Raw genomic sequence first — 44,394 nt, 5'->3', positions numbered from 1 at the left:
GACTTCGCCACTGATTTTACGGTATCAGGAGAATCTAAAGATTGCTGTACAGCTTGTTTCTTGAAACCTTCTGAATGTTTTCGGACAGTTTTTACTTTCATCGCACTCAAATTCCAATATTGAGTGTCTACTTTATTGGGGTCATATCACTCTTTCCTCTCGCATTTCGTATCTCAATTCTCTTGGATCAAAAAAGCCCTGAGGAATACCCCCAGGGCTAGGCAGGAATCTGACAATAATAAAAGTCAGGAAGTCCCTTATGCAGTGGTTGGTTTGATCTTAAACAGAATTGCAAACATGACTGGTACAACAATCAGAGTCAAAACTGTCGCAAAACCAAGGCCTGCCATAATCGTAATCGCCATTGATCCGAAGAACGCATCAAACACCAATGGAATCATACCTAGGATGGTGGTCAGGGCCGCCATACTTACTGGTCGAACACGGCTAATCGCACTGTCGACAATCGCTAAGTAAGGATCCTTACCTGATGCTAGCTCTAGGTTAATCTGGTCAAGAAGTACGATACCGTTCTTCAAGATCATACCGCTCAAGCTCAATAGACCAAGGAACGCGGTAAAGCTAAATGGCATGTTTGTCGTCAGAAGACCAAATGCCACACCGATGATAGACAGCGGCACAGTGAACCAAATAACCAACGGCTTCTTCAGTGAGTTAAACAGCAGCATCGTAATGATGAACATCAATAAGTAACCCATTGGCAATGAACCAAACAGACCTTCTTGTGCATCTTTCGATGATTCGTACTCACCACCCCACGTGATTTCGTAACCTTCTGGGATATGCAGCGCCATCACTTTTGGTTGAACACGAGCAAACAGGCTTGCTGCAGTGTCATCACTCAATACATCGTGGTCAGCCAGTACCGTTAGAGTACGTTTACGGTCACGACGCTGAATCAATGGCTCATCCCAATCCAGTTTCACACCATCAATCACTTGATCAACTGGAATGTAGCTTTGTAGCGATGGACTCCAGATGTTCACGTTTTGCAGTGATTCAAAATCCACACGCTCTGCTTCTGGTAAACGCGTCATGATAGGCAGAATGTTCGTACCATCGCGAAGGAAGCCAAGTGTGCTACCACCAAACGCCATTTGCAGTGTGCTTGAAAGATCTTCTTTCGAGATACCCAAGCGACGTGCTTTAGATTCGTTGAATACAGGTACTAGCTCTTTAGTACGCTCACGCCAGTCGTGACGGATGTTACGAGCACCTGGGTCAGTATGAAGAATATCTTCTACTTGTACCGCAAGCTCACGTAGTACTTGTGGATCTGGGCCAGTAATACGCGCTTCAATCTTAGACGCTGGCGACGGGCCGAATTCCATCAACTTGAACTGGAACGTTGGCTTGTCGAACGTCTTAGCTAGGCTGTCGTCGAGCTTGTGAAGAAGCTCAAACATGTTCTCACGGTCCGTAGTACGAACTTGGAACTGTGCGTAGGCTTCGTAGCTCTTCTCTGGTTGGTAAGTCAGAGCGAAACGCTGCAAACCTTGACCAATCGACGCTGATACAAAATCAATGTTGTCTTGAGTACGGATGTAGCTTTCAACTTCTTCCGCTTTCTTGATGGTCTCGCGAATGTCGGTGCCTTCTGGCATCCACATATCAACGTAGAACATCGGCGTGTTTGACGGCGGGAAGAACTGTTGCTTCACACTACCAAACGCAACCACAGCACCAACCAACAGCGCTACCATGCCTGCTACCGTTAACCAACGGAAACGAAGCGCAAGTTTAAGAGACGCACCAAACGCGACGAACAACCAACCTTTGTATGGGTCTTCGTCTTCTGCATCTGTGTTCTTGTCTTCTTCTTTCAATAGAAGATCGGCTAGGAATGGCGTTAGCGTAATCGCCGAAATCCAGCTCAAGAATAGCGAGAAACACAGAACCCAGAACAGAGAGCCCATGAACTCACCGGTCGCATCTTGTGACAGGCCGATAGGCGCAAACGCGGTAATAGCAATGACTGTCGCACCAAGCAGCGGCCACTGTGTTTGTCTAACAATGTCTGTAGCGGCTTGAACTTTGGTTCGTCCTTTCTTAAGACCCACCAATATTCCCTCGACCACCACGATGGCGTTGTCCACCAGCATACCAAGTGCAATGATCAGCGCGCCAAGTGAGATACGGTGAAGCTCAATGTTGTTGTAGTTCATCAAGATGAAGGTACCGAATACCGTCAACAACAGCACCAAACCGATGATCACGCCACTGCGTAAACCCATGGTGAACAGCAGTACGATGATTACGATAGCAACCGCTTCTGCCAAGCTAATAACAAACGCTTTTACAGAATCGTCTACTTCTTGAGATTGGTTGTAGAAGTAGTTCATATCGATACCAGCTGGCTTGATGGTCTCAAGGCTTGCTAGCTCTGCTTCAATACGTTGACCGACTTCTACAACGTTTACGCCAGACGCAAACGAAATACCGATGTTGATGGCTTTCTTACCGTTGTATAGCAGCACATTGCCCGGCTTTTCTTGAATGCCACGGCTGATGGTTGCGACATCTTTCAAGCGAATCAGGTTACCCGTATCGCGACCATGAATAATCAGGTTTTCTAGTGCTTCAACCGTGTTTAACGTACCGCTTGGGCGAATCACAAGGCTCTCGCCGTTTAACATTACCTCACCCGCAGAAACCACATTGTTCTGTTGGTTCAGCAAGCCAGAAATCACGTTCATGTCGAGGTTCAAAGCCGCCAAGCGATCCAAAGAAATCTCAACAAACAGCATCTCTTGTTGGTCGCCAGCGATATCAACTTTACCCACACCATCGATCAGTTCGAGTTCACGTGTGAGCTGGTCTGCATAACGTTTCAGTTCTACGTAATCGTAGTCGTCACCCGTTAGCATCAGCATCACACCGTATACGTCACCAAAGTCATCAATGATTTGCAGAGATTGAACGCCTTGCGGCAAAGTTGGTTGCAGATCGTTGATTTTACGGCGCATTTCATCCCAGATTTGCGGCAATTCATCCGGACCATAGTCCATCTTCATGCTCACCATAATCTGAGACATACCACTAGAGGACGTCGACGTGATCTTATCAATATAAGGCAGCTTACGGATCTCTTTCTCAAGCGGATACGTCAACTCTTCTTCTACTTCCTTAGAAGTCGCACCGGGATAAGTCGCAATCACCATCGCATCTTTGATGGTAAAGGCCGGGTCTTCCAATCGACCAAGCTCTAGGAACGACGTCACACCACCGATCGCTAGAATAACGATGAACAGCCAGCTGATGACTTTGTTCTTAATTGAGTATTCAGCAATGCTCATTATTGTTGTTTCTCCACCACATCCACATGCTTACCTTCGCGCAGTTTGCGTAAGCTGGAATTCACTAATACATCGCCTTGAGCAACACCTGATGACACAATTGCGCCTTCGCCATTCACTTGGTCGATAGACACTTCAACTTTAGTGACAGCGTCACCGCTTAATTTCCAAACGAAAAACTCACCAGCATGACTGCCCGCTTGAAGCGCCGTCATTGGGATGTTGTAGCCATCAATCGAAGTAATGCCCGCTGCTACCATGTCTACTGCAACGCTTACGCTAGTACCCGGCAGAATCTCTTCATCAGGTTGTGGCATGGTTAAATACATTTGGTAAGTTTGCGTTTGAGCATTTGGCTCACTGGTGTGCTCCAAATAATCCAACGCATAAGATTTCGCGTCACCCGAGAACGTTGCTTGAGGCTGGTAGCTCATGCTTTGTGTATTTGGGTTTACCATCGCAAGCACGTTGTCTGACAGTTCGATACGAACGTAAACTTTGTCGCTTTGGTACAAGTTTAAAACCGGCTCACCAATCGCAACACGCTCAAATCGCTCTTTGAATACATCCGAAACCTTGCCCGCAAACGGTGCGAACAAACGTGTGTAGTTCAATTGGTTGGTTGCGTTGTAGAAGTTTGCTTCCGCCAGTTCTTTGTTCGCCGTTAGCTCATCCAACTCCGCTTTCGAAATCATTTGGCGGTTATGCAGTTCTTCACCGCGTTTAAGCTGACGAATCGCTAACGTATATTGCGCTTCTGCATCGTTTACCGCTTGCTTCTCTTTGCTGTCGTCCAACTTAGCGATCATCTGGCCTTGTTTCACCGTGTCGCCTGCTTTAACTAACACGTGCTGCACTTCACCCGCACGGCGGAATGCAATTGGCGTTTGCTCGGCAGGAACGACCTGACCTTTAAATGTGCGAAATTGGCTTTTCACAGGTACATCAACAGACACCGTCGAGACATACAGTGGCTGCTCTGCCACGACTTCATCCGTACTGTTACAACCCGTCAGTACTGCAAGCGCAATAGCCGATACTGTGAATAGTGAACGTTTCATTAGATACCTTCCTCACGAACCCAAGCTTTCACTACTTGGCCTTCTACTAGGCGCTCAACACCTGCGATGACAACGTAGTCGTTTTTATCAAGACCAGACTCCACACCACCATTGGCATTTAGTGACAAGGTCACTTTATTCACCTGTTGTGTTTCATTGTCCATCACCCATACCTCGCCTTGATTCGCATCTTTCGACACCCAGGCTGCATTTGGCAGCGTCATGGCGTTAGAAACGTTTTGCTTAGCGATGTGTACTTGACCCGTCATACCCGTCAGCAAGTTACGATCAGAAGGACGAGTAATCGTCACAATCGCTTCATAGCTGTTGGTATCGGCATTTGGTTGAGTTGAGATTTCTTTGAACTTACCTTGGATGCGATTGTTAGGCTCGCTGTCCATGGTGACCCACATTTCTGCGTCTTTCAGAGAGTTCAATGACACAGCTTCAGCGTAAGTCACTGGCAAAGTGAACGACACGTCCAAGGTGGTATTGTCGATCAAGTTCAGGATTTCTTGTTTCGCCGCAACCACTTGGTATGGCTTCACATACGTATAAGACACCACACCATCGAACGGCGCATGAATCTCTGTGTAGCTCAGGTCGGTTTTTGCTTGCTCTAAGTTTGCCAGTGCCGCTTTGTATTGGGTTTCTTGCTGGTCGTAGCTATCCGTGCTGATCAGCTTCTTGTTGTACAAGCTTTTTGAGCGTTCCCATTGCGTTTTTGCTAATGCGTACTGCGCTTGTGATGCATCAAGCGCCAGCTGCAAATCTTTTGGGTCTAGCGTTGCAAGTACATCGCCCTGCTTCACCTCTTCACCCATTCGCACGATCAACTTCTCAATTTCGCCACCAACCTGAAATGACAGTTGCGCTCTGTAGGTTGCATCTATTCGTGCAAGGAATGCATCGGAATCGGCAACCGTTAGATCATTAACAGCCAGCAATTTTACCGGTTTGATTAAAGGCTCGGACGGCTCTGATACGGCTTTGTTACACCCTGTCAGCATCGTGGCGAGGCTCAATGCCACCGCTGCTCCGACAAATGTGCGCTTTAAGTATTGTTTTCGCACTGGCTTTCTCCATCGACTTTATATTTATTACACAGTCGTGCAGTATATTGATCGCAAAAAAATGATCAACATATTTTCCATGTGGATAATAAAATAATTAGTCAAAGTGTCCGGTTTCTGGTAAAAATAGGCGCGTTGACTAATATTCGGGAAAATTCGAACTATGACAGAAAGAAAGCAAGGCCGTAGAAGTGCCGAAGCCGCTGAGCAAACTAAGTGCCTGATTCTTAGAGTCGCGGCAGATATGTTCTGTGAGTTAGGGTACGAACGAGTTTCGCTTCGCAACATCAGTGAAAAGGCTGGTGTCTCCCATAGTTTGATTCGCCACCACTTCGGCAGTAAAGAGAAAATCTGGCAAGCAGTGAGCGACGGCATGGATGACTTCATGCAAAGCTACATGGCGCAACTGGTCAACGAAATGCCAGAAAACACCCCGTCTAATCAAAAAATCTACTTGTTCATGGTAAGAATGCTGGCATTTGCACTCATGAACCCGCACCCAATCCAAATGATTGCGGATGCGATTCGCCAAGACGACGACGCCCTACTGCAATACTTCTTACGTTCGGAAGATGAATTCGCGGCGATCTTCACTCAGCTATTCTCAGAATATAATCGTGAGTTCCCTGAGACACCGACCGATCAATGGGAATCAAAATGGCAAATGCTGCTGTTCGCTCATGGCGCAGTGAGCCTAACGCCGATGATGCAAAAAACATGGCCAGCGATGGCAGAAAACCGAGATAAGCTACTGATCAACCATTGGGAGCTGTTCAACACCATCATGGCGAACCAGTTTGGTATCAGTAAAGAAGACATGATTCACCCAGAACATTTGAGTGAAATCGTGATTAAGATGTGCTGTCCGATTGAAGAACTGACCGCTTAACAGGTGCCTGTTCAACAAACATAAAAAATGCCGAGCACTGAGCTCGGCATTTTTGTTTGTACTTGTCGCTTCAGCGAGGAAACGAAAGGAACCTACTTCATCGTTACTTATTCCTAAACGCAACACTGTAGTTATACAACGTGTGGGAGGTAGATTCCTAGTCTCGCTGAATGACGAGCTTTAATTAGCTCACTCAATCAATAAGCTAATTATCCGCGGTAGTAGCGCTGTGGTACGAACGGCATTTTTTCTACCGTCATTGGTAGCATCTTGCCACGTACTTCTGCGAACAACTCAGTACCGATAGCCGCTAGATCTGCACGTACGTAACCCATTGATACTGGCTTACCTGCGTTAGGGCCCGCTGTACCACTGGTTACTACACCAATCTTGTTGCCGTCTGCATCGTACAGTTCTACACCTTCACGCACAGGTGCTTTTGTTTGACCAACCAAGCCAATACGCTTACGAGCAACGTCTTTTGTTTCGATCTGCTTAAGAATGATGTCTGCACCAGGGAAACCGCCCGCACGCTCACCATCAGCGCGGCGTACTTTTTGGATGCCCCATAGTAGGCTTGCTTCAACAGGAGTCGTCGTTGTATCTAAGTCATGACCGTATAGACACAGACCACATTCAAGACGAAGTGAATCACGAGCACCAAGGCCAATCCACTCTACTTCCTCTTCGCCAGTTAGCTTACGAGCAAGCTCTTCTGCTTTGTCAGCCGGTACCGAGATTTCATAACCGTCTTCGCCAGTGTAACCACTACGAGAAACAATGCACTCAACGCCTAGTAGTTCAACTTTGCGAACATCCATAAACAGCATCTCTGCTACTTCTGGTGCGAAACGCGCCAATACTTCTGCCGCTTTAGGGCCTTGAATCGCAAGCAGTGCGCGGTCATCAATGATCTCTAGCTCAATGCCAGAAGGAAGATGCGCCTGAAGGTGTGCAATGTCTTGCTCTTTACATGCTGCGTTCACGACAACAAACAGGTGATCGCCAAGGTTAGCCACCATCAAGTCGTCCATGATGCCGCCCTGCTCATTAGTAAAGAAAGCATAACGTTGCTTGCCCGCACCTAGGTCAACAATATCAACCGGAACCAGTGTCTCTAAGAACGCTGCTGCGCCATCACCAATCAAACGAAGTTGACCCATGTGAGAAACATCGAACAGACCTGCTGCATCACGAGTGTGTAAGTGTTCTTTCTTTACGCCTAGTGGGTATTGAACTGGCATGTCGTAACCCGCGAACGGGACCATCTTTGCGCCTACTTCAACATGAAGTGCATGCAGTGGTGTTTTCAGAAGTTCTTGAGTCATTTTCGTCTCCATTTAGATAGACCCGAGAATGCTGTCGGCATTCGCATCGAATAATGTTTCCAATAATAAACACGCTTGATTCAATTTTGCACGAACAAGACATCGCTCGACTTTCAAAAGTGTGACTTTTAACATTTTAATCACAACAAAACGCACAAAAAAGGCGCTCTGTTGAGTGAGATATCATCAACAGAGCGCCATCATAACGCATTCAAAACCGATAGCAAACGTTTGCTTTCACTATAGGAAATTTACAACTATTTATCACTATTTGGCAGTCACCCACAAAATGTGCGCGTCTTCCTCACTCACACTGGTCAACATATGACCCATGTTCGCATCGTAATACACACTGTCGCCTTCGCTTAATACAACAGGCTCATAGAACTCAGAATAAAACATCACCTCACCTGATAAGATGAGTAAAAATTCTTCCCCATCATGACGAACCCAGTCTTTGTATTCGTCAAAACTACGGGCACGAATTTGGCTCTTAAAAGGCATCATTTTCTTATTGGAAAGTTGAGTCGCCAATAGCTCGTGTTCGTAGGTTTGGGTTGGGTGTGGTTTACCCTCTTTTTTCTTGGTCACATCCCTGCGCCCTGTCGCAACCTTTTTTCTAGGCGGTTCAAACAGTTGCGGCATATCAATTTGTAAGCCATGCGCTAATTTTTGCATCGCTTGGAACGTTGGAGAAATCTGTTCGTTCTCGATCTTACTTAGCGTAGAACGCGCAAGGCCAGTACGTTGGCTCGCCTCTTCTAACGTAATGCCGAGTTTGGAGCGGATATCTTTGATGCGTTGACCGAGCTTAAGCGGTTCAATATTTTGGTCTTGCTGCTCTTTCGCCAACGTCATTGACGGGTATTCATCGTAAATACTTTCTGCCATAAATCCCTCTTTAAAACTCCCTTATTCCTTTCTATTAGCATTGTGCATGAAGCCTATAGTGGATAAAAGTCCACCGAGTTAATTAAAGCGTGCTCTTGTTAACAAAACCAGAAATCTCGTTTCCTATAGGAAATTTTTGGTTGATTGTTCGTGCCGCAGGCGCTATGTTACCAACTTGTTAGATGTAGAGATGCACATTTCCGTAAGAGATTGGAGAAGGAAAACCACAATCCGACGGAGTTTTGCCCACTTATTCGGGCCGAAAGTCACTCTGTTCTGCTATGCAGTTCAGCTGTTTTGAGGACAAATGAGCCACCATCGCAATCAAACAACTATTTCTACTGCGGGTTCATTTTCAGATTTGGAAGGTCAACTACCATGAACAAGAGTTACCCTAACCACAGCTTGGAAAACTTTTTCTCTACCAACCTCTCTGCGACAGATGACGCTGTCTTTGCTGGAATTCAGGCAGAATTCGCTCGCCAAAACGAACAAATCGAACTTATCGCTTCTGAGAACATCGTGTCTAAAGCGGTAATGCAAGCTCAAGGCACATGCCTAACAAACAAATACGCTGAAGGTTACCCAGGTCGCCGTTACTATGGTGGTTGTGAGCACGTAGATACAGTGGAAGCCATTGCTATCGAACGCGCGAAAAAACTTTTCAATTGTGAATACGCAAACGTTCAACCACACTCAGGCGCACAAGCAAACGGCGCAGTAAAACTGGCACTACTTCAACCTGGCGACACCATTCTTGGTATGTCTCTAGACGCAGGTGGGCACCTAACACACGGTGCGCGCCCCGCACTTTCTGGTAAATGGTTTAACGCAGTTCAATACGGCGTTGACCGCGAAACACTAGAAATCAACTACGAAGACGTTCGCCAACTGGCACTTGAGCACCAACCTAAAATGATCATCGCAGGCGGTAGTGCAATTCCACGTACTATCGACTTTGCAAAATTCCGTGAAATTGCAGACGAAGTAAACGCGATTCTTATGGTCGACATGGCACACATCGCCGGTCTTATCGCAACAGGCGCGCACCCTAGCCCGCTTCCTCACGCACACGTTGTTACAACTACAACGCACAAAACATTACGTGGCCCACGTGGCGGTATGATTCTGACCAACCACGAAGACATCATTAAGAAAATCAACTCAGCGGTATTCCCAGGTCTACAAGGCGGCCCACTGATGCACGTGATTGCTTCTAAAGCAGTGGCGTTCGGTGAGGCACTTGGTCCTGAATTCAAAACTTATATTGATTCAGTGATCAACAACGCAAAAGTTCTGGCGGAAGTATTGCAAACTCGCGGTTGCGACATCGTAACCGGTGGTACAGACACGCACCTGATGCTGGTTGACCTTCGCCCTAAAGGCTTGAAAGGTAACAAAGCAGAAGAAGCACTAGAGCGTGCAGGTATCACGTGTAACAAAAATGGCATCCCATTCGACACAGAGAAGCCTATGATTACATCGGGCATCCGTTTAGGAACGCCTGCGGGTACAAGCCGCGGCTTTGGCGCTGAAGAATTCAAACTCATCGGTAATTGGATTGGTGACGTACTGGACGGTTTGGTGAACAACCCTGAAGGTGACGCAGAAGTAGAAAAACGCGTACGCAAGCAAGTGAAAGAGCTTTGCAGTCGTTACCCTCTTTACCAATAAAAGATTAATTAAATCAGAAACTATCCTGACAAGTTATTTGGAGATTAAGCAATGGACAAAACACTGAAGTTTACAGATAGCCACGAGTGGGTACGTGACAACGGTGACGGCACAGTAACTATCGGTATTTCAGAGCACGCTCAAGAGATGCTAGGTGACGTAGTTTTCGTTGACCTACCAGACGTGGAAGATGAAGTCGAAGCGGGCGAAAGCTTTTCTTTGGTTGAGTCAGTAAAAGCCGCTTCAGACATCTACTCACCAATCACAGGCGAAGTAGTTGAAATCAACGAAGAGCTAGAAGACAGCCCAGAGCTAATCAACGAAGAACCATACGAAGGTGGTTGGATTGTGAAAGTGAAGCTTTCAAACCCATCTGAGTTGGATGACTTAAAAGATGCGGAAGAATACCTAAGCTCTATCGAAGAAGAGTAATTAGGATGAGACGAAAGCTGTCCCCTAGCATAACGATTAGTGGACAGCTTTTTTTCTAGGTTCGGACGTATAATTTAATTTATCAGTAACGCAAATCCGTTACCCGAGCCAAGGAGTAGGTAAAGGACAATGACTGAATTACTTCAAAGCCTCAGCACACAAAACGAGTTCGTTGCTCGCCACAATGGACCAAACAAATCTGACCAACAGAAAATGTTGGAAGCGATCAACGCAGTTAGCCTAGATTCGCTTATCGACGAAACCGTACCAGCACAAATTCGCCTAGAGCAGCCAATGAGTTTGACAGAAGCGAAAAGCGAAGCAGACATGCTGGCAGCAATGCGTGAGTTCGCCGATCAGAACCAAGTTAAACGTACATTCATTGGTCAGGGTTACTACAACACCTTCACGCCAAACGTAATTCTACGTAACGTGATGGAAAACCCGGGCTGGTACACCGCTTACACCCCTTACCAGCCAGAGATCTCACAAGGTCGTCTAGAAGCACTTCTAAACTACCAACAAATGGTGATGGATCTTACTGGTATGGAAATCGCAAACGCGTCATTGCTTGATGAAGCAACGGCAGCCGCAGAAGCGATGACACTTTGTAAGCGTGCGGGTAAGAGCAAGAGTAACGTCTTCTTCGTTGCTGACGATGTTCACCCACAAACCATCGAAGTGGTAAAAACTCGTGCGAAATTCATCGGCTTTGAAGTATTAGTTGGTTCTCTAGAATCACTACCAGAGCAAGACGTATTCGGCGCGCTAGTTCAATACCCAGGCACAACGGGTGAAGTTCGTGACCTAACGGACATCATCGCAAAAGCACAAGCGAACAAAACGCTGGTAACGGTAGCGACTGACCTATTGGCTTCTGCCCTACTAAAACCTGCGGGTGAAATGGGCGCAGACGTAGCAATCGGCTCGGCACAACGTTTCGGCGTACCTATGGGTTACGGCGGTCCACACGCAGCCTTCATGGCAACACGTGACAAGCACAAGCGTACAATGCCAGGTCGTGTTATCGGTGTTTCTATCGATACTAACGGCAACCAAGCACTGCGCATGGCGATGCAAACGCGTGAGCAGCACATCCGTCGTGAAAAAGCGACATCAAACATCTGTACCGCTCAAGCTCTACTAGCGAACATGGCGTCTTTCTACGCGGTTTACCACGGCGCAGAAGGTCTACGTACAATTGCTCGTCGTACGCACCACATGACAGCTATCCTAGCTGCTGGCCTAACTAAAGGCGGCTTCGAGCTTGCTCACAACAGCTTCTTCGACACCATCACCATCAACACTGGTGCACAAACCGAAGATCTATACGCGAAAGCACTAGCGGCAGACATCAACCTACGTAAGTTGGGTACTCAGCTAGGTGTAAGCTTCGACGAAACCACAACCGTGGCAGACGTAGAAGCCCTATTCGCAGTATTCGGTGTGAAAGAAGAAGTGGCAGCACTATCAACGGAAATTGCAGGCAACGAGTTTGCTGCGATTCCAGAAGCACTGCGCCGCACAACAGAATACCTAACGCACCCTGTGTTTAACACGCACCACAGCGAAACACAGATGATGCGCTACCTAAAACAGCTAGAGAACAAAGACTTCTCGCTAACGCACGGCATGATCCCACTGGGCAGCTGTACGATGAAGCTAAACGCAGCAGCAGAGATGATCCCAGTAACGTGGCCTGAGTTTGGTTCGATCCACCCGTTCGCACCAGCAGAACAAGCGGCTGGTTACGCAGCACTAGCAAAAGATCTTAAAGAGAAGCTATGTGAAATCACAGGCTACGACGCATTCTCACTGCAACCAAACTCTGGTGCATCGGGTGAGTACGCAGGTCTTATCGCGATTCAACGCTACCACGAAAGCCGTGGCGAAGGTCACCGCAACGTATGTTTGATCCCAAGCTCTGCGCACGGTACTAACCCTGCGACAGCGTCTATGGTGTCAATGAAAGTGGTTGTGGTTAAGTGTGATGAAGAAGGCAACATCGACATCGACGACCTAGCAGCGAAAATCGAGAAGCACAAAGACAACCTATCAAGCATCATGATCACTTACCCTTCTACGCACGGCGTATACGAAGAGCAAGTGAAAGAAGTGTGTGAAATGGTTCATGCAGCGGGCGGTCAGGTTTACCTAGACGGCGCAAACATGAACGCACAGGTTGGTCTAACAACGCCGGGCTTCATTGGCTCAGACGTTTCTCACCTAAACCTACACAAAACCTTCTGTATCCCACACGGTGGTGGCGGTCCGGGTATGGGTCCTATCGGTGTGAAATCGCACCTAGCGCCTTTCCTACCGGGTCACATTGAAAACGGCGCAGACGGCGAAAACTTCGCAGTATCCGCAGCGGATATGGGTAGCGCGTCTATCCTGCCTATCTCTTGGGCTTACATCGCAATGATGGGCGAAGCTGGCCTAACAGACGCAACAAAAGTAGCGATTCTGAACGCGAACTACGTGATGGAGCAATTGCGCCCTCACTACCCTGTTCTTTACCGTGGCTCAAACGGCCGTGTAGCGCACGAATGTATCATCGACATTCGTCCACTAAAAGAAGAAACAGGCATCAGCGAAGAAGACATCGCGAAGCGTCTAATGGACTACGGTTTCCACGCTCCAACTATGTCGTTCCCTGTAGCAGGCACGCTAATGGTTGAGCCAACAGAATCGGAAGACCTAGAAGAGCTAGACCGCTTCTGTGACGCGATGATCGCAATCCGTGAAGAGATGACGAAGGTTAAGAACGGTGAATGGCCGCTAGATAACAACCCGCTTGTTAACGCGCCACACACTCAAGTTGACCTAGCGAAAGATGAATGGGATCGCCCTTACTCTCGTGAGCTTGGCTGCTTCCCTTCTAAAGCAACCAAATCTTGGAAATACTGGCCAACAGTAAACCGCGTAGATAACGTATACGGCGACCGTAACCTAATCTGCTCGTGCCCAAGCATCGATAACTACGAAGATTAATTTTTGTAGAGTCTAAATAGACAAAGGCGAACCGATTGGTTCGCCTTTTTGTTTTTGGGTAAGATTTTTAAAACTTGTTTGTGGACAGAAGTGAGTTGTCACCCGTGCCCGAGGTCGCCTATATCGGATAACTTTAGTTTGGGGAAAATAAAGTAGACGGTTTTGTTATTCGAGAGCATTGTCTGCTGATGCAACCGTAACGATCCTACTGTGATTGCTAGCACCAACATATGACTTTAGATTTTTCACTAAAGCTTAGAGGGTTCAGAACCTACTTTATCCCTCTAAGCATAAGTAGATTTTGTGTTTATATCTTGAAGAATTTGTTGTCCTGAGAGAGCTCAAGGATGATGAACTCTTTGTATTTGGTGTAATCTTGCTCAACAAGCTTATCTGACAGCATAGAAACAATGTGTTGTCCTGATAGTTGAATTGATTCATCAAACATTTTACGAATATGCTGTATGTCGATTTCATCAATCGAATCATGTAAGACAAAGTTAGGTCTTAATGCTTGTTGGTCACAAACAGTCTTGATGTATGCTAAATCAAATGTAACAACTTCCAGTCTTTTTAATCCACCCTCGTTGTTTGATTCTACGTCGTCGACATGTGGCGAGCATTCACCCTTTTCTTGATCTAAATGAAGACTGAAGTTGTACTCAACTCCGTAAAAATCGCGAGTGTAGTCTTTGAAGTTTTCAATATACTTTTCTTCAAAAGAGGTTACGTTGTTGAGCTCAGTTTCAAGCTCGCCAGCTAATTCAGTTAATCTTTGTTGCTCAAGTATTAGCTTTGAGTCGATATCATCCTTTTTGTCGATAATGGCTGTTAGTTTGGCTAACTCTTTATCAAGCTTACCAATTTCCTTCATCGTGTCAGATATCTCTTCGATTTTCTTTTTCGACTTTAGTTCATCGAATAGGCTTTGCTTCTGAATTTTTAACTGGCCGAATTTGATAGTTGCTTTTTCATGCTGCTGTTGCAGTTTATCTAGTCCATGTGACACAAACTCTCGTTTGGTGCTCAACAGATGGTCATGGAAAGCGAGTGCTTGCTGATAATCTTCAAGAGTAGATTCTATCTTCACAGACGCATACTCGTAGATAGTTCGCAGTTCATCGAGCAAATAATGCTGTTCACTAGTTTTTAGTATTTCATTAGTCTTAATTATGTTCTTGATTTTTAAATCTAAAGACAGAATCTGGTCAGAAAGTGAGTTTTGCTCGTCATCTATCGTGTTGATTTTTGATACGATTTCTAGTTTATCAATGCCTTTTTCAGACGATAATAAAGACTTTTCTAACTTAGCTATTTCTTTCTTTATTTTAGATACTGAGCCGACAATCTTGTCTTGAGAAATGACACTATTAAAGGCCTTCAGATTCTTATCATATCCCTTGATGGTGGTCTTTAGTCTGTGGATTTTACTGAGTATTTCAGTGTCATCAAAGTTGAACAGATACAGAAAAACCGTGTTTATATCGGATTTACTAACGTTCCTACCGTTGTCAAAGTTAACAGTCTTTGTCATACGGTGTTGCGTTGTTCTGAAGAACTTCGGAGCAAGTTTTCTGATCGTTGGTTTAGCAGAGTAGACGTTGAAAATACTGCCCATAATGTGTGCAATGTATTCTTTGCTTGTTACTTCTTGCCCGTTCAAAATGTAGCTTTGCAGTGTACTATCGGTAGATAGCCTGCGCTTAATAACACTAAACTGATTGTTTAGACCAAGGTACTCAAGCGATACGTATACTTCACTGTTTGTGAAAAGCTGTTCAATCTCTTGCTTCGGTGTTTGAAACTCATCATCAATGTAAATTGGGCTAATTGAGCCATCAAACAAGTAGTCGAGAATTCGGCCCAAAGTTGACTTACCAACGCTGTTACCAGGTGCGTCAGATTTCTTTTTACTCGTGATGATGTTTAAGTTGTCTAAAAACGGTATCTCTCGTGTTTCTACACCGTCGATCTCTAAGAGAAATCTAAGTAGCTTCATTGATAAAAACCTCTTTGCTATCGTAGCCAATAGCAGAAATGATATACAGCCAATCCAACGCTAGAATTATGTGGTCTACGGACACAGAAAGCTCTTTAGTGCCGATTTTCATTAGCTGTGTGATAGTCATACGCTTTCTTTTGCGCTCATGAAGCTTTTTTAAGATAAAGCCACCAATGTAGAGCACATTCATCTCAGGGTGAGAGCCTTTAGTTGGGAGCATTGTTAGGATTCTCCAGTACGCAGCATTCAACAAAACCATGTGCGACAACAACGTTTAGCCCAATTTCTACTTGTTCTTTGTATTGAGTTACATTGGCTGAGCTATACACAAACTTTCTGAGCTGCTTTATGACATCGCTTATGATGTCGTCTGCATGCTGCCGTACTTGTTCTATGTCGGGTTCAAATGAGTCAATGCCATACTTATCTAATGAATTGCAGTACATTTCATTAAGCAATTCCATTGCCGTTTGTTTTCCATTGATTATGTTTTGTTCTGCAAGAGTGTAGGCTTTTTCAATATGGGATGAATATGATTTGTACTGCAAGACAATACGACGTTTAGTCTTGAGCATGTTGTGGTTTATCTTCGTAGTAACATTTGCGGGAAAGGACCGATCAGTTCGATCGATTCTCACGTTGGCAGATGCAATATCACCAATGATAACGTTAATAATGGAGTCAACGTTATTTTCTGGAGACTCTACATTGTAGAAGTCACCTTCAATGTTTTGAATATCAAATCTTGTTTCACACATAGACAAGCCTAGAACTCTTATTTGTTGTAAACAAAGTCGCCTTTGATTACACCTTGGTTAAAGTTGGTCTGGCCGTTTTGATGCACTTCTTGATAGTTATCGTGGATATCGTTCTTTTCTATTTCGACGATCTTCTGTTCTAGAGTAGTGTTTTGAACTTGTAATGCATTGTATGAAACTTCCAACGATTCGAACTTTTGTTGTAGCGTACTGTTTTCAACTTTTAGCTCATTGTGAGTAGTGTTTAGATTATCGAATTTCTGCGTAATTTTGATCACGTTGCTTTTTTGAACAAAAGCGTAAACGCAACTAACTACAGTGCAGATCCAAGCGATAGCAACAAAAGGTGGGGTAGCAAAGATTTCCATTTATATCTCAACATCTAGGCATATGAACCGTGTATTGTACAGTTCATATGCATTATGTACCACTAAAATACGTGTAACTTACTAATAAATATCAAATAGTCACTTCCAGTCACCAAACTGCTTAACGCCGAGGTCAAATTATGTCTACACTTTGGAAGTTTACTTTTTTGGTGTGTAGATTATGACTAAAGTGCCGATTTATCAGTGAAATTGCTCGCTTAAAGTATTTCTACACACCTCACGATTGACATTAGCTTTTTCCAACACAAAACAGGGGCAAAAATGCGCTAGAAGCCAACGTCATTACTTCAGGATCACAATAAGCAATCTCCTTATCACTTTTTTGATTCATATTAAATACTAACTCCCCTAGCGCGCCTCCTGAGATCCCTAGTCTCGCCTAGGCTCGCTGGAATCACCCAGAAAAAACACCGAGTGTAGTGGTTCAGCTTTTGAATCTGAATTTGAGTAACCCTCTAAGTACCGAGCTTCAAGATCGAAAAAGGCGAACCGCGTGGTTCACCTTTTTTGTATGGGGTGAGATAACTGATTTGGGAATGAGACGTAGGGTGTTAAACCTAAGCTAATAACGAGAGTTGCTTCCTACCTCCCTTAATCGCCAGTCAGGTTATTGCTCTTAACCACCGCGACGTAGTTCTCAATCACTGGGTGATCAAACTGTTCTGATTCGTACATCACCCAACGTTGGGCTACGGTGAGATCAGTAAACGATCCATCCTTAAAGTAACCACGCCAACGCACATCAAATTCAGCGGCATACTTACCCCCGCCGAGGTAAGAGACTTCGATACGCTCGATATCGTGATCGTCAGACAGCAATAAGTCATGTATCCAATGGTGCCATTCCATAAACTCTTGGCGAGAATGGATTTTGTAATCGGGAAAGTCGACTTGGATATTTTCATCAACGAGATCGGCAAATGCTTCTGCTGGCACTCGCACCTTTCCTACGGTCGCACGCTCATACATTGAGAACACGCGATATACAAAGCTCTTGATGTCATTCTTGGTAAATTTGTGCTCGGCATACTGCTGAATCAATTTGTCGTAATCCGCCTTTTGATATTGCATTGTGGACACCTATTCCCTATTTAAGGCTTTGTAAGTAAGACACGATTTCTGGTTTGTCTTCAGCGAGTGCATTTTCAAGTGGCGTATTACCGTCTTTCCCTTTAATCGTGATATCACCGCCATTGGCAACCAAGATCTTTAATGCCGGAAGGTTGTTAGCCCATACCGCATCATGCAGTGGTGTATAACCATTTCTCGGACCTACAGCGTTGACGTCATAGCCTGCTTCAATCAGCAGTTCGACAATTCTCGTATTACCTTGGAACATCGCGGCATGCAGCGCAGTGCCGCCATAAGAATCTCTTTCATCCGGATCGGGATTGGTTTTCAATAATTCAATCACTTGAGCTTCATTGCCGTTGTAAGCAGCAAGGTGAATGGTATCTGCGCAAAACGCTTGAAATGCTGCAGTGATGGCAACGGCTGCCAACGAAAAAATGACAATTAACTTTTTCATATTACCCCTATTTTGGTTTCTTGTTTTATCAACTTCCATGCGTCAGAGAAGCCGTAACCTTGATTAAAGCTTATACCCATTAACGACTAGAATTCGATTTCTTCACCATCTCGGAAGAAACCACCAGTTGGTCCATTTGCTGGCAAATTTGCAGCCCAAGTTATGCCACTAGCCCCCTGCTCTACAGGTCGACCACCGCTTCCGCCCATGTCTGTCGCGACCCAACCCGGACAGACGGCGTTAACCAGAATGCCACTGCTTTTGAGTTGATTAGCCAACATTAAGGTCAATGAGTTAAGCGCGATCTTCGACATACTGTATGCAGGAGTGCTGCCAGTCTGGTTCTTCATCGCCCCCGCACCACTGCTGACGTTAACGATTCGAGCTTGTTGGCTGTTTTGAAGCAAAGGTAAGAAGGCTTGTGTCATCCGCCATGCGCCATAAACATTGGTATCCATCGCTTCTTGAACGGTATCGAGGTTTGCGTTCACGACGTTTTGCCAAGTGTCATAGTGAATGGCGGCATTGTTGATTAACGCATCGACAGCAGAAAAACGTTGCTGAACAAACTCAACCAATTGGTCAACGCTTTCTTGGTCAGTAATATCAAGCTGCGCCGCTAATGCGTTGTCCAAACCCAGCTCTTCCACTGTTTGCTGTGCGCTGCTCAACTGACGAGCCGTAACAATGACTATCTCGCCTTGCTCTGCCAATTGACGACTGACTTCTTTACCAAGACCACGGTTTGCGCCAGTAACAATCGCGATTCGCTGGGTTGTGTTTTTCATGTCGAGTTCCTAGTGAGTCATGCGCTCTGCGTCTATGAAATAAATAATATAGATAAGATGAGCAAGAACTAGGTGATGAATGGCTAAATCATTATTAGGCAAAAGCTAACAATATTTTCTTCACAACCTTTAATGATGATGTTTGTTTGGTAACTAGAGATGAGATTATGGCTTGGATGACCATGCGAAGGACGCCAAATGTGATGGTTCAAAACCAAGATCAAAAAAGGCGAACCACTTGGCTCGCCTCTTTTGTCAGTAAGGATTCGTTAGCTCGCTTTTGATGCCGCGTGCTGCTCTACCATAAACGCGATGACTTCTTCATTTAAGCAAGATTTGCTGATGTATTGGCGTTGTTTACCAATATGAAGGATAAAGCCCAAATCAGTTTGTTCGAGTTGATCGATTTCATTCCAAGCGAGGCTGCGGTCAACTTTACCGCTTTTGTAGCGTACGCCCTCTGCATTCACATCAAAAACCACTTTGCTGCCACGGCTTGAACTGATGGTTTGACGCCACAGCCACCAAGTTCTTTTGAAGTAAACGCTGCACGCTTCAATCACACTCAATACGATAAAGAACCAACCGACATAACCGTTAGGTAGCAGTTCAAACTCCAATAAAACCACACCAAAGACAAAAAACAGTATCCCTTTTAGGTACGCTTGTGGGAACTTGGTTGGCTGGCTAGTTTGATCATAACACTCAGCAAAGAAAGGTTTGTCGAGTATGTATTCTGTAGTGAATTCGAAATCTTTAGACATGTATGGTTACTTCAAGGCTTCTGTAAATGAGTAATCTTGGTTGCACTCTCGCAACGCGTGCATTGTAGCGCTTCTCGGGATTTATCTTTAGTCCTTTTGATTCTGTTTTGTAAATCAATGATACCGCCACACTAAAAGACCACGGGGCACTTGCCAAGATCAAACAAGGCGAACCATTTGGCTCGCCTTGTTAATTAATGACCTATATGACTTTTTGAGGTTTTCTACTTTAGAGGGTCGTTGTCTGGCAATGCACTGTGTATCCATACTGCCAGTCGGTGTTTGATGCTTGCGCCGTCTAACTTACTTTCCGGTAGTGGCGTTATCTGTTTTGCATCGACCAAGAATAGATAAATCGCTTTTACTCTTAGAGGCTGTGGTGACTGTGGAAGGTCAAAACCTTGTAGCTTCGCCATCTTCCCACCAATCTCTAGTGCCTTCTTAACCAGTTTGTCTTCATTGTGAAGCTTGGAGCTTTTTGACATTGATAAATCCTCTTCTTCGCTTCAATTGAGAATACATGAAGTGTCACGTATGGCGTGTTAGTAAGCTCGCATATTGATAAGTTTATGCGTTATAACTCGGTAAGTGATTAAAAAGCAATCAGAATGTCGCACCTTCTATCTCGCATTGCTTTATAGAAGCCAACCACAAAGTGTTAACAGCATCACCTTTAGAAACTCTTAGTTTGAGATCAACGACGGATAAAATATCTACCGTTCAGTTTCGAGCAATATCATGTTCTACCGATGAAAGAAGAAGACATTTCATTGGATTCGATATGTTCATATATGCTTATGCCTGTGAACTATAATCAATAAGATTTCACGCAATCTATAAATAGCAACAAAGGACTGTGTTATGCCACAAACGTTAGATCAGGCTGTTTAGGTTTTAGACCGAGATTTAGAGGAGTTTTTACTTCGCTTCCCACTATCCATTACCAGCGCGGGCCAATCGAAAGGTGCTATGAGGTTTTACTTATATAGCCATGGCGATACCGCTTTCGGGATAAATCAGGGGGTTAAGATGAAGGAGATGCGTTTCCGCCTTGGTCCAAAATCGTTAGTTAAAAACGCGAAAGCACTTCAATGTATTCATATCCCCGTTTCTCCTTTTGAACAACTTAAACCCGACTCCATTTCTAAAGTCACCCATTATGATGCTGCTGGCTACTTGGTAACCACTCAATTGACCGGTTGTACCTTTGCAATCCGTAAAGGAAAAGGAGGCGGGCTTGAGTTTTTGCATGTTCAGCCAAAGGGGGACTTTAACGGCATGGAAGTACAACGTGCTGTCCAGAAGGAGTTCCAAGTCTCTTTTGGTAGAGGATCTGGCACGGACAATACAACTTATGGTGAAAATACTCGGGTTACGGTAATGGGCGCGCGAACCAATGGCCTATGGGTCGTCTATGCTCAATATCAAGACTCGAGTGGCAGTGTGACAAAAGTAGACTGTATTTATAAAGAACCAAGCTCCGTAGCGTATGTGGATTAACAGCATCGCTGTTTAGGTTCTTTACTCACTACGCCAATAGCAAAGAAAGTGAGTTAGCCAAATAGGTTGACTCACTTCCCTATCCCTTCGTTACGACTGCTCCTTTTAAACTCTCCCCGTGACTTACTGCTGTACTCAAAAAGTGAGCAATATTAAGCACCAAGAGCTTGCTTCATAAACTTGGCTTCAGCCTTTGAGTAACACTGCTCACCAACGTAGATTTCGCTTTCTAGCAAATACATACCTCGCTTACTCTTGATGCAATGCGCTTCCACTCGGATTGAACTATTGAGAGGGATAGGTTTGATAAAGCGCACCTCCAACTTAGCCGTCATTGCGCAGATATCTTGGGCGAAAAGGCAGTGTGTCATGGCAGTATCGTGCAGCGCACTGATGGCACCGCCTTGCATTACGCCCTCATAGCCTTGAACCTTTTCTGTCGCCACTATTTGCCCTTGCAGGCTACCGTTCGGCATTGCAGTAAATTGAATCGTATCGTGCGCGTTGAAAAACGGCTGGCAGCAGACTGCGCAATGTTGGTGGTTTTTAGGGGCGTGAATAGACATAAAGACCTCTGAGTTTGAGACTGTCTGTGGAACAAAACAGAATGAATAAAGAGAACAAAGAAAAGATGCGTTAGACTTGGTGAGCAACTGACATGGTGAATTCCTTTATCTACTTAGGCTCTCACTTTATGCCCTGTAATTGGCATATGCCAATAATAAAAAGTGAGAAATTAGGTTTCATCGGTTGAATGCCTCCGCCAAAGAATTCCTCTCTTATCGAACCTGACTCACCACTGGTTTCGCGTACCAAAGTCGCTTACTATGCCAAGTACCTATAACGCTTTGTGAGCCACTCATGAGCAGTAAAAATAATAAAAACCTCGGCATTCTTCTTAAACTCAACACCTTCGTTTCACCTTATAAATGGCGTGTTGCTGCGGCCTTAGTTGCCCTTATCGCCACAGCCAGCCTAACGCTATCTGTCGGCTATGGCGTGCGCATTCTTATAGACCAAGGCTTTGCTCAGCAGTCACTGCAAGAGCTCACCAATGCGATTCAATTTATCGTTGGAGTGACGCTGTGTATCGCGGTGGGGACGTTTTTCCGTTTCTACCTGGTTTCTTCTGTGGGCGAACGCGTCAGCGCGGACATTCGTCTTGCGGTGTTTAACCATGTGATTACGCTGCATCCTAGTTATTTTGAGACCAATAGTAGCGGCGATATTATGTCTCGCCTCACCACGGACACGACTTTGCTGCAAAGCATTATTGGTTCGTCGTTTTCTATGGCGATGCGCAGCGCGCTTATGTGTATTGGTGCGATCATCATGTTGTTCGCAACCAACTTTAAGCTCACTTTGATTGTACTGGCTTCTGTGCCGTTCGTACTGGTTCCGATTTTGGTTTATGGAAGACGAGTACGTGCCCTATCACGCCAAAGCCAAGACACCATGGCTGACGTTGGCAGCTACGCAGGCGAAGCGATTGAGCACATCAAAACGGTTCAAAGCTTTAGCTCAGAGCAGCATGAACGCGCGGCGTTTGCTGTCGAGGTAGAAAAAGCTTACGAAGTTGGGAGACAGCGAGTAAAACAGCGCGCGATTCTGATTTCTGGTGTTATCGTTATCGTGTTCAGCGCCATTGCTGGCATGCTTTGGGTCGGCGGCAGTGATGTGATTCACGGTAAGATGTCTGCTGGTGATCTCGCGGCATTTGTGTTCTACGCCATCATGGTTGCGTCATCTATGGCAACGATTTCCGAAGTCATGGGGGAACTACAAAGAGCCGCTGGTGCAACAGAAAGACTGATTGAGATCCTTCAAGTGAAAAGCGATATCAGCGCACCAAGCAATCACCTTCCGATCACCGATGACATGCCAGCGGAAGTGACGTTTGATTCCGTGAACTTCAACTACCCTTCTCGCCCCGACCAACCCGCCATCAAAGGGTTAAACCTGACCGCTGAGAAAGGTAAGGTATTGGCTTTAGTTGGCCCTTCTGGTGCTGGTAAAACGACCTTATTCGAATTGCTACAACGCTTCTACGACCCGCAACAAGGCCAAGTATTATTTGGTGAAGAAGACATTCGACAGTTCGATCCGAATGATCTTCGTCGTCAAATGGCATTGGTTCCACAACAACCCGCTTTGTTTAGCCACGATGTATTCCACAACATTCGGTACGGCAATCCAGACGCGACTGACGAGCAAGTCATTGAGGCGGCGAAAAAAGCACACGCGCATGAATTTATTGAGAAGCTACCAGACGGTTACCATAGCTTTTTGGGTGAGCGTGGCGTGAGATTATCTGGCGGTCAAAAACAGCGCATCGCGATTGCTCGTGCGATTCTGAAAGATCCAAAAATCCTTTTGCTTGATGAGGCCACCAGCGCGCTGGACAGTGAAAGTGAACATCATGTTCAACAAGCACTTGAAGCATTGATGAAAGACCGTACCACACTGATCATTGCTCACCGTCTTTCAACCATCCAACACGCCGATAAAATTGCGGTGTTAGACGGCGGCGAGTTGATTGACCTTGGCAGCCACCAGTCGCTGATGCAAAGCTGCGAACTCTATCAGCGCCTTGTCGCGTTGCAGTTTAAGCACCTAGAGTAACCTTCCATAAAGCCCGCTGAATTTAGCGGACTTTGGTTTCAATCTCTTTGCGCCAACACATCAATAACAAGAACCGCAGTCCTAGTTTTCACCAAACGGATAGAGCGTTGATTCTTGCTTGTCATCATAAACTCCGCCAGCATTTGAGCCTTCGTTCAGAGTTCAAATTATTGATCCGAATCAGCATCAACACATGTATAAAATATGAAATGCTAACTTCAGAAAGCGACACAAATAGTACTATGCCTGCCCGCTCCAAAAGCATAGATAGAAATGACAAGACTCAACATTATAATCTTCGGCACTGCGTTAGTATCAGGCTGCTCTACAGCTGAATTATCAGCGAACATATCTAAACCAGCCTCCATTATCGAACAAAATATATTTGTTACTTCCTGGGGGGAGTCTGTCGAGCTAGATTCTATAGATTGCATTAAAGATTGGGTTCCATTCATTTTACAAACTAAGCAACACTCCAACGGACGGAAGGTCTCTATCGTAAAGTGTATTCCTTCAAATGCTTGACGATACAACGTGGTTTTCCCACAAAAAAGGCGAACCAATTGGCTCGCCTTTCATTTTGTACTTTTTGTCCCGAGTTAGACTTAGCCCTCTGGGTTTTCCTTCGCGTTGATTTCCGCGTAAGTGTGTAGAAGCTCTGTTAGCGTCTTCACCCACGCGAATACGTCTGTCGGTGTGTTTTGTAGCAGCTTTTCTACTTGCTCACAGTGCGTTTCAAGTATGATTGCTTCTTCTAGACGGAATGAAATTGCGTAGAAGTGCCAAAGCACAAGACGCGTCATACGTTCGCTGTTTTGCTTCGCGTTGTCGGAATCATCAAACGCTTGCTGAATTTCACTTAGTGCGATTGCGGTCATGCGTAACATCGCATCTAGGCGCGCTGACAACATGCGGTCTTCACTGTCTACTTCTTCTTGGTCGAAGGTAAACAGTTCGTTCATCACATCTTCTGGCACCATTTTACTGATCATGCGAGCGCTAAACTCTTCCAGTTCATGGCGCGGCATAGTCACAAGACAATCGAATGTGTAATCACGAAGCATAAAATCACTCTACATCAGTTATTAACTTTTAGTTTGCGCATTCTAAGGGCTGTGATTTCAATTACCACTTTTTATTTGTTTGGATGTGCAGATAAAGTCTAGTAGCAGCGCGTTACTCTGAGGATTTGCTTTTTTGAAAGTACTGAACCACTTTCCAGATCAGGAAGCCTGCGACACCGACAAGTAACACAGAACGAAGAAGAATGGGCGCATCGTGTTCAAGTTGGCTTGCATGAGGGACAATACTTGCAAACAACCGACTGGTAAAAAGTAGCCCCATCACCAACATAACAATCTTGTTCATACGCGCTACCTTTTTAGTTCAAGCACTGCGCACTAAACGCAGTTGTCGAGTTGTTTGCGAAATAAGAGCCTTGGCCCTGAGTGAACTTAAAAGGATGCGCGTCATAGATGTGATCGTCAATGGATGAGGCAGTAAGCTAATATTGCAAATGTGAAGATGTGCTCGACGATTCCGCCCAAATAGCCTTAAGAACAACGCTTAATTACCAAAGTATCGCTCCTCCCGAGTGTCTAACCACAAGTCATAGTTTTTCATCACTTTGGAGAACTGAGGGCTTTGAATATAACCATTCAGCCACGCTTTTAAGTTTGGGTAAGGGCTTTGTCTAAACCACTGTTTATCGATGCGGGCGTACTTACGGATGAAAGGCAGAATAGCGATATCGACCAAGCTTTCTCGTTCCGAAAACAAAAACGAATGCTGCTTTAAAAGAGACTCAAGCTTGATGAATTGCCTTTCACACTCTTTACGCAGTTCATCTGCATTATCTTCATGGTAACGCTTCGCACAGCCAAACGTGTTCATTGCGGGTACAAAGTGCGCTTCAAACTCTCCAATCACTTCGAGCATCTTGGGCAATGCTTCTGGATGATCGCTTTCCAAAAGGTCATTCGGGTCACACTTAGAAAGCGCCCAAACCATAATGTCTAAGCTTTCTTCAAGTATCTGTTTTTGCTGCGTAGTCTCTATTGGAGGGCGGTTGGGAATCACTAATACTGGCACACTGCCCTTCGGCGATACCTCTAGCATTTCTGATGGCTTGTTATCGAGCTTGATAGAACGAATAAGCACACATTGCTGGGCTTTGAGCAACGCAAATCTTGCACGAATCGCGTAGGGGCAATTGTGCAAAGAATAAAGAATGGGTGCCGTAACGTTCGTCATATTTGGTTCCATCAAGCCGTGGCCTTTGCTTCTAACTATTACTGTCTCTTCTTACTATTTTACTGTCTAGCTCTTTCAATTTCAGAGTAGCAAATTCGGTTTGCTCTATTCCATATAGAAACCATGAATCTTCATTTGAAACAACATCACTTTCAATAAGAGGAAATTAATCTGGAAAAAGTTCACCGCATTTTGTGGTGCGGGCTGTGGTTAAAATTACCGTGAAATCCAGTAATACAAAGCAACACCATTATGAACAAAGACGCGAAACAACTCTTTCATTACCTCAGTAAGCAATACGATGAGTTATCTAAGGACTTCGAATCTCGCCCTTTCCCTGAGTTTTCAGAAACCATTACTCACCGGTTGGGTTACTGCTTTGTCCGTTGTCCTGTGGGGAGTCAGCGCTTTTCCATTGTGTCGATCAACTTTGATCCTTCGGTACGTGGCCAAGGGGTTTTAACGGCGTTTATCAACTACGTAAGAAACAACCCGTATCATTATCAAGGTGTTGAAGTTGCCATCATTGAAAACAAGAACCTAGCGAAAAGCCTGCTGTCTCTTGGCTGGGAATACAAATCCTTGTTTAGCAAACTTTTCTTCTCCAAAAAGCCAACATTGATTAACGACTTTCAGTGCGCTTAATTACGTTGAGTCTCCCTCACTCATTGCCTTTCAGCATATCGATAAATGCTTGTCTTGATTCTTGCGAAGTGTCTCGATGTGTCGTGTAGGCCACATGGGTGTTTTCATCAGAAGATGGTGAAAGCTCAATGCCCCACAAGGCTTTTATCTGATTTGGAACCATTGAGTAACGCACGTCTATAATGCGCTTTTCATCGTCCGGATCACGCGCGACAAAGCCATCAGAGAACCAACGAAATCGCTCAATATCTAAGGCCTGCTGCGATGTTGAGCTCAACCAAGGGAAGTCTTTACCGATGTCCAGTTTGGCAACCGATTCTCCAGTATAGATTTTGGTCGCAGCCCCTACTCTTATGGCGTCTACATAGTATCGACCTTCAGCTTCGTAGATGACTTTCCAAACCAAACTATTCGCGAACGTAGGTTTGGCCTCTAATCGCACTGGAGCATGTTGCCTTGCTTGTGCAAGCTCCCATCCTGCTTCTTCTGCTCTGTCTCTTTGAATCATGCCGAACGTAAGATAAGCAAACGCCCAAACTATCGCGATTCGCGCATACCAAGAGTTACGTTTCAACAAAACAAACACAAGGCCAATTAGAACAGGAAGCGTGAAGGCAGGATCAATAACAGAAACGGTATTCCACGCATACCGCTCGTTGGTAAACGGCGACAAAAGCTGAGTTCCGTAGCTGGTGCACGCATCCAATAAACCGTGTGTGGCGTAACCAAGCGCACAATACCACCAGCTTTGTGTGAACGATAAACAAAGCCTTTTAGCAAAAAGTGGATAGAGAACTAAAGCACAGAGCAAGCTGCCAATAGGAATAAACAGCAACGAGTGGGTGAACTGTCGGTGATATTCCAAAAACAGCAGCGGATCATTGGAAGAGCGAATCAATATGTCCAAATCTGGTGCCATACCAGCAAGCATTCCAAGGACACCTGCCGCCACCAAGTGTTGTTTTTTGCTTACTGATAGAGACAATGACGCCCCAACCAACCCTTGCGTTAACGGGTCCACGGCGAAATCTCCCAATCATGCTTAAAAACCAGAAATGTTTGCCACATAAAATATCCGTATTTCGGTGACTCGAATCCATTGGATGGAATCACATCAAAGCTATTGAAAATCAAAGCGAATAAATCGCGTGTTAGTTTTAGTGTAGATGGATTGGAGAAGTTCGCGAGCCTGCGTAAAACGAGATAGGACGAAATCTCCGACTCTGCCCTCAATTTCGGTATAATCTGACGTCTTATGTTTTGAGTATAAGTTTCCACTCCTTCAGCACCACTTCGAGGCATGTCTTGCAGTTAACCAGTTTTAAATACAAAACGCGTAAAGGCCCTGATTATCGCCATGGCGACCAGGTGTCGTTTGTCGACATCAAAGAGACATTTGGCATCGGCGGAATTCGTATTGGTAAGTGGGTGAACAATGAAGAAAAAGATCTCGCGGCAAACTTAATATTCGATTCTCTCGCAGACTTAGCGTACATCCTTGCGCTACCGCCTTCGGCGATTGGACTTCGTGGTAATTTGAGCCTTGCTTTTGGTACTGGTGGCCGCAAAGGGGTTCAAGCACATTACGCACCAAATCAACGTGAATTAGCCTTGGCAAAGAATGCCGGTGCAGGTGCGCTTGCTCATGAGTTTTGGCATGCGTTCGATCATTACATTGCCGAGAAAGCTTTCGACATTGGGGATCGTTCGGGGCCGCAGCGCCAAATCTTATTTGCGAGTGATTGCTGGCTGAAAAATGCCGATCATTTCCCGCACCCACTTAACGAGCGATTACTGAAGATTTTTGACGCCACATTGCTCACGCCAGACGGCCAAGATAGACACGATTATGTATCTCGAAGTGTAAGAGCAGACCAAGCGATGGGTTCAAGCTACTTTTCACAACCCACCGAGATGATGGCACGAGCATTTGAAGCCGTTGTGGAGTCTTGTTCTGGCATTGAAAACGCATACCTAGTTTCTGGCACAACGAAGCCGGACACCCTGCCTCTTTACCCAGATATCGCACACAGAAACGCGATATATGAAGCGCTTCAAGCGTATTTTCGTCCACTGGGTGACGCGTTGAGTCGTTAACTAAGGAATAGCGACTATTCAGAAAAATCTCGCGATTTCAAAGCACAGACCTTTCCCATCAATCTAAAAAAGGTTTATACATAACGTTATGTTATTCATATTGCTGAATGTTTCATGACGCTGAAAGAAATCCTCAAAATCCGTAACGTTCGCTGCTTCCTCATGTTCCGAAGCAGTTACTTTGCGCGCTTCTATTACCCCGTATTTACCCTGCTCTATTTGGATTACGGATTAACGCTATCTCAATTCGCCATGCTCAATGTTGTTTGGGCAGCGACGATTGTACTTGCGGAAGTCCCTTCCGGCGCTTTTGCCGATACCTTAGGGCGAAAACGACTGGTGGTGCTGTCGTCCATCGTCATGTTCATCGAAATCGCAATGATCGCCTTTGTCCCTACAGGGAATCCCACTTTTGTTTTCGTTGTGTTTTTGATTAACCGAGTGCTGAGCGGTTTAGCGATGGCGTTAGCAAGTGGCGCAGATGAAGCATTGGCTTACGACACATTAAAGGAGCAAGACAAAGAGGAATTGTGGCCGAGAGTGTTGCAGATTCAACTTCGTATTGCCTCTAGCGTGGGTATTGTGGTCACACTTGTAGGCGCTGCCATGTACGACGTGAACTTTATGGCCAACGTGTATCAGTTCCTTGGATTCGACAAACCAGAAACCACACAAGACATCATGCGCATCCCTGTTTACGCGACTTTGTTTGTTGCGTTGATCGCTATCTACGCCGCATTCAGCATGAGAGAAGAGAAAAAGGTAATACCAAGCAGTGAAAGCAAGTTGGCTTCAACCATGGCCAGCATGAAGCTCACACTCAACACCGCCAAGTGGGTATTGTCTACGCCTTATGTGCTGTTCATTCTGCTCTACTACAGTTTGTTCGAGCACACTTCACGAATGTTTTTGACCATGAACAGTCAGTACTACCGTGCGATTGATATTCCAATTATCTACTTTGGTTTAATCGGCGCTGGCATTAGCCTCTTGCAGATTATCTTAGCTGGGCAAAGCCGTCGTTTGGCAGAGAGTATGGCACCGAAGACGTTCATTTTAGTCATGGGCATCGCAACAATGGCGACCTACTATTGGATAAGCTTAGGCTGGTCAATATACGGGGTGATTCCTGCGCTGATTCTGATCTTTATTATCATGACCATGAACATTTTCATCAGCTATCACTTGAACAAGAAAACAGAATCTCACAACCGAGCGACAGTCTTAAGCTTCAAAGGTTTGATGTTCAATTTAGGCTACGGCTTAATCGGTATGCTCTATGCCTATTACTACAAACTACTCTCACAAAGCTCCACCGAAGCACAGATAGAACAACACATTGACTTTATCGCATCGCTGTCTTCGTTCTTCTACTATTTCACGTTCTTGTTCATCGTTATCAGCGTCTATTTCTATATCAAAGATAAAAAACAGGCGATCTTCTAAGCCCTTGCAGCAAAAACAAAATAAGGCGAGCCATTTGGTTCGCCTTATCGATTGTTAGCCCAGAGTTCAATTGTTTCTATCTAAACTCAAACAACTCTCGATGGAATGACTTGGCTGGTAGACCGATATTGGTGAATGCTTTCTCAAGCGCCTTACCCAGTTCGGAAGGCCCACAAAACCACACACTGCTGCTCTCCACATTTGCTATGCGCTCAATGACTTCCGTGTTAGTGAAACGCCCTTCTTCACTTGTATTTCTCATGTATAGCTTTACGCCCGCTTCCTTTGCTCTGCGTTGTAGTTCATCCAGAAGCACCTTGTCTTCTTCTCGATAGCTGTAGAAAAGCGTTACCGACTTTGCTGTCCCTATCGCTTCAATTGCGGTTAAAAATGGCGCGATGCCGATACCTGCTGCAAACCAAATTTGTTGCTCTGTATCATCTTGGAAATTGAAACAACCGTATGGGCCTTCTATCTGAGCCTTTTGTCCGACTTCAAGCGCTTCCATTAATGAACGCGTGTAATCACCATTGGCTTTGATTAGCAATCGCACCTGGCCGTTGTCGCTATGAGCTGACGCCAAACTAAATGGATGCGGCCGTTCTTTATCATCAAATCCAATGAATGCAAACTGACCGGGCTGATACGTAAACTGAGGCTCATGTACTTTAAGCTCCACTTCAATTCCGCCGTTGATTGATTTGATACTACTAACCTTGGCGGGATAACGTTTCTTCTTACCATTCAAACCTAAGATGGTAATCAAGCATCCTACCGTTGCTAACCCGCTGACCAACAGAAGGATAGCGCCGGTAACGGTTAACCATAGGCTTGCATCAAAGAACATCACCATGTGCAGCATTAAAAGCAGGTAAAGATATGGAAAGACTTTATGAGTGAGCTGAAAGACGTTGTGTTTGAGCTTCTTAATCCACGCAATCAAAACAAAAGCCGCGGACAGATAGAAGCCATATTCACCAATCAACTGCGCCTGATCACCTAACGCATCAAGATCTTCGTGTTCAAAATAGATCACGCTGTTGCTTTTTGATTCTGAATCACCGAGATAAAGTGAAAAAGTTGCATCTCCGTCAAGGCACTCAAAGCGCGCATAATTTTCCGTTTCAACAATCAATTTGAACCCTAGCTTTTTATAAAACTCGATAGATGACTTGATGTCTTTAACGGTTAACAGCACTTGATTTAGATTCATAGAAATTCCTTTTCCGATTGGTTTCTTACCGATTTTGGTGGATTGTTGTTTGAGGTTACGAAGATAAAACCTCAAGCTAACTTAAGGTCAAGAAATGATTTCAGCCGTTTTTTGAAGTCTATATAGAGCAAGAGCGAAAAATGAAAAAGGCGGCTCTGTGGCCGCCTGTAGCTGTGTCGATTTATCGTTATTGGGTTAGCGCAATGTACTCTTGTTGCGCAGCATGTAAGTCCTCAGCAAATTGTTTATCTGCCTTTAACTTATCAAACACGATGTGCGCCACTTTTTGCCCTGCTTCTACATCACTCATCCAGTGTGCGTTACAAACGACTCGGCTGTAGCCGTAATCCGCACCTCTCTCTGTCAGTGCTTTTGCACTGTTCGGCGCAATTGCTGCCGCAACGAGTGAAACCCCGTAGCCTGATGCTGTATGACCAGAAGGGTAAGATCCGTCTTTAGATAGGTAGTCTTCGGCATAAGGTGTACAAGAAGGTAAGCCGTTTACCGCAAATGGACGCGCTTTATTGTAGTGCTTTTTAGAGTCTGATGTCGCAAGACCAAAAGAAGCAATGCTGCGCCCTAAAACGGTATACATCGCTGGGGTGTCTTCCTTCGTAATCTTCACGCCCAATACATCACCATAAATCTTGGCAAAGTATTCTGGAGTAATACGTGCGTCTTGTGTCGCTTGAGCCATTCTCGCTGGGTCATCAACTGAAAAGTCGATAGCACCCACACGCTTATCTTCGAGATCTTGTTTGCTGCCTTCTGCTGGTGGCGGTGCAATCAAATCTACCGTGTGTACCGTTTCAATGTATGGTTGATAAAACTGATAGTTTCCGTAGTCGATACGTTCAAGCGAGTTGATGTCTGTTGGCGCAGAGAACACGTGAAATGCAGGTAAAGTTAGCGCTACGCAAATTAGAGCTTTCTTCATTTGCTTTCCCTCCAGAATTAAAGGCTTGTAGGAATACTCTTAACAACTGAAACCAATATTATCCGCAGCCCTTTAGTACTGGAAGTTATAACGATTATTCCTAAAAGTTAATAATAGAATGAAGCAAAGCAACTAAATCATACTGCCACTTGGGCAACCTTGTGACAAAACACTGCCGTAGCTGGTCGTTGGAGTAAATAACATGATTAAATCAGCAGGCAGGAATACAACATCAGTAACCAATGACAAAGGCATATCAACAAAAGAAATAGGATATAAAGCGTAAGACACGGCTGAACCATCCAAGAAGCATGGCTGACGCGCAACGGACAACGCTGTACCGGAAAATGGTTTACCGTAACCCCCTCTCGCATGTGCATCCATAGATGAACATCCCACCGTCAAAGAAGCCATTGCAATAACGGTGAGTACTTGAAGTTTTTTGAAAAGATTGTTTTTCATGTCTGATAGGTTCCAACTGATTGTTATTGATATAAATTATTATTCGACAACAATAATCCTACCTGCATTTATAAAACAACCTATCTAACTAATTCGATTGGGAATAAATCAATTTTCGTGACAAATGTATCACTTCTACCTTGGGTAAATAACAACTTATAAACGCTCGTTCCTTCGCCCCAATACACAAAGGCGAACCAATTGGCTCGCCTTGAATATGTGAGGAAAGGATAAAAACGACGTCCGTTACAGCTTATCTGCATCAACAACTTTAATCGTTGTCCAGTTGGTGTTGGCATCTTGAATAAAGCCTTGCGTATCTTCTAACCAGCGCTTCTGTACCGATTTATCCAAGTTTAAGTACAGTTTGCCACCTTCAATCTTCCAAGCCTCTGGGTCAGTTTCAAACTTCTTGCCCATCGCGACACCGAATGCACAGTAACCACCGTATTGCGGTGCATACGCTTGAGGATCAGCTTTGAACTGGTCTCGGTTTGCAGCATTCACAAAGTGATAAATCGCATTGTTGTACGTCGCTGAATATTCGGCCTTTCCTTGAGTCGGGCCATTATCCGTGAAATAAGCCACCGGGTCGTAACCCTTGATAGCGAGATCATTTGCATCAACGCTCATGCCTACATCCGCAGCCATCAGTGAAAAACTGGTTCCGAGTAAAGCGGTCATTAAAGTGAGTTTTCGACCAGTTGATTTAATGCGTGACATAGTAAGCTCCTTGTCTGTGTTTGTTTGCCTTGTGTGAATAAATTAGCTAACTCTTCCGGTCTATAAAGGGACAAAAGACCAAAAAAGTACGCGAATCGTTCGGAGGTAACATGGATCTGTTGTCACAGCTGATGAAGCATTTCTCAATACGCACAGGTGTTTTCTATTCTGGACACTTGTGTGGCATCTCCTCGTTCCAAGCAGAGCACAGTAACCGAGGCCATTTGCATGTTTTGAATGCTGGCGAATTGATACTAACAAGCGCAAATGAGAAGGCTCAAAAGCTAACAGAGCCTTGCATCATTTATTTGCCAAACAATACGCCGCATAGAATTGAAGGAAACGAAGAAACAGAATTGGTTTGCGCCAATGTGGATTATCGAGGTGGGCAGATCAACCCTCTATTGTCTGTCTTGCCGGATGTCGTCGTTATCCCTTTTAATGCGGTGCCGAGCCTAACTCCGGTCTTGGATATGCTGTCTTCGGAAGCAAGGGGAAATGGCATCGGACAAGAGTTTTTATTGGATAAGCTGAGCGATACCTTAATGGCATTGATCTTTCGTTATCTTATCGAGGAAAAGCAAATTGAACACGGCTTGTTTGCTGCGCTCGCCCACCCACGTCTAGCTCCCGTTATGACCGCCATTCATCAGCTCCCTGCCCGTCATTTTCATCTTAATGAATTGGCATCATTGGCGGCCATGTCTCGTACTCAGTTTATTGAGACGTTCAAACAAGCCGTTGGGGAGACTCCTGGAGATTATGTACAAAAATGGCGTGTATCCGTCGCCCAGTCTTTAATACTGCAAAATAAACCGCTCAACTGGGTGTCTGACGAGGTGGGATACAACAGCTACTCGGGCTTTTCTCGTGCTTTCCAAAATGTATCTGGTATGTCAGCTCGTCAATGGATACAAAGCCAAAAGAAAGACGAGCTTAAAGCAAGTTGATACCAAATTGTTTCGCGATCAAATTCGTTATCGCAAAACAAATTACGGATACAACACAGCTAATAAGCAAGGTAACCCAAAAGGAATACTTGCTCAGTAAATAAGGGAAAAGAAGAAACATTGGCAGTGTTGGTACAACAAACCAAAAGGTATAAAACGCGTGGTTAGACAGCTTCTCTGTGCCTTGCCCTTCGATATACATCCATACCAACGCCAATATGGTCACGGTTGGCAATGCAGCCACGAGCGCACCTAATCTATCACTTCGCTTCGCAACTTCAGAAATGAGAACCACAATCGCGGCGGTGGTTAAGTACTTTGTCACAATCCATAGCATTTTCGCTTCCTTGCTTACTTCGGACACTAATTAATCGATAATCTAGAAACCTACTCCTGTTGATTCTAGATGTTTTCTAAAGACTTACGGTACACCTTTGTCACATAACCAGACAGGTCGTAAGCGTCTTCTATTCTATCCCAACCAAGTTTTTCAAAAAGGTCTGACTATTGATAAAAATAATAAGTGGTTACAAAACGACCATTGTGTTGTTTATAAAATTGGAGAAAGATGACAATACAGCGATTTATAGGAGGTGGTGTTATGACTTTAGTTCTTACCGTTCTTATTTTCCTAAGTTGTATTGCGATGCTTGCAATTGGTGTCATGTTTTCACGTAGGCCTATTAAAGGCGGAGGTTGTTGCAGATGTGGGCGCACGTAAAAGGCAGTCCCGTAAGGATACATAGAATTCCAGCACACGAAAGCCCAGACAGCGGTTTAGTCTCGGCGTAAGCACTCTACGCATGGGTAAAGCACCAAACTGCTTACGTCACCGCCTTTAGGGCACAGGCATAGTCGCCCTGCTTCTCACCCCGTTTCAATACAGGCTTTTCCTTAGACGAAAAGCCTGTTTTCTATGTAACCTCTTAACGTCTATGATTTTTGAAACGCGGCTAACACCATAGGTTGCAGTGCTTTAGCCAATTTCTCATGCTGGTCTTGTTGCCAATGAATTCCTTCGTTCGGACAAGATTCCACCACGGTTCCGGCATCAAGAAATGCACATCCCAGCTCTTCCGCTCGGTTTCGATAATGAAAGCCAAATTCTTTGGACTTTTCCGCCCCGCCGATAAACATACTGCCGAAGAAACCAATCTCATGCACGGGTGGCGGCGCAGGTGGTGTTGGACACATCGCACTGCAGCTTGCTCGTCACATGGGTGCCGAAGTCTTCGCAACTGGTTCTACTGGTGTGAAGAATGACCTGATTACCGAGCTTGGTGCAACCGCGATTGATTACCGTACTGAGTCGGTAGCCGATTACGTTGCGAAACACACCTCTGGTGCTGGCTTTGATGTGGTCTTCGATTCAGTTGGCGGTGCAAACCTAACTAACTCGTTTGATGCAGCAAAACTCAACGGCCAAGTTGCAACAACCGTGTCTTTGCATGAGCAAGATTTAAGTACCGTTCACATGAAAGGCCTGTCATTGCACGTGGTATTTATGCTTATTCCGATGATCCACAATGTTGGTCGACGCAAACACGCCATAATCCTAAAAGAATTAGCAAAGATTGCAGAATCTGGCGCACTAAAAACAGTTCTTGATGAACAAGAGTTTACCCTTGGGCAAGCTGGCGCTGCGCATGAGCGTTTAGCCAGTGGTCAAGCGATTGGTAAAGTCGTCGTGAATATCTAAGTTTTGTCTCAGTGACATTAACAGCGCAATTCAAAAAGACCTCCGTGATGGAGGTCTTTTTTCAGTTATGGAGTTACCGTGTATGCAATTAATTCAATAATGTGTTCTGGTGTCGTTGCCCATGCCAGGGCTGAAGCATCAACTTCTTTAAGTACATGGACAATGTTCTCAGCATGCAAAGTGATGTAAGGCTTATCTAAAGCGGTACAGAAACCTCATCAAATGCCGCACTCCACTGTTTATATTTGTCACCAAATCGAATCACAGCAAGGTCACAAGACTTAAAAGACGGCCATGTGAGCCGTCTTTTATACTGGTAAAGAATGTGAGCTATTGCTTTTGCTCTTCCTCTTTTACTTCCGTCGTTTCTATTGCTTCTACAACATCTTGGGTCTCTGTATCTACCCACTTCATAAACACTTGGTAACCCGCCGCCAGGAATGCTGCACCAATAAACATCCCCAAAATACCGCCAGACATCATGCCGCCAATAGCACCAATCAACACAATCGGCATTGGCACCTCTAGGCCTCTCCCGAGGATCAATGGTTTTAAAAAGTTATCAATCAAACTTGCAGCAATAAGCAAAACAGTAAAAATGACGTTATGAACCGTGCCGCTATCTCCTGCCCACAAAAGACCGACAGCAACTAACGCAATAATGGTCACTGGCAATTGCACAATCGCAAAGATCAGCGCTATGAGTGTAAACAAAGCGGCGGCAGGTACGCCGGATAATGCAACGACAGCACCGAAAGCCATTGCGGTTAAAAAAGCAATACCGATTATTCCTACGGCCACTTGTCTGATGGTGGCGGTGGTGAGTTGATGTAAATCTGGCCCTCTCACCTCATCGGTGAAGCTAATGAAAATCTTACGTATCGACTTTGCAGCAGGTTGAGCCCAAGCGAGCATGATACCGGCGATAATGATCGCGCCTATCAGCATAAACACGCTCTTCGCCGCTCCCGTCGCACTATCAACGAACCAACTGAAGAAGCCTTTTATTTGAGGTTGTCGCTTCTCTATGAACTCCGGAAGATCGTTAGCCGCTTCGAACCAAACGGCATGAACTTTTTCACCGACTAAAGGCCAAGTTTTGACGCTGTCCGCGGGCTTGGTAATGACCAAAGTGCCATCTCGATACGATTCAAATGCACCGAGTGTTTTCGAAGCAAAGGAGTTACCAACCATTGCTGTTGGCGTACCAAGAATTAGGACACCAATAATCGCTATCAGCGTTGCGGAACGAGCCGAGCTAAGCCCGAGCTTGCTTTCGATGACTAACTTTACTGGATAGAGCGCGATAGCCAACACTAACGCCCAGAGTAAGATTGGTAAAAATGGTAAAAACGCCCACCAGCATACAATGACGATAAGCGTTGTGACGGAGAATCGTATCAAAGAAGTTGTGAATGCCTTCGCCAACACTTTTTCTAGGTTTTCGTTTGAATTACTCACTGTTTTTCCCTTTGGTTTCGCGCCATATTCTTATTCATCGGTAATTCGATAATCGATGACGCGTGAATAGACCCAACACAGTATTTATCCGCACTTAATGGAAGACCATTGGCTTAAAGGACAACGGTTTCATAAAACAAGCACTCATATAAAACCTAGTACACTTCCCCGTACATTCAACGGTTTAGTGAACAAGTTTGTGGTCAGTCACAAAGGGAAAATCAGAGCTATTGTTTATTCCGCTGAGTAAGTCACGTTGTTAAGCACTTCTGCTTCCATGATTGTGTTCGCGATCAGAAACTCGAACATCTCCAACTGCCCTGCTGGTATCAATTGATTTTGGATTTCACGTCGCTTATCAGAATCAAAGAGGCACTCCGCTACCCAACCAATGAGGTACATCAATGATAAACAACCACCCGCCGTTGCAATATTACCCTCAACAACCAAAGGAACATCTTGAACGTCACCTCCCATGCTCTTTAACACCGCTTTAGCATCAGGGTTCGTTGTGAGCTTTTTACCGTCGAGCAAGCCCAATTCATGCAAGATAAAAGAGCCCGCCCAGATAGAGCCAACCAACCTAAGCAAGTCGCGAATCATCAGTTAGAAATAGGTTCACACATTCACACCCACTTAATAAGCCATTGATAATTAGCACATTTTTGACATAAAAAGCGTAAATGGCATCAGTTACATTGATATAAAATCATCATTAATGAGCGCATAATCACATCGAAAAAAACATCGAAATCAATCGATTTAATTCCTTATTAACTTTTATAAATCCGAACTACTATCAAGTAGAACCGTTGTTCAACGTATATAAGGTTAATAATAATGAGAAAGACTTTATCCACCCTAAGCATCGCGCTCGCGCTATTTTCAGGTGCATCGTTCGCTGCTGATAACTACACGCTAGATTCAAAATTCTCCTCAGTCAGCTTTGCTACCATCAAAAATCAGTTTGTTGTTGAACCCGCGACCATCGATGCCCTCAAAGGCACGCTTAACAGCGAAGGACAATTTGATGTATCTATCGACCTAAACAGCATTGAAACAGGCATTCCAATCCGTAATACGCGACTCAACGAAATCTTCTTCGAATCCGCAAAACATGCCCCTGTGAAAGTTGTCGGTAAAGTCGATTGGACAGCGCTAGGTGAAGGCTCTCACAAGCTTAAAGTACCTGCTGAAGTGACGCTGTTTGGTAAGACCAAGTCGGTAGAATTCCCTGTTGTGGTACTCAATGCTGGCGATACTTTGATGGTTAGCTCAAGTGCGCCTGTCATTATTGGCGCTTCAGGTTTTGGTATCCCAACTGAAAACTTAACAAACCTAGCAGCAACGGTTGGTGGTATTAAGATTTCAGACCGAGTTCCACTCACTCTAAATCTCACCTTTAAAAAGTAGTTATTTAGCCCAAAAGGGCTTGATAACGCGAAACAAAGGCTTGGAGGCTCACCAAGCCTTTTTTCTTGTGGTTTAAACCGCTTTATTCAATGCGCTTTAAAGCGCCCGTTTCCCTGCTATCAATTTTGCTTGGACGTACTTAGCGCCATGCTTCTTAACACATCATTCTTACTCACGAAGTGGTGTTTCAATGCCGCCGCAACGTGCAACGCCACCAGCGTTGCTAATGTGGCACAACCAACTCGATGAACCATAAAGAAAAACTCATTCACTTCGGCATTAGAAATTGGGTTTGGAATGGTAAACAGCCAAAAGAATGGGTACTCGTGCTTAAGCATCAAAAAGCCACTGACAAAGACAACAAACATCACAAGATAGATGGTGCCATGGGCCAATTTAGCGATGCTTTTCTGCGTACTAGATATCGTGCTTGGTAACTCCGGTGTCTTTCGAAAGAATGACCAACCCCAACGTACGATTAACAACACGGATGCAATGGTCGCGAATGACATATTGAGCGTCGACAACACATGAAACAGTTGTGGCATATCCATCACAAACAACATGCCATAACCAGCAATCGTGGCGTAGATTATGATCACCGCCATTATCCAATGTAACCATTTACTGAGCGCGTCATAATGTTGTGACGTATTGCTTTGGCGTTGAGGTGAGTCATTTTTAGGTTTGAATGCCTTATTTTGGGCGTGCGGAATCGCTTTCTGGTACTGGCCAGAATCTAGTTTTGACATATTGTCACCATTAAGTCCTTAGTCTTATATTAATTATTTAGGTACTGCACAAAGACCTGCAATTAACGGTTCATTTATTTTTTGCAAGTACACTTAATTTACAAATAAAAACAACCAAGGCAAAAATTCCTTCTTACTTCTGGGATAAATATCAAACTTTATCTTTCATAGCGAATAACCACCACATTTCATAAAGCTGATTATTATATCAATCGAGTTTAAATTCATGTTAAAGGATAAACTTAATTAGCTTATTTTAATTTAATTCACAGCAGCTTTGTTACAATCAAAAGAAAGGCGTCACTTTGAGAAAATAGACAGCAACTTCTAGAAATATAACAGCAAGTTAGCAACAAAAGCCTCGTTTCACATTCAACAAAAACAACAAACACTGGGTTAAATAAAACCGTAAAACATTAACTTAACTGTTTTTGTTGTAGTATTTTTCCCACAACAAATAAGCAAAGAATATAACTCATATCATTTAATAACCAATATAAATAAGATAAATATAAAAGCGAAGAAACTCAGATAAATCGATTTTAAAATATTATTTTGAATTAAAGTCACACATTTTTCACGCGCTACAACAAAAATACAAAAGAGAAAAAATAGAGTCTTAATTCTATTCATATTTCAAAAAGGCATTAATAATCCGGTTATCACTTAATGTCGTTAATTTCTGTACAAATAAAAGCCAAGGCAAAACTATTTCTATTTTACAACTGTGTCACATTGATTTATTTTCGAACTATTATTGGGTATATAACTCGCTAAAACGAAAAACAATCCGTCAGCCACCGCAAGGTTATGCTGAATGTACTTGTTTGCGTTGATGTATGAAATCGCGTTTTGGTCGCCATAAAGTAGGTAATGCGATGCGGTTTTTGAGGTGAATGGCTTTTGTACTCTTGGCCATGCAAGCTTTCTAGATCGAAGATTTCCACCTCCGCTTGATTCGATTTTTTATGGTCAAAGGCAAACCGAAGCCTGCCTTTGTTCATTGATCTATGAAAACAGTCTAAGACGTCTTTTTACCCTCGCTCGATTTTGCGTTGCTTGCATTTTGCTCGGTAGCAACCATGTCATCAAATTCAGAAACTCGTGCTAAGAACGTAGGCTTGTCTTTGTTTGGAATCGAACTCGCCAGCGGAAAATCGGCGGTCATCGAGTCCACTGCACGGTTGCGCACGAGTACTTCGAAGTGCAAGTGTGGGTCTGTTAAACGACCTGTCGCACCCGAAAGCGCAATCTGTTGCCCACGTTTAACGTGTTCGCCTTTCTTGACTAAGAAACGGCTCAAGTGCAGATAACGAGTTTTGTACACACTGTTGTGCTCAATCACCAAGTATTTACCTGCGTAAGGGTGGTTACGAACAGCAATCACTTTGCCATCACCCGTTGAGTAAACTGGCGAACCCACAGGCGTCGCGAAATCGGTACCATTATGCGGTTGAATTCGGCCCGTTACAGGGTGTCTTCGGTTCGGGTTAAACGGAGACGTAATACGTCGGAATTGTTTGTCGACTGGATAACGGTTAAAGGCTTGCTCTAAGCTGTTTCCATCACGGTCATAAGCGCCCATCTTCAGCCAAAAACGCTTCTACGTCTTTGCCACGCATCTTGATGGCAATGCCCCGCACTTCGGTATTGCCGGTCAAATGGTCATCAACGTACTGACGACGCACCAACACATGAAAGCTATCACCAGCACGCAGCTCGCGAGCAAAATTCACTTTGTCACGAAGTACACGCGTAATGTTCGCAATCTGGCTGGTGGTTAATCCTTGTCGGTGTGCAGAAGATGAGAAACTGCCGTTGATTTTACCTGAGTACATTTCTTCGCGCCATTCACCCGGCTCTTCAACAAACTCATAAGCGAATGTGCCATCGTCGTTTTGTGTATAAATCGAACGTTCGACAAGGCTTTCGTGGAAGCTCACTTGTTGCAGTGGTTAGTTTCTTTACACCAACCAATATCAAATGGGGCAGCTAAATTCTTGAGTTCTTCGTAGGATTTTCAAGAATAAGCTTGTTAGCGGTATAGGAGCGAAAATAAAGCACAACGTCGATTCGTTCATAAACGTTTGATAGGTAGCCTTCGGCTTCATGTATAACTTTTCGCACGACTGATTCCACATAATCTAGCTCACTTCCTACTTCAAGCGCATAAACTGCATCTTGGAAGCTAAACTCCGTAAGCTCTGCAATTTCCTTTGCCGATTTCCCCTCGTAACGGGCCAATTCAGACTCCATGAGCAGACCAAGCATGGTTACCTTTTGCTTAGTCTTAGAAATTCCCTGAGTGTAGAGCTTAAATTGTTTTACCTCATGAGAAATCAGCATAGCGCCAATCATGGTCATTGAGGTTGTAAACAAAAGCGTGGCAAAGAAAAAAGACAAATAGATGTTTATAAATTCATCCTTTCTCCTGTTAAGTGCTCACAACTTTTGCCAGTTCAACGATGTTTTTTACGTTGAACTTATCCAGAACGCGTCGCTTGTAGGTGCTAACGGTCTTGTCACTGATAGACAGGACATCCGCGATGTCTCGGTTACTCTTTCCTTGCAGTAGTAACTTCATTACGGCGCTTTCACGGCTGGATAACGTCGGTACATTTCGATGTTCTTCTACCGTTTGTTTGAATTTGAAGAACGAGTACCCTTTCGCTACGGCTTCTATCGCATCTTTCAAAATTTCATGGTTTTCGGACTTACATACATAACCATCAGCGCCCGAGCGAAACGCCATTTGGCTATACATGTGGCTGGTCTCAGCAGAGAAGAAGATGACTTTGCCACTGAAACCGTGAGATGTAATACGCTTATAAAAATCGTACCCATCACAATCCGCGAGATTCACATCCAAAATGAGCAAACCGATATCCGATTCTTTCAGTGTTTTTAGTGCGTCTTTTGAGCTTGTTGCCGTCATAACTTCATTTGCAATGCCTAGGCTTTCGACCAAGGATTTAATAGCAATGCAAACCAGTGGGTGATCATCAAAGATCAAGCAGTTCATTTTATTCATCATTCTTTTAATTCAATATCGTTATTGCTTCTAATGGCATAGGTTTATCGATGTAATAGCCTTGGCACACATCAACGGTATATTGGCGCATGGCCTCTAGCGTCACCTCATCTTCCACCCCCTCTGCGACGACGCTAATATTTAAGCTTTTTGCTAGTGCGCATATCGCTAACACTATGTTTTTCTTTTTCGGGTCATGAACTAACCCTTGAACGAATGAACGGTCGATTTTCAGCTCGTTAAAAGGCAATTGAGCAAGCTTTTCTAACGAGGATGATCCGGTACCGAAATCATCAATACTGATCGTCACTCCATTCATTCGAAATTTAAGTAGGTTCTTGTAGAGCGCTGGACTAGTTTGAAATGTGTCTCGCTCTGTTATCTCTATCGTAAATCGGTCTGGACTGATGCCATGCGCCTGACAACGGGCGATAAATTGGTTCGCAAATTCCGCATCTTCTAAATTGTCATGATCGACATTGAGCGAGACATGTTGCTTGAGTCCGCGATTTTTCATGTCGTATAACGCGTTGCTAAACACTGCATCAAATAACTCTGCTGATAAGTGACAGCGTTCCACAATCGAAAGGAAATTATGCGGAGCGAGCACACCGTAAATTGGATGAAACCAACGAGCAAGCGCTTCATAACCGATAATCTCGCCTGAGTTGGCATCTGCTAAAGGCTGGTAGTAGTTTTTGACTTTACCCTCAGCCAATGCGAACAAGAACTCTTGGTCTTGAACACAGATATCTTGTTGGAAATGCGTTGTTTTGGCCGGTTCAAGTCCCGATCTTCTTAGCATTTCGACGACTTGGCTTTCATCGTAAGGCTTAAGTAACTTACCCAGTACTTCAAAACTGAACGTCTCACACATAGCACGCACAGCTGTGACAATTGTCAGTTCCATCGCACTGACCAGCACGACTTTGCCGCGATAACCAATCTGGTTAAGCATTTCCATCATGTCGATGCCATCTTTGTTTGGCATTTGCAGATCACAGAAGATTATGTCGATATTTATCGATTTTGCGTGTGCAATGGCTTTGTCTACGTCATCGAATGACGCAACGTCTACGTCGTGACGCTGCAACATTTGCTTTAACAGAGTAATTTGCAGTGGATGGTCATCAATCACCATCGCTTTAAGTGGTTTATTCATGAGCTTTTATCCAATGTTCTGCGAGGTTGATTTCTTGTTCGATTCGATCGATAAGGCCAGTAACATGTGATTCAAAATCGGCGTCGCTCGCCTGCTCTGCTTCGACACACTGTTCGGCTAAGATGCTAACGCCAATGGCA

General features: G+C 44.6%; 42 protein-coding genes and 3 pseudogenes (1 of these 45 cut by a window edge). 12 read left to right on the top strand and 33 right to left on the bottom strand.

The features are described 5' to 3' along the window. Positions 1-257 precede the first annotated feature (257 nt). From QTO06_RS11260 to QTO06_RS11250, 3 genes are read right to left on the bottom strand one after another with little or no spacing between them, the layout of a single operon-like run. Entirely contained in the window at positions 258-3,317 is a 3,060-nt protein-coding gene (locus QTO06_RS11260; RefSeq protein WP_331408097.1) for an efflux RND transporter permease subunit, read from the bottom strand. Next, a complete protein-coding gene (locus tag QTO06_RS11255; protein WP_331408095.1) occupies positions 3,317-4,378 on the bottom strand; it encodes an efflux RND transporter periplasmic adaptor subunit in 1,062 nt (353 codons plus the stop codon). Before QTO06_RS11255 ends, QTO06_RS11260 begins: the two co-directional genes overlap by 1 nt. Next, positions 4,378-5,451: an efflux RND transporter periplasmic adaptor subunit gene (locus QTO06_RS11250; RefSeq protein WP_331408093.1), complete on the bottom strand. Its 1,074-nt coding sequence runs from the start codon at positions 5,449-5,451 to the stop codon at positions 4,378-4,380. The genes QTO06_RS11255 and QTO06_RS11250 overlap by 1 nt, the downstream gene beginning before the upstream one ends. A 163-nt stretch (positions 5,452-5,614) precedes the next feature. Between QTO06_RS11250 and QTO06_RS11245 the strand changes: the two genes are divergently transcribed. Next, positions 5,615-6,340, top strand: a complete 726-nt coding sequence (locus QTO06_RS11245) for a TetR/AcrR family transcriptional regulator (RefSeq protein WP_005431288.1) — start codon at positions 5,615-5,617, stop codon at positions 6,338-6,340. A gap of 209 nt (positions 6,341-6,549) precedes the next feature. Here QTO06_RS11245 and gcvT read toward each other — a convergent pair whose 3' ends face one another. Both gcvT and QTO06_RS11235 read right to left on the bottom strand, forming a co-directional pair. Continuing rightward, on the bottom strand, positions 6,550-7,668 hold the full coding sequence (gcvT, locus tag QTO06_RS11240; protein WP_331408090.1) for a glycine cleavage system aminomethyltransferase GcvT: 1,119 nt from the start codon (positions 7,666-7,668) through the stop codon (positions 6,550-6,552). Between the two features lie 267 nt (positions 7,669-7,935). Then, the gene (locus QTO06_RS11235) at positions 7,936-8,559 is read right to left on the bottom strand and encodes a helix-turn-helix domain-containing protein (protein ID WP_005431308.1); all 624 of its coding nucleotides are present in this window, start codon (positions 8,557-8,559) and stop codon (positions 7,936-7,938) included. 378 nt (positions 8,560-8,937) lie between these two features. On the opposite strand from QTO06_RS11235, the gene QTO06_RS11230 reads away from it, so the two are divergent. From QTO06_RS11230 to gcvP, 3 genes are all read left to right on the top strand, one after another. After that, positions 8,938-10,233 (top strand): serine hydroxymethyltransferase, encoded by a 1,296-nt coding sequence (locus QTO06_RS11230; protein ID WP_005451650.1) that lies wholly within the window; start codon positions 8,938-8,940, stop codon positions 10,231-10,233. A 51-nt stretch (positions 10,234-10,284) separates the two neighbouring features. Next, entirely contained in the window at positions 10,285-10,665 is a 381-nt protein-coding gene (gcvH, locus tag QTO06_RS11225; protein ID WP_005451648.1) for a glycine cleavage system protein GcvH, read from the top strand. A 129-nt stretch (positions 10,666-10,794) separates the two neighbouring features. Next, positions 10,795-13,659 carry an aminomethyl-transferring glycine dehydrogenase gene (gene gcvP, locus QTO06_RS11220; protein ID WP_331408088.1) on the top strand — a complete coding sequence of 955 codons (2,865 nt, stop codon included), beginning with the start codon at positions 10,795-10,797 and terminating at the stop codon, positions 13,657-13,659. 307 nt (positions 13,660-13,966) lie between these two features. Here the strand turns inward: gcvP and QTO06_RS11215 are convergent, their stop codons facing one another. The 9 genes from QTO06_RS11215 to QTO06_RS11175 form a co-directional block, all read right to left on the bottom strand. Beyond that, positions 13,967-15,658, bottom strand: a complete 1,692-nt coding sequence (locus QTO06_RS11215) for a DUF2326 domain-containing protein (protein WP_265987773.1) — start codon at positions 15,656-15,658, stop codon at positions 13,967-13,969. After that, positions 15,645-15,881, bottom strand: a complete 237-nt coding sequence (locus QTO06_RS11210) for an ABC-three component system middle component 6 (protein WP_331408087.1) — start codon at positions 15,879-15,881, stop codon at positions 15,645-15,647. Before QTO06_RS11210 ends, QTO06_RS11215 begins: the two co-directional genes overlap by 14 nt. After that, positions 15,868-16,419 (bottom strand): hypothetical protein, encoded by a 552-nt coding sequence (locus QTO06_RS11205; RefSeq protein WP_265987775.1) that lies wholly within the window; start codon positions 16,417-16,419, stop codon positions 15,868-15,870. The genes QTO06_RS11210 and QTO06_RS11205 overlap by 14 nt, the downstream gene beginning before the upstream one ends. Positions 16,420-16,436: 17 nt before the next feature. Continuing rightward, the gene (locus QTO06_RS11200; RefSeq protein WP_265987776.1) at positions 16,437-16,787 is read right to left on the bottom strand and encodes a hypothetical protein; all 351 of its coding nucleotides are present in this window, start codon (positions 16,785-16,787) and stop codon (positions 16,437-16,439) included. A gap of 612 nt (positions 16,788-17,399) precedes the next feature. Beyond that, positions 17,400-17,879: a hypothetical protein gene (locus QTO06_RS11195; RefSeq protein ID WP_331408086.1), complete on the bottom strand. Its 480-nt coding sequence runs from the start codon at positions 17,877-17,879 to the stop codon at positions 17,400-17,402. Positions 17,880-17,895: 16 nt separating this feature from the next. Further along, positions 17,896-18,336: an ankyrin repeat domain-containing protein gene (locus QTO06_RS11190; RefSeq protein WP_331408085.1), complete on the bottom strand. Its 441-nt coding sequence runs from the start codon at positions 18,334-18,336 to the stop codon at positions 17,896-17,898. Between the two features lie 86 nt (positions 18,337-18,422). After that, positions 18,423-19,124, bottom strand: coding sequence for an SDR family oxidoreductase (locus QTO06_RS11185; protein WP_331408084.1), 702 nt, complete (start codon positions 19,122-19,124; stop codon positions 18,423-18,425). Between the two features lie 269 nt (positions 19,125-19,393). Further along, entirely contained in the window at positions 19,394-19,888 is a 495-nt protein-coding gene (locus QTO06_RS11180; RefSeq protein ID WP_331408082.1) for a YcxB family protein, read from the bottom strand. Between the two features lie 224 nt (positions 19,889-20,112). Continuing rightward, positions 20,113-20,373, bottom strand: a complete 261-nt coding sequence (locus QTO06_RS11175) for a DUF5062 family protein (protein ID WP_005376453.1) — start codon at positions 20,371-20,373, stop codon at positions 20,113-20,115. Positions 20,374-20,917: 544 nt separating this feature from the next. On the opposite strand from QTO06_RS11175, the gene QTO06_RS11170 reads away from it, so the two are divergent. Continuing rightward, positions 20,918-21,388 carry a hypothetical protein gene (locus QTO06_RS11170; protein ID WP_331408080.1) on the top strand — a complete coding sequence of 157 codons (471 nt, stop codon included), beginning with the start codon at positions 20,918-20,920 and terminating at the stop codon, positions 21,386-21,388. A gap of 152 nt (positions 21,389-21,540) precedes the next feature. Here the strand turns inward: QTO06_RS11170 and QTO06_RS11165 are convergent, their stop codons facing one another. Beyond that, positions 21,541-21,954 carry a PaaI family thioesterase gene (locus QTO06_RS11165; RefSeq protein ID WP_331408078.1) on the bottom strand — a complete coding sequence of 138 codons (414 nt, stop codon included), beginning with the start codon at positions 21,952-21,954 and terminating at the stop codon, positions 21,541-21,543. Positions 21,955-22,249: 295 nt separating this feature from the next. On the opposite strand from QTO06_RS11165, the gene QTO06_RS11160 reads away from it, so the two are divergent. After that, positions 22,250-24,010: an ABC transporter ATP-binding protein/permease gene (locus QTO06_RS11160; RefSeq protein WP_331408076.1), complete on the top strand. Its 1,761-nt coding sequence runs from the start codon at positions 22,250-22,252 to the stop codon at positions 24,008-24,010. Between the two features lie 605 nt (positions 24,011-24,615). Here the strand turns inward: QTO06_RS11160 and QTO06_RS11155 are convergent. From QTO06_RS11155 to QTO06_RS11145, 3 genes are all read right to left on the bottom strand, one after another. Next, a complete protein-coding gene (locus QTO06_RS11155) occupies positions 24,616-25,074 on the bottom strand; it encodes an exoribonuclease R (protein ID WP_331408074.1) in 459 nt (152 codons plus the stop codon). Between the two features lie 112 nt (positions 25,075-25,186). Continuing rightward, positions 25,187-25,378: a hypothetical protein gene (locus tag QTO06_RS11150; protein ID WP_009704524.1), complete on the bottom strand. Its 192-nt coding sequence runs from the start codon at positions 25,376-25,378 to the stop codon at positions 25,187-25,189. Between the two features lie 198 nt (positions 25,379-25,576). Then, a complete protein-coding gene (locus QTO06_RS11145; protein ID WP_331408072.1) occupies positions 25,577-26,263 on the bottom strand; it encodes a glutathione S-transferase in 687 nt (228 codons plus the stop codon). A gap of 252 nt (positions 26,264-26,515) precedes the next feature. Here QTO06_RS11145 and QTO06_RS11140 point away from each other — a divergent pair, with 252 nt between their 5' ends. Beyond that, a complete protein-coding gene (locus tag QTO06_RS11140; RefSeq protein ID WP_331408070.1) occupies positions 26,516-26,908 on the top strand; it encodes a hypothetical protein in 393 nt (130 codons plus the stop codon). Positions 26,909-26,924: 16 nt separating this feature from the next. Here QTO06_RS11140 and QTO06_RS11135 read toward each other — a convergent pair whose 3' ends face one another. Beyond that, a complete protein-coding gene (locus tag QTO06_RS11135; RefSeq protein WP_331408069.1) occupies positions 26,925-27,929 on the bottom strand; it encodes a metal-dependent hydrolase in 1,005 nt (334 codons plus the stop codon). Between the two features lie 284 nt (positions 27,930-28,213). Here QTO06_RS11135 and QTO06_RS11130 point away from each other — a divergent pair, with 284 nt between their 5' ends. Then, a complete protein-coding gene (locus QTO06_RS11130) occupies positions 28,214-29,005 on the top strand; it encodes a CLCA_X family protein (RefSeq protein WP_331408066.1) in 792 nt (263 codons plus the stop codon). 114 nt (positions 29,006-29,119) lie between these two features. Next, complete coding sequence (locus QTO06_RS11125; protein ID WP_331408064.1) at positions 29,120-30,451, top strand: MFS transporter; 1,332 nt, start codon at positions 29,120-29,122, stop codon at positions 30,449-30,451. Between the two features lie 76 nt (positions 30,452-30,527). On the opposite strand, the gene QTO06_RS11120 is transcribed toward QTO06_RS11125, so the two are convergent. The 4 genes from QTO06_RS11120 to QTO06_RS11105 all read right to left on the bottom strand — a co-directional run bounded on the left by QTO06_RS11120 (position 30,528) and on the right by QTO06_RS11105 (position 33,786). Next, on the bottom strand, positions 30,528-31,664 hold the full coding sequence (locus QTO06_RS11120) for an FAD-binding oxidoreductase (RefSeq protein ID WP_331408062.1): 1,137 nt from the start codon (positions 31,662-31,664) through the stop codon (positions 30,528-30,530). 187 nt (positions 31,665-31,851) lie between these two features. Beyond that, positions 31,852-32,601, bottom strand: a complete 750-nt coding sequence (locus tag QTO06_RS11115; protein WP_331408060.1) for an acid phosphatase — start codon at positions 32,599-32,601, stop codon at positions 31,852-31,854. A 132-nt stretch (positions 32,602-32,733) separates the two neighbouring features. Next, positions 32,734-33,063: a YceK/YidQ family lipoprotein gene (locus tag QTO06_RS11110; RefSeq protein WP_095760398.1), complete on the bottom strand. Its 330-nt coding sequence runs from the start codon at positions 33,061-33,063 to the stop codon at positions 32,734-32,736. A gap of 246 nt (positions 33,064-33,309) precedes the next feature. After that, positions 33,310-33,786: a YHS domain-containing (seleno)protein gene (locus QTO06_RS11105; RefSeq protein ID WP_033006299.1), complete on the bottom strand. Its 477-nt coding sequence runs from the start codon at positions 33,784-33,786 to the stop codon at positions 33,310-33,312. Positions 33,787-33,896: 110 nt separating this feature from the next. Between QTO06_RS11105 and QTO06_RS11100 the strand changes: the two genes are divergently transcribed. Further along, positions 33,897-34,736, top strand: coding sequence for an AraC family transcriptional regulator (locus QTO06_RS11100; protein WP_331408056.1), 840 nt, complete (start codon positions 33,897-33,899; stop codon positions 34,734-34,736). Here QTO06_RS11100 and QTO06_RS11095 read toward each other — a convergent pair. After that, positions 34,723-35,073: a DUF3147 family protein gene (locus QTO06_RS11095; protein WP_331408054.1), complete on the bottom strand. Its 351-nt coding sequence runs from the start codon at positions 35,071-35,073 to the stop codon at positions 34,723-34,725. The genes QTO06_RS11100 and QTO06_RS11095 overlap by 14 nt on opposite strands. Before the next feature lie 771 nt (positions 35,074-35,844). Between QTO06_RS11095 and QTO06_RS11090 the strand changes: the two genes are divergently transcribed. After that, complete coding sequence (locus QTO06_RS11090; RefSeq protein ID WP_331408052.1) at positions 35,845-36,435, top strand: zinc-binding dehydrogenase; 591 nt, start codon at positions 35,845-35,847, stop codon at positions 36,433-36,435. 65 nt (positions 36,436-36,500) lie between these two features. Here the strand turns inward: QTO06_RS11090 and QTO06_RS11085 are convergent. From QTO06_RS11085 to QTO06_RS11075, 3 genes and pseudogenes are all read right to left on the bottom strand, one after another. Beyond that, positions 36,501-36,724: pseudogene (locus tag QTO06_RS11085) on the bottom strand (YtoQ family protein); the annotation flags it as partial. 41 nt (positions 36,725-36,765) lie between these two features. Continuing rightward, positions 36,766-37,896, bottom strand: a complete 1,131-nt coding sequence (locus QTO06_RS11080; protein ID WP_331408051.1) for an AI-2E family transporter — start codon at positions 37,894-37,896, stop codon at positions 36,766-36,768. A gap of 234 nt (positions 37,897-38,130) precedes the next feature. After that, a pseudogene (locus tag QTO06_RS11075) lies at positions 38,131-38,481 on the bottom strand (DJ-1/PfpI family protein); the annotation flags it as partial. Positions 38,482-38,736: 255 nt separating this feature from the next. On the opposite strand from QTO06_RS11075, the gene QTO06_RS11070 reads away from it, so the two are divergent. Continuing rightward, positions 38,737-39,309 carry a YceI family protein gene (locus QTO06_RS11070; protein WP_331408049.1) on the top strand — a complete coding sequence of 191 codons (573 nt, stop codon included), beginning with the start codon at positions 38,737-38,739 and terminating at the stop codon, positions 39,307-39,309. A 119-nt stretch (positions 39,310-39,428) separates the two neighbouring features. Here QTO06_RS11070 and QTO06_RS11065 read toward each other — a convergent pair whose 3' ends face one another. The 6 genes and pseudogenes from QTO06_RS11065 to QTO06_RS11040 all read right to left on the bottom strand — a co-directional run. Then, on the bottom strand, positions 39,429-40,061 hold the full coding sequence (locus QTO06_RS11065; protein ID WP_331408048.1) for a cytochrome b: 633 nt from the start codon (positions 40,059-40,061) through the stop codon (positions 39,429-39,431). Positions 40,062-41,082: 1,021 nt separating this feature from the next. Beyond that, positions 41,083-42,013: pseudogene (locus tag QTO06_RS11060) on the bottom strand (peptidoglycan DD-metalloendopeptidase family protein); the annotation flags it as partial. 40 nt (positions 42,014-42,053) lie between these two features. Beyond that, complete coding sequence (locus tag QTO06_RS11055) at positions 42,054-42,425, bottom strand: hypothetical protein (RefSeq protein WP_331408046.1); 372 nt, start codon at positions 42,423-42,425, stop codon at positions 42,054-42,056. 70 nt (positions 42,426-42,495) lie between these two features. Continuing rightward, a complete protein-coding gene (locus QTO06_RS11050; RefSeq protein ID WP_331408044.1) occupies positions 42,496-43,095 on the bottom strand; it encodes a response regulator transcription factor in 600 nt (199 codons plus the stop codon). A gap of 4 nt (positions 43,096-43,099) precedes the next feature. Further along, positions 43,100-44,254 (bottom strand): EAL domain-containing response regulator, encoded by a 1,155-nt coding sequence (locus QTO06_RS11045; protein WP_331408042.1) that lies wholly within the window; start codon positions 44,252-44,254, stop codon positions 43,100-43,102. Continuing rightward, a protein-coding gene (locus QTO06_RS11040) for an ATP-binding protein (RefSeq protein ID WP_331408040.1) crosses the window boundary here: on the bottom strand, positions 44,247-44,394 show its end. It continues 3,503 nt past the right edge of the window; 148 of the gene's 3,651 nt are visible here — the last part of the coding sequence; the start codon falls outside the window, past its right edge; it ends in the stop codon at positions 44,247-44,249. Before QTO06_RS11040 ends, QTO06_RS11045 begins: the two co-directional genes overlap by 8 nt.

The organism is Vibrio sp. M260121 (genome assembly GCF_036533715.1).
In the GTDB taxonomy this organism is placed as follows: Bacteria; Pseudomonadota; Gammaproteobacteria; order Enterobacterales; family Vibrionaceae; genus Vibrio.
Note: the sequence above shows the minus strand (reverse complement) of the source record. Positions and strands in the feature narration are given on the sequence as shown.

What these genes read in the sequence shown, in the direction of transcription:
- QTO06_RS11050 (WP_331408044.1), bottom strand. Translation starts at nt 43,095, where the DNA reads ATGATGAATAAAATGAACTGCTTGATCTTTGATGATCACCCACTGGTT.
- QTO06_RS11100 (WP_331408056.1), top strand. Translation starts at nt 33,897, where the DNA reads ATGGATCTGTTGTCACAGCTGATGAAGCATTTCTCAATACGCACAGGT.
- QTO06_RS11045 (WP_331408042.1), bottom strand. Translation starts at nt 44,254, where the DNA reads ATGAATAAACCACTTAAAGCGATGGTGATTGATGACCATCCACTGCAA.
- QTO06_RS11260 (WP_331408097.1), bottom strand. Translation starts at nt 3,317, where the DNA reads ATGAGCATTGCTGAATACTCAATTAAGAACAAAGTCATCAGCTGGCTG.
- QTO06_RS11145 (WP_331408072.1), bottom strand. Translation starts at nt 26,263, where the DNA reads ATGACGAACGTTACGGCACCCATTCTTTATTCTTTGCACAATTGCCCC.
- QTO06_RS11110 (WP_095760398.1), bottom strand. Translation starts at nt 33,063, where the DNA reads ATGAAAAACAATCTTTTCAAAAAACTTCAAGTACTCACCGTTATTGCA.
- QTO06_RS11160 (WP_331408076.1), top strand. Translation starts at nt 22,250, where the DNA reads ATGAGCAGTAAAAATAATAAAAACCTCGGCATTCTTCTTAAACTCAAC.
- QTO06_RS11215 (WP_265987773.1), bottom strand. Translation starts at nt 15,658, where the DNA reads ATGAAGCTACTTAGATTTCTCTTAGAGATCGACGGTGTAGAAACACGA.
- QTO06_RS11205 (WP_265987775.1), bottom strand. Translation starts at nt 16,419, where the DNA reads ATGTGTGAAACAAGATTTGATATTCAAAACATTGAAGGTGACTTCTAC.
- QTO06_RS11095 (WP_331408054.1), bottom strand. Translation starts at nt 35,073, where the DNA reads ATGCTATGGATTGTGACAAAGTACTTAACCACCGCCGCGATTGTGGTT.
- QTO06_RS11120 (WP_331408062.1), bottom strand. Translation starts at nt 31,664, where the DNA reads ATGAATCTAAATCAAGTGCTGTTAACCGTTAAAGACATCAAGTCATCT.
- QTO06_RS11245 (WP_005431288.1), top strand. Translation starts at nt 5,615, where the DNA reads ATGACAGAAAGAAAGCAAGGCCGTAGAAGTGCCGAAGCCGCTGAGCAA.
- QTO06_RS11235 (WP_005431308.1), bottom strand. Translation starts at nt 8,559, where the DNA reads ATGGCAGAAAGTATTTACGATGAATACCCGTCAATGACGTTGGCGAAA.
- QTO06_RS11065 (WP_331408048.1), bottom strand. Translation starts at nt 40,061, where the DNA reads ATGTCAAAACTAGATTCTGGCCAGTACCAGAAAGCGATTCCGCACGCC.
- QTO06_RS11255 (WP_331408095.1), bottom strand. Translation starts at nt 4,378, where the DNA reads ATGAAACGTTCACTATTCACAGTATCGGCTATTGCGCTTGCAGTACTG.
- QTO06_RS11190 (WP_331408085.1), bottom strand. Translation starts at nt 18,336, where the DNA reads ATGAAAAAGTTAATTGTCATTTTTTCGTTGGCAGCCGTTGCCATCACT.
- QTO06_RS11105 (WP_033006299.1), bottom strand. Translation starts at nt 33,786, where the DNA reads ATGTCACGCATTAAATCAACTGGTCGAAAACTCACTTTAATGACCGCT.
- QTO06_RS11055 (WP_331408046.1), bottom strand. Translation starts at nt 42,425, where the DNA reads ATGACCATGATTGGCGCTATGCTGATTTCTCATGAGGTAAAACAATTT.
- gcvH (WP_005451648.1), top strand. Translation starts at nt 10,285, where the DNA reads ATGGACAAAACACTGAAGTTTACAGATAGCCACGAGTGGGTACGTGAC.
- QTO06_RS11165 (WP_331408078.1), bottom strand. Translation starts at nt 21,954, where the DNA reads ATGTCTATTCACGCCCCTAAAAACCACCAACATTGCGCAGTCTGCTGC.
- QTO06_RS11140 (WP_331408070.1), top strand. Translation starts at nt 26,516, where the DNA reads ATGAACAAAGACGCGAAACAACTCTTTCATTACCTCAGTAAGCAATAC.
- QTO06_RS11125 (WP_331408064.1), top strand. Translation starts at nt 29,120, where the DNA reads ATGACGCTGAAAGAAATCCTCAAAATCCGTAACGTTCGCTGCTTCCTC.
- QTO06_RS11200 (WP_265987776.1), bottom strand. Translation starts at nt 16,787, where the DNA reads ATGGAAATCTTTGCTACCCCACCTTTTGTTGCTATCGCTTGGATCTGC.
- QTO06_RS11115 (WP_331408060.1), bottom strand. Translation starts at nt 32,601, where the DNA reads ATGAAGAAAGCTCTAATTTGCGTAGCGCTAACTTTACCTGCATTTCAC.
- QTO06_RS11210 (WP_331408087.1), bottom strand. Translation starts at nt 15,881, where the DNA reads ATGCTCCCAACTAAAGGCTCTCACCCTGAGATGAATGTGCTCTACATT.
- QTO06_RS11180 (WP_331408082.1), bottom strand. Translation starts at nt 19,888, where the DNA reads ATGTCTAAAGATTTCGAATTCACTACAGAATACATACTCGACAAACCT.
- QTO06_RS11170 (WP_331408080.1), top strand. Translation starts at nt 20,918, where the DNA reads ATGAAGGAGATGCGTTTCCGCCTTGGTCCAAAATCGTTAGTTAAAAAC.
- QTO06_RS11175 (WP_005376453.1), bottom strand. Translation starts at nt 20,373, where the DNA reads ATGTCAAAAAGCTCCAAGCTTCACAATGAAGACAAACTGGTTAAGAAG.
- QTO06_RS11195 (WP_331408086.1), bottom strand. Translation starts at nt 17,879, where the DNA reads ATGCAATATCAAAAGGCGGATTACGACAAATTGATTCAGCAGTATGCC.
- gcvP (WP_331408088.1), top strand. Translation starts at nt 10,795, where the DNA reads ATGACTGAATTACTTCAAAGCCTCAGCACACAAAACGAGTTCGTTGCT.
- QTO06_RS11070 (WP_331408049.1), top strand. Translation starts at nt 38,737, where the DNA reads ATGAGAAAGACTTTATCCACCCTAAGCATCGCGCTCGCGCTATTTTCA.
- QTO06_RS11155 (WP_331408074.1), bottom strand. Translation starts at nt 25,074, where the DNA reads ATGCTTCGTGATTACACATTCGATTGTCTTGTGACTATGCCGCGCCAT.
- QTO06_RS11150 (WP_009704524.1), bottom strand. Translation starts at nt 25,378, where the DNA reads ATGAACAAGATTGTTATGTTGGTGATGGGGCTACTTTTTACCAGTCGG.
- QTO06_RS11230 (WP_005451650.1), top strand. Translation starts at nt 8,938, where the DNA reads ATGAACAAGAGTTACCCTAACCACAGCTTGGAAAACTTTTTCTCTACC.
- QTO06_RS11185 (WP_331408084.1), bottom strand. Translation starts at nt 19,124, where the DNA reads ATGAAAAACACAACCCAGCGAATCGCGATTGTTACTGGCGCAAACCGT.
- gcvT (WP_331408090.1), bottom strand. Translation starts at nt 7,668, where the DNA reads ATGACTCAAGAACTTCTGAAAACACCACTGCATGCACTTCATGTTGAA.